The sequence below is a fragment of the Amycolatopsis sp. NPDC059235 genome (assembly GCF_042754125.1).
GTDB lineage: Bacteria > Actinomycetota > Actinomycetes > Mycobacteriales > Pseudonocardiaceae > Amycolatopsis > Amycolatopsis albidoflava.
In genome coordinates this window covers 1-55,867 of the sequence record NZ_JBHZAG010000062.1, presented here as the reverse complement: position 1 = coordinate 55,867, position 55,867 = coordinate 1, and the positions used below count along the sequence as shown (strand labels likewise).

Annotated in this window: 49 protein-coding genes and 1 tRNA gene (1 of these 50 cut by a window edge); 28 read left to right on the top strand and 22 right to left on the bottom strand. The window is 70.6% G+C overall.

The annotated features are described in order from the left end of the window. From ACFXI3_RS32250 to ACFXI3_RS32230, 5 genes are all read left to right on the top strand, one after another. Positions 1–1,086, top strand: the 3' portion of a protein-coding gene (locus ACFXI3_RS32250) for a hydroxyacid-oxoacid transhydrogenase (RefSeq protein ID WP_378404655.1). 180 nt of this gene lie to the left of the window's left edge; only the last 1,086 of its 1,266 coding nucleotides appear in the window; its start codon lies beyond the left edge, outside the window; the stop codon is at positions 1,084–1,086. A 16-nt stretch (positions 1,087–1,102) separates the two neighbouring features. After that, on the top strand, positions 1,103–2,437 hold the full coding sequence (locus ACFXI3_RS32245) for an MFS transporter (protein WP_378404649.1): 1,335 nt from the start codon (positions 1,103–1,105) through the stop codon (positions 2,435–2,437). A 139-nt stretch (positions 2,438–2,576) separates the two neighbouring features. Continuing rightward, positions 2,577–3,599, top strand: coding sequence for a methyltransferase (locus tag ACFXI3_RS32240; RefSeq protein ID WP_378404647.1), 1,023 nt, complete (start codon positions 2,577–2,579; stop codon positions 3,597–3,599). Between the two features lie 9 nt (positions 3,600–3,608). Continuing rightward, positions 3,609–4,082, top strand: a complete 474-nt coding sequence (locus tag ACFXI3_RS32235; RefSeq protein WP_378404646.1) for a PaaI family thioesterase — start codon at positions 3,609–3,611, stop codon at positions 4,080–4,082. Positions 4,083–4,130: 48 nt separating this feature from the next. Beyond that, entirely contained in the window at positions 4,131–5,888 is a 1,758-nt protein-coding gene (locus ACFXI3_RS32230; RefSeq protein WP_378404644.1) for an AMP-dependent synthetase/ligase, read from the top strand. Between the two features lie 42 nt (positions 5,889–5,930). Here the strand turns inward: ACFXI3_RS32230 and ACFXI3_RS32225 are convergent, their stop codons facing one another. The 4 genes from ACFXI3_RS32225 to ACFXI3_RS32210 all read right to left on the bottom strand — a co-directional run bounded on the left by ACFXI3_RS32225 (position 5,931) and on the right by ACFXI3_RS32210 (position 9,021). Beyond that, positions 5,931–6,641: a helix-turn-helix transcriptional regulator gene (locus ACFXI3_RS32225; RefSeq protein WP_378404643.1), complete on the bottom strand. Its 711-nt coding sequence runs from the start codon at positions 6,639–6,641 to the stop codon at positions 5,931–5,933. A 496-nt stretch (positions 6,642–7,137) separates the two neighbouring features. Beyond that, a complete protein-coding gene (locus ACFXI3_RS32220; protein WP_378404642.1) occupies positions 7,138–7,536 on the bottom strand; it encodes a hypothetical protein in 399 nt (132 codons plus the stop codon). 17 nt (positions 7,537–7,553) lie between these two features. Continuing rightward, positions 7,554–8,411, bottom strand: a complete 858-nt coding sequence (locus ACFXI3_RS32215; RefSeq protein WP_378404641.1) for an SDR family NAD(P)-dependent oxidoreductase — start codon at positions 8,409–8,411, stop codon at positions 7,554–7,556. Continuing rightward, the gene (locus ACFXI3_RS32210) at positions 8,404–9,021 is read right to left on the bottom strand and encodes a carboxymuconolactone decarboxylase family protein (protein WP_378404640.1); all 618 of its coding nucleotides are present in this window, start codon (positions 9,019–9,021) and stop codon (positions 8,404–8,406) included. Before ACFXI3_RS32210 ends, ACFXI3_RS32215 begins: the two co-directional genes overlap by 8 nt. A gap of 271 nt (positions 9,022–9,292) precedes the next feature. On the opposite strand from ACFXI3_RS32210, the gene ACFXI3_RS32205 reads away from it, so the two are divergent. Genes ACFXI3_RS32205 through ACFXI3_RS32165 form a run of 9 tightly spaced genes read left to right on the top strand, consistent with a single transcriptional unit; the run spans position 9,293 to position 24,384 of the window. Further along, entirely contained in the window at positions 9,293–10,849 is a 1,557-nt protein-coding gene (locus ACFXI3_RS32205; protein ID WP_378404639.1) for a GMC family oxidoreductase, read from the top strand. Between the two features lies 1 nt (position 10,850). Beyond that, on the top strand, positions 10,851–11,822 hold the full coding sequence (locus ACFXI3_RS32200) for a DUF1702 family protein (RefSeq protein ID WP_378404637.1): 972 nt from the start codon (positions 10,851–10,853) through the stop codon (positions 11,820–11,822). 4 nt (positions 11,823–11,826) lie between these two features. Continuing rightward, entirely contained in the window at positions 11,827–13,815 is a 1,989-nt protein-coding gene (locus ACFXI3_RS32195) for a CRTAC1 family protein (protein ID WP_378404635.1), read from the top strand. Beyond that, positions 13,812–14,852, top strand: a complete 1,041-nt coding sequence (locus ACFXI3_RS32190; RefSeq protein ID WP_378404634.1) for an enediyne biosynthesis protein — start codon at positions 13,812–13,814, stop codon at positions 14,850–14,852. The genes ACFXI3_RS32195 and ACFXI3_RS32190 overlap by 4 nt, the downstream gene beginning before the upstream one ends. Further along, the gene (locus ACFXI3_RS32185) at positions 14,849–20,707 is read left to right on the top strand and encodes an SDR family NAD(P)-dependent oxidoreductase (protein ID WP_378404632.1); all 5,859 of its coding nucleotides are present in this window, start codon (positions 14,849–14,851) and stop codon (positions 20,705–20,707) included. The genes ACFXI3_RS32190 and ACFXI3_RS32185 overlap by 4 nt, the downstream gene beginning before the upstream one ends. Beyond that, positions 20,704–21,171, top strand: a complete 468-nt coding sequence (locus tag ACFXI3_RS32180; protein ID WP_378404630.1) for an acyl-CoA thioesterase — start codon at positions 20,704–20,706, stop codon at positions 21,169–21,171. The genes ACFXI3_RS32185 and ACFXI3_RS32180 overlap by 4 nt, the downstream gene beginning before the upstream one ends. Beyond that, positions 21,168–21,695 carry a flavin reductase family protein gene (locus ACFXI3_RS32175; protein ID WP_378404628.1) on the top strand — a complete coding sequence of 176 codons (528 nt, stop codon included), beginning with the start codon at positions 21,168–21,170 and terminating at the stop codon, positions 21,693–21,695. The genes ACFXI3_RS32180 and ACFXI3_RS32175 overlap by 4 nt, the downstream gene beginning before the upstream one ends. Next, entirely contained in the window at positions 21,692–23,041 is a 1,350-nt protein-coding gene (locus ACFXI3_RS32170) for a cytochrome P450 (RefSeq protein ID WP_378404626.1), read from the top strand. The genes ACFXI3_RS32175 and ACFXI3_RS32170 overlap by 4 nt, the downstream gene beginning before the upstream one ends. Further along, complete coding sequence (locus ACFXI3_RS32165; protein ID WP_378404624.1) at positions 23,038–24,384, top strand: LLM class flavin-dependent oxidoreductase; 1,347 nt, start codon at positions 23,038–23,040, stop codon at positions 24,382–24,384. The genes ACFXI3_RS32170 and ACFXI3_RS32165 overlap by 4 nt, the downstream gene beginning before the upstream one ends. Before the next feature lie 62 nt (positions 24,385–24,446). On the opposite strand, the gene ACFXI3_RS32160 is transcribed toward ACFXI3_RS32165, so the two are convergent. Then, positions 24,447–25,382, bottom strand: a complete 936-nt coding sequence (locus tag ACFXI3_RS32160) for a DUF1702 family protein (protein ID WP_378404623.1) — start codon at positions 25,380–25,382, stop codon at positions 24,447–24,449. Between the two features lie 478 nt (positions 25,383–25,860). Continuing rightward, positions 25,861–27,276, bottom strand: coding sequence for an MFS transporter (locus ACFXI3_RS32155; protein WP_378404621.1), 1,416 nt, complete (start codon positions 27,274–27,276; stop codon positions 25,861–25,863). A gap of 93 nt (positions 27,277–27,369) precedes the next feature. Here ACFXI3_RS32155 and ACFXI3_RS32150 point away from each other — a divergent pair, with 93 nt between their 5' ends. Beyond that, positions 27,370–27,858, top strand: coding sequence for a winged helix-turn-helix transcriptional regulator (locus ACFXI3_RS32150; protein ID WP_378404619.1), 489 nt, complete (start codon positions 27,370–27,372; stop codon positions 27,856–27,858). Here the strand turns inward: ACFXI3_RS32150 and ACFXI3_RS32145 are convergent. After that, positions 27,818–28,894 carry a methyltransferase gene (locus ACFXI3_RS32145; protein WP_378404617.1) on the bottom strand — a complete coding sequence of 359 codons (1,077 nt, stop codon included), beginning with the start codon at positions 28,892–28,894 and terminating at the stop codon, positions 27,818–27,820. The two genes, ACFXI3_RS32150 and ACFXI3_RS32145, sit on opposite strands and share 41 nt — an antisense overlap. Positions 28,895–29,108: 214 nt before the next feature. Between ACFXI3_RS32145 and ACFXI3_RS32140 the strand changes: the two genes are divergently transcribed. After that, complete coding sequence (locus ACFXI3_RS32140; RefSeq protein WP_378404615.1) at positions 29,109–29,894, top strand: crotonase/enoyl-CoA hydratase family protein; 786 nt, start codon at positions 29,109–29,111, stop codon at positions 29,892–29,894. Between the two features lie 183 nt (positions 29,895–30,077). Here ACFXI3_RS32140 and ACFXI3_RS32135 read toward each other — a convergent pair whose 3' ends face one another. The 8 genes from ACFXI3_RS32135 to ACFXI3_RS32100 all read right to left on the bottom strand — a co-directional run bounded on the left by ACFXI3_RS32135 (position 30,078) and on the right by ACFXI3_RS32100 (position 38,460). Continuing rightward, a complete protein-coding gene (locus tag ACFXI3_RS32135; RefSeq protein WP_378404613.1) occupies positions 30,078–31,541 on the bottom strand; it encodes an MFS transporter in 1,464 nt (487 codons plus the stop codon). Between the two features lie 835 nt (positions 31,542–32,376). Beyond that, entirely contained in the window at positions 32,377–33,180 is an 804-nt protein-coding gene (locus tag ACFXI3_RS32130; protein ID WP_378404611.1) for a SigB/SigF/SigG family RNA polymerase sigma factor, read from the bottom strand. 219 nt (positions 33,181–33,399) lie between these two features. Beyond that, positions 33,400–33,834, bottom strand: a complete 435-nt coding sequence (locus ACFXI3_RS32125; protein ID WP_378404610.1) for a DUF6292 family protein — start codon at positions 33,832–33,834, stop codon at positions 33,400–33,402. 21 nt (positions 33,835–33,855) lie between these two features. Next, positions 33,856–34,350, bottom strand: a complete 495-nt coding sequence (locus tag ACFXI3_RS32120; protein WP_378404608.1) for a hypothetical protein — start codon at positions 34,348–34,350, stop codon at positions 33,856–33,858. Between the two features lie 108 nt (positions 34,351–34,458). Beyond that, positions 34,459–35,916, bottom strand: a complete 1,458-nt coding sequence (locus ACFXI3_RS32115; RefSeq protein WP_378404606.1) for a CHAD domain-containing protein — start codon at positions 35,914–35,916, stop codon at positions 34,459–34,461. A gap of 18 nt (positions 35,917–35,934) precedes the next feature. Continuing rightward, complete coding sequence (locus tag ACFXI3_RS32110) at positions 35,935–37,059, bottom strand: NADP-dependent malic enzyme (RefSeq protein ID WP_378404604.1); 1,125 nt, start codon at positions 37,057–37,059, stop codon at positions 35,935–35,937. A 40-nt stretch (positions 37,060–37,099) separates the two neighbouring features. Continuing rightward, positions 37,100–37,906 (bottom strand): family 1 encapsulin nanocompartment shell protein, encoded by an 807-nt coding sequence (locus tag ACFXI3_RS32105; RefSeq protein WP_378404603.1) that lies wholly within the window; start codon positions 37,904–37,906, stop codon positions 37,100–37,102. Next, on the bottom strand, positions 37,903–38,460 hold the full coding sequence (locus ACFXI3_RS32100) for a hemerythrin domain-containing protein (RefSeq protein ID WP_378404601.1): 558 nt from the start codon (positions 38,458–38,460) through the stop codon (positions 37,903–37,905). Before ACFXI3_RS32100 ends, ACFXI3_RS32105 begins: the two co-directional genes overlap by 4 nt. Positions 38,461–38,537: 77 nt before the next feature. Here ACFXI3_RS32100 and ACFXI3_RS32095 point away from each other — a divergent pair, with 77 nt between their 5' ends. Genes ACFXI3_RS32095 through ACFXI3_RS32085 form a run of 3 tightly spaced genes read left to right on the top strand, consistent with a single transcriptional unit; the run spans position 38,538 to position 41,001 of the window. Further along, positions 38,538–39,155, top strand: coding sequence for a UdgX family uracil-DNA binding protein (locus ACFXI3_RS32095; protein ID WP_378404599.1), 618 nt, complete (start codon positions 38,538–38,540; stop codon positions 39,153–39,155). Between the two features lie 35 nt (positions 39,156–39,190). Beyond that, positions 39,191–40,381: a zinc-dependent alcohol dehydrogenase gene (locus ACFXI3_RS32090; RefSeq protein WP_378404597.1), complete on the top strand. Its 1,191-nt coding sequence runs from the start codon at positions 39,191–39,193 to the stop codon at positions 40,379–40,381. Next, on the top strand, positions 40,378–41,001 hold the full coding sequence (locus ACFXI3_RS32085) for a diguanylate cyclase/phosphodiesterase (RefSeq protein WP_378404595.1): 624 nt from the start codon (positions 40,378–40,380) through the stop codon (positions 40,999–41,001). Before ACFXI3_RS32090 ends, ACFXI3_RS32085 begins: the two co-directional genes overlap by 4 nt. On the opposite strand, the gene nrfD is transcribed toward ACFXI3_RS32085, so the two are convergent. The 6 genes from nrfD to ACFXI3_RS32055 all read right to left on the bottom strand — a co-directional run bounded on the left by nrfD (position 40,998) and on the right by ACFXI3_RS32055 (position 49,083). Further along, the gene (gene nrfD, locus ACFXI3_RS32080; protein ID WP_378404593.1) at positions 40,998–41,924 is read right to left on the bottom strand and encodes an NrfD/PsrC family molybdoenzyme membrane anchor subunit; all 927 of its coding nucleotides are present in this window, start codon (positions 41,922–41,924) and stop codon (positions 40,998–41,000) included. The two genes, ACFXI3_RS32085 and nrfD, sit on opposite strands and share 4 nt — an antisense overlap. Then, positions 41,921–42,751 (bottom strand): 4Fe-4S dicluster domain-containing protein, encoded by an 831-nt coding sequence (locus ACFXI3_RS32075; RefSeq protein WP_378404591.1) that lies wholly within the window; start codon positions 42,749–42,751, stop codon positions 41,921–41,923. The genes nrfD and ACFXI3_RS32075 overlap by 4 nt, the downstream gene beginning before the upstream one ends. Further along, positions 42,744–45,956 (bottom strand): formate dehydrogenase, encoded by a 3,213-nt coding sequence (gene fdh / locus ACFXI3_RS32070; RefSeq protein ID WP_378404589.1) that lies wholly within the window; start codon positions 45,954–45,956, stop codon positions 42,744–42,746. The genes ACFXI3_RS32075 and fdh overlap by 8 nt, the downstream gene beginning before the upstream one ends. A 4-nt stretch (positions 45,957–45,960) precedes the next feature. Then, entirely contained in the window at positions 45,961–47,715 is a 1,755-nt protein-coding gene (gene selB / locus ACFXI3_RS32065; protein WP_378404587.1) for a selenocysteine-specific translation elongation factor, read from the bottom strand. Further along, positions 47,706–48,989: an L-seryl-tRNA(Sec) selenium transferase gene (gene selA, locus ACFXI3_RS32060; RefSeq protein ID WP_378404585.1), complete on the bottom strand. Its 1,284-nt coding sequence runs from the start codon at positions 48,987–48,989 to the stop codon at positions 47,706–47,708. Before selA ends, selB begins: the two co-directional genes overlap by 10 nt. Then, a tRNA-Sec gene (locus tag ACFXI3_RS32055) sits at positions 48,989–49,083 on the bottom strand. Before ACFXI3_RS32055 ends, selA begins: the two co-directional genes overlap by 1 nt. A 54-nt stretch (positions 49,084–49,137) precedes the next feature. On the opposite strand from ACFXI3_RS32055, the gene selD reads away from it, so the two are divergent. The 8 genes from selD to ACFXI3_RS32015 all read left to right on the top strand — a co-directional run bounded on the left by selD (position 49,138) and on the right by ACFXI3_RS32015 (position 54,339). Next, on the top strand, positions 49,138–50,130 hold the full coding sequence (gene selD / locus ACFXI3_RS32050; protein ID WP_344286374.1) for a selenide, water dikinase SelD: 993 nt from the start codon (positions 49,138–49,140) through the stop codon (positions 50,128–50,130). Between the two features lie 132 nt (positions 50,131–50,262). Next, a complete protein-coding gene (locus ACFXI3_RS32045) occupies positions 50,263–50,718 on the top strand; it encodes a hypothetical protein (protein WP_378404583.1) in 456 nt (151 codons plus the stop codon). After that, entirely contained in the window at positions 50,715–50,966 is a 252-nt protein-coding gene (locus ACFXI3_RS32040; protein ID WP_037356679.1) for a monovalent cation/H+ antiporter complex subunit F, read from the top strand. The genes ACFXI3_RS32045 and ACFXI3_RS32040 overlap by 4 nt, the downstream gene beginning before the upstream one ends. After that, the gene (locus tag ACFXI3_RS32035) at positions 50,963–51,262 is read left to right on the top strand and encodes a cation:proton antiporter (RefSeq protein ID WP_378404581.1); all 300 of its coding nucleotides are present in this window, start codon (positions 50,963–50,965) and stop codon (positions 51,260–51,262) included. Before ACFXI3_RS32040 ends, ACFXI3_RS32035 begins: the two co-directional genes overlap by 4 nt. Further along, the gene (locus tag ACFXI3_RS32030) at positions 51,259–51,495 is read left to right on the top strand and encodes a DUF4040 domain-containing protein (protein ID WP_037810690.1); all 237 of its coding nucleotides are present in this window, start codon (positions 51,259–51,261) and stop codon (positions 51,493–51,495) included. The genes ACFXI3_RS32035 and ACFXI3_RS32030 overlap by 4 nt, the downstream gene beginning before the upstream one ends. After that, a complete protein-coding gene (locus ACFXI3_RS32025; RefSeq protein WP_378404579.1) occupies positions 51,492–52,205 on the top strand; it encodes an MnhB domain-containing protein in 714 nt (237 codons plus the stop codon). The genes ACFXI3_RS32030 and ACFXI3_RS32025 overlap by 4 nt, the downstream gene beginning before the upstream one ends. Next, positions 52,202–52,555 (top strand): NADH-quinone oxidoreductase subunit K, encoded by a 354-nt coding sequence (locus tag ACFXI3_RS32020; RefSeq protein ID WP_009080047.1) that lies wholly within the window; start codon positions 52,202–52,204, stop codon positions 52,553–52,555. Before ACFXI3_RS32025 ends, ACFXI3_RS32020 begins: the two co-directional genes overlap by 4 nt. Positions 52,556–52,557: 2 nt before the next feature. Beyond that, positions 52,558–54,339 carry a complex I subunit 5 family protein gene (locus ACFXI3_RS32015; protein WP_378404577.1) on the top strand — a complete coding sequence of 594 codons (1,782 nt, stop codon included), beginning with the start codon at positions 52,558–52,560 and terminating at the stop codon, positions 54,337–54,339. Positions 54,340–54,344: 5 nt separating this feature from the next. On the opposite strand, the gene ACFXI3_RS32010 is transcribed toward ACFXI3_RS32015, so the two are convergent. After that, on the bottom strand, positions 54,345–54,536 hold the full coding sequence (locus ACFXI3_RS32010; protein ID WP_378404575.1) for a DUF2795 domain-containing protein: 192 nt from the start codon (positions 54,534–54,536) through the stop codon (positions 54,345–54,347). Positions 54,537–55,236: 700 nt separating this feature from the next. Between ACFXI3_RS32010 and ACFXI3_RS32005 the strand changes: the two genes are divergently transcribed. Next, positions 55,237–55,620, top strand: coding sequence for an Lsr2 family protein (locus ACFXI3_RS32005; protein ID WP_344286368.1), 384 nt, complete (start codon positions 55,237–55,239; stop codon positions 55,618–55,620). The last annotated feature ends 247 nt before the right edge of the window (positions 55,621–55,867 follow it).

Genomic DNA, 55,867 nt, shown 5'->3' with positions numbered 1-55,867 from the left:
GCCGGGGTGAAGAGCGAGATCTTCGACGGCGTCGGCGTCGAACCGACCGACGCCAGCATCGACGAGGCTGTCGCCTACGCCCGCCAGCAGGAATGGGACTGCTTCGTCGCGATCGGCGGCGGCTCGGCGATCGACACCGCCAAGGCCGTCAACCTGCTGACCACGCACCCCGGCGAGCTGCTCGACTTCGTGACGCCGCCCATCGGCGCGGGCAAGGCCCCGTGGCTGCCGCTGAAGCCGCTGATCGCTGTCCCGACCACGGCGGGCACCGGTTCCGAATCGACCACGATCTGCGTCGTCGACCTGCTCGGCCTGCACCTCAAGGCCGGAGTGAGCCATCCGTCGCTGCGCCCGTCGCTGGCGGTCGTCGACCCGCGCACCACGATCAGCCTGCCGTCGGAGGTGACCGCGGCCAGCGGCATGGACGTCCTGTCGCACGCGTTGGAGAGCTACACCAGCGTCGCGTTCGACGCGAAGCCCGCGCCGGAAGACCCGATGAAGCGACCGGCTTTCTGCGGCTCCAACCCGATCAGCGACGTCTGGTGCGAGATGGCGTTGACATTGGTGGGCAAGCATTTGCGCGCCGCTGTCCTCAATGGACGCGACCTGACCGCGCGCACCCAGATGGCACTGGCGTCCACCTACGCCGGAACCGGTTTCGGCAACGCGGGCACGCACCTGCCGCACGCGAACGCCTACCCGATCGCCGGGGCAGTGAAGCAGTACCGCGCCGCGGGTTACCCGGAAATGCCGATGGTCCCGCACGGCCAAGCGGTGTCCGCGACCGCCGCCGAGGTGTTCCGCTGGACCTACCCCGCGTCGCCGGAACGGCATCTGCACGCCGCGCATCTGCTGTCCGGCGGGCAGACGTTCACCACTACAGACGGTGCGGACGCCCTCCCGCACGTGCTCACCGAGCTGATGGCCGACATCCAGATGCCGAAGGGACTGCACGCGTTCGGTTACGGAGACGAGGACATCGACACCCTCGTCGACGGCACGCTCAAGCAGACCCGCCAGCTGGCTGTCGTGCCCCGTCCGGTCACCCGGGCCGCGCTCGAAGACATCTTCCGCCGTTCGCTCTGACCACCGGGAGTTATCAATGGCGACAACTCCGGAGAAGAGCACCGACGTCCGCCTGGTGGTCGCGTCCAGCGTGTTCGGCACGACCGTCGAGTGGTACGACTTCTTCCTGTACGGCACCGCCGCGGGACTCGTGTTCAACAAACTGTATTTCCCCGGCTCCGATCCCCTGGTCGGCACCGTGCTGGCCTTCGCGACCTTCGCGCTCGGCTTCCTCGCCCGCCCGGTCGGCGGCTTCATTTTCGGCCATCTCGGCGACCGGATCGGGCGCAAGAAAATCCTCGTCGCGACCATGCTCATCATGGGCACCGCGACCTGTCTCATCGGCCTGCTGCCCGACTATCAGATGATCGGACCGGCCGCGCCGATCATCCTCGTCGTCCTCCGCCTGGCCCAGGGCGTGGCCGTCGGCGGCGAATGGGGCGGTGCGGTGCTGATGGCCACCGAATACGCCCCGCGCGGGAAACGCGGTCTCTACGGCAGCTTCCCGCAGATCGGCCTGGCCATCGGGCTCACGCTGGGCACCGGCGTGCTGGCCCTGCTCAACGCCATCACCAGCGACGCGGCCTTCCTCTCGTGGGGCTGGCGAATCGGCTTCCTGCTCTCCGCGGTGCTGGTGCTGGCCGGCCTGCTGATCCGGGTCAAGGTCATGGAAACCCCGGCCTTCCGCACCATGGCGGCCGAGGAGGGCACCGCCACCGTCCCGGCCGTCGAACTGGTCCGCGACCGGCTCTCCCGGCGGCATTTGCTGCTGGGCATGGGCAGCCGTTTCACCGAGGGCGTGGCGTTCAACGCGTGGGCGGTCTTCGTGATCTCCTACGGCAGCGGAACGCTGAAACTGGACCGGCAGCCGCTGCTGGTCGGCGTGATGATCGCGGCCGCGGTGATGGTGGTGTTCATCCCGGTGTTCGGCAGGGTGTCCGACCGCTTCGGCCGGCGGCGGACCTTCACCACCGGAGCCGTGACGACGCTGGTGCTGGCGATCCCGGCGCTCGCGGCGCTGCACAGCGGCAATCCCGTGCTGATCACGCTCTCGTTGATTGCCGTGCTGGGCATCAGCTACCCGGTGATGTACGGCCCGCAGGCCGCGTTTTACGCCGAACTGTTCCCGATTTCTCGGCGGTGCACGGGGATTTCGGTCGTGTACCAGCTTTCCGGCGTCGTGGCTTCGGGGCTCACTCCGTTGATCCTCGCTTACCTCGCCGGGAAGACCGGGACGACCGGCATCCTGATCTACCTCGCCGCGACGACCGTGATCAGCGTCGCCTGCACGCTGGCGATCCGCCAGAGCGATCTGTTCGACGACGACGTCAAGGCTCCCGCACCGGTGAAGGAGGTTCCGCGCTTCACCTGAGCGGCAGGCCTCGTGAGTGGTATTGCCGGTTAGCGCCGGCCAATACCACTCACGGGCCAACCCGCCTCGCCTGAGCGCCCCGGCGGAACAGCAATGTCGAAGTAGTGGCCGCCCGGCCCGCGCTGCGACCGTGATGCCCATGGCACACAAGGCCGCGATGGCGGGAATCATGAACGTTGCGCTGGGGCACATGGCATCACAGGCCTTGTACGTGGCGGCCAGGATGAAACTGGCCGACCGGCTGGCAGACGGCCCCGCGGAGACCGGGCAGCTGGCATCCGAATGCGCCGCCGACCCCGCTCTCCTCGGCAGGCTCCTGCGCGCGCTGGCCGCCGCGGAGGTGCTGGAGCAGCGCGGGCCGGAGCTTTTCGCGCTGGCCCCGATGGGACACGCGCTGCGGGACGGGGTGCCGAACTCGGCGCGGAACTTCGTCCTTACCTATCTCTCCCCTCCGGTATGGAACGCCTGGGCCGATCTGGAAACCACCGTCCGCACCGGGGAAACCGCGTTCGACCGCGTGCACGGCATGGGCGCGTTCGACTACTGCGCCGCGCATCCCGACGTGGCGGCCGTGTTCCACCGCGCGATGGCCGAGGACGCGGCACAGGTGGCCGAGGTGCTGGCGGAGGAATTCGACTTCTCCGCTTTCGGCACGGTAGCCGACATCGGCGGCGGGAACGGCACGCTGCTCGCAGCGGTGCTGGCCGCGACGCCGGACCTGCGGGGCATCCTGTTCGACACCGAACTGGGCGTGGCGGCGGCGCCGGACGTACTGGCCGGAGCCGGAGTCAGCGACCGGTGCGAGACGGTCGCCGGCGACTTCTTCGCCGGCGTGCCGCGAGCGGACGCCCACCTGCTCAAAAGCGTCGTGCACGACTGGGACGACGACGCCGCGGTCCGGCTCTTGTCGACCTGCCGCCGGTCGCTGCCTGACACCGGCCGGGTGCTGCTGGTCGAACGGGTCCTGCCCGTCGAGGCCCCCGCCGGTCCCGACCCGGCGCTGGTGCGCCACCAGCTCGCCGGACCGGTGATCATGGGCGGACGCGAGCGCACCGCCGACGAGTTCCACAAGGTCCTCGCGGCTTCCGGATTCGCTCTCGAGGAGATCGGGAAACCGTTGGGTCGCACCGGTTTCCACGTCATCGCCGGCCGTCCCTGCTGAGCCGCGCAGATGCCGGACCGACTGTCCGCCGGCCCGCCCGCCGACGGACTGGCCTACTTGCGCGCGGTCGCGGCGGGCGAGGCCGCGCAGCCGCCGGCAGCGGCGACCCTCGGGTTCGAACTCCGGCTGGCCGAACCGGGCCGGGCGGAACTCGGATTCGTCCCGGCCGCGGCCCACCTGAACCCGATCGGCATCGTGCTCGGAGGGGTGTGCTCGGCGGTCTGCGACGCCGCCTGCGGCTGTGCCGTGCTGAGCGTGCTCCCGCCGGGCGCGCGGCACACGACCCAGAACCTCAACGTCAGTTTCGTCCGCGAGGTGACCGTCCGCAGCGGACCGATGACATGCGCGGCGAGCGTCCTGCGGATCGGCCGCCGGACCGCGCTCGCGCAGGCGTCGCTGGCCGATGCCGGCGGCAGGCTGCACGTTCACGCCACGAGCACTTTCGTCGTCACGCCGCCGGACGACGCGGCAGAGCTCCGCTGAGGACCACGTCCGTCCCGAACCGACCGACCAGAAGACGAGGACCGAACCGTGCGCGAATACCGTACCCCTGAACTGGTGCCCATTCCGGACACGGCGACCACCGCGGACGCCCCGGCCGAGCGGGCCGGCCGGAGCCCCGGACAGGTCGTCCTGCGTCGCCGAACGGCCGAAGGCTGGACCGACGTCACCGCCGCGTCCTTCCACGACGAGGTCCGCGCACTGGCCGCCGGGCTGATCGAGTCCGGGGTGGCGGCCGGGGACCGGGTCGCGCTGCTGTCGCGGACCCGGTACGAGTGGACGCTGCTCGACTACGCGATCTGGTACGCGGGCGCGGTGACCGTGCCGATCTACCCGACGGCGTCGGCCACGCAGATCGCGCACGTCCTGCGCGATTCTGGCGCGGTGGCCGCGCTGGTGGAGACTGCGGAGCACCGGGCGCTCGTCCTCGCCGCAGGGCTGCCCGCCGAGCGCGCCACGGTCATCGACGACGCAGGGCTCGCCGGTCTCTCCGGCCGTGCCGGCGCGGCGAGCCTGGCCGCAGTCGCCGCCCGGCGCGCGGAACGCAACGCCGCGGACCTGGCCACCATCGTCTACACCTCCGGCACGACCGGGGTGATGAAGGGCTGCGCGCTCAGCCACCGGAACCTGCTCGCGATGGCCCGCAACACCATCGCCGACATTCCGGCGATCTTCGCCGAACCCGGCGGGTCGACAGTGCTCTTCCTCCCGCTGGCGCACAGCTTCGCCCGGTTCGTCCAGATCGCCGCCGTCGAATCGGGGCTGGTTCTCGGGCATCTGCCGGACCCCTCCTCCATCATGACCGAACTGCCCGTGTTCCGGCCGACATTCCTGCCGGCGGTGCCGAGGGTGCTGCAGAAGATCTTCGACACCGCGGTCCGCACCGCGACCGAGGAAGGCAAGGGCGGCCCCTTCCGGCAAGCGATCGAGATCGCCATCGAGTACAGCCGCGCGCAATCCGGCGAAGGGCCGAAGACCACGCTGCGGATGAAGCACGCCATGATGGACAAGATCGTCTACGGCCGCCTTCGCGAAGCGGTCGGCGGCGCCGAGTACGCGGTGTCCGGCGGCGCCGCGCTCGGCGAGCGGCTCGCCCACTTCTACCGCGGCATCGGCATCACGGTGCTCGAGGGATACGGCCTGACCGAGACCACCGCACCGGTGACGGCCAACGTGCCCGGCAAGGTCAGCCCGGGCACCGTCGGCCGCCCGGTCCCCGGCAACGCGATCAGGCTCGCCGAGGACGGCGAGATCCTGGTCAGCGGCCCCACCGTGTTTTCCGGCTACTGGCAGGACGAAAGAGCCACCAAGGAGGTCTTGGACCCGGACGGCTGGCTCAGCACCGGAGACCTCGGCGCCATCGACGACGACGGCTACCTGAGCGTCGTCGGGCGCAAGAAGGAGGTCATAGTGACCGCCTCGGGCAAGAACGTCGTGCCGGAGCCGCTGGAGGACCTCGTCCGCGCGCATCCGCTGGTGAGCCATTGCGTGCTGGTCGGCGACGGCAGGCCGTTCGTCGCCTGCCTGATCGCGCTGGACGCCGACGAGCTCCGGTTCCGGGGCGCCGGCCCCGAACCCAACCGCGATCCGGCGCTGCTGGCGGAGATCGAGCTCGCCGTCGCGGCGGCGAACGAACAGGTGTCCGCGGCCGAGTCGATCAAGAAGTTCGCCGTGCTCGACCGCGAACTCGACGAGGAACACGGCCACCTGACTGCTTCGCTGAAGGTCCGGCGAGCGGCCGTCGTGCGCGATTTCGCCGCGGACATCGAAGCGCTTTACCGCGGCTAGGGCCCGCCGGTGCCCGGGCGGGCCCAGCCGCACCGTCCGGGCTCAGCCGACCGTGCGCTGCGCCGGAATCGCCGTCGGGAGGGCCACGAGCACCGGCGGATCGGTCATCCGCAGCCGGCGCAGCGACAGGTCGAGCTGCGCGGCCGGACGACCCTCGCCGATGGTGACTCTCGGCGAGGGTCTCGCGACCAGCATCCGGCCGGAGTCCGGCCCGGCGGGGCCGGCGCCGGCGTTCGGCAGCCCGCAGGCGACGACGTGCCAGTCCCCCGGCGGGATGTTGTCGATCCGCCACGGACCGGGGGCGGGCAGCCGCGTGCAGTGCCGCGGCCTGCCCTCCGGGATCGGCCCCTCGAACAGCGCGACGATGATCAGCCCGGTGAACTCTTCCTCGCTGGCGATCGTCCCTCCGATCGAGCCGCGCCCGCCCGCTGCCTCGTGGTCCGGCGCGCCCGGCACGGAGCCGCCGGAACTCGCCTGGCGGCGGAACGCCGTCGGCGTGAGGCCCACGCTGCGCGTAAACCGCGACGTGAAGGTGCCGAGGCTGTTGTACCCGACGGCGAAGGAGATCTCGGTGACGCTGGCATCCGTGGCGAGCAGCAGCCGCTTCGCCTCCTCCAGCCGGATCGCCGAAAGGAACCGCCCCGGGGTGATCCCGGTGACCCGCCGGAACAGCCGGCAGAAGTGGAATTTGCTCAGACTCGCCGCCCGGGCCAGGTCGTTGATGGAGATTTCGTCGCCCGGCCGCTGTTTCATCAGTACGATCGACCTCTCGATGCAATCGACCATCATTGCAGATCCCCCTTTTTCTGCCACCACAAACAAGAGGTCGCATAGCCGGAAAAACCCGGCCGCGATCCGCACCCCCTGATAACGATGAAACCCCAGATCCGCCGAAGCGGTACACCGCGGTTTCGCGCGGCCCGCGTCACGAAGAATGCACACTCGCAGTGCCGAGTCTAGCAGCAGTTTACGAGGGCAGCTCCGAAATCAGCCGCTTGGCGCAACGGCAGTCACGGTGCGCGCTTGGGTGTTAATCGCGAAAGGCCCGGCAAGGCGGCCACACACGGATAACTCCGTTATCCGGACAACATTTCCGGCGATCGGCCGCCAAGCGCGAAGAGCCGGGTTCACCGCTTGCGCGGCAAACCCGGCCGGTTCGCGCCAATCGTCTTGCGCCATCCGCGAATACGCGGAGAGGCAAATGGACTACTGCGGAAAAGACAGTTTGATTTCAGTACCGTCGCGTCCGTCAGGTGTGTGCCGCACCCTCCTGCATCCGCAGTTCGAGCTGCTCGAAGAGATCAATGCCGATTTCGTCGAGGACGAGCATGTGCATGACGCGTGCGCCCTCATTGTTGTCGCCGAAAAAGAACTCGTCGAGAAAGACCTTTTCCGGCGTCTGGTACGGCTCGCCGTATCGGGTGACGAGAACTTCCTCGTCATTCGACGGCTTCATCGCGGGAACGCCGGGCCGGCCCGCCGCCCATTCCTGCCAAGCGGCTTCGGTGATCCGTCCGGAAAGCCAGCGGAAACCGGCCGCCTTGCCGGAAACCGGCTGGATCCGGCCCTTGCCCCCGGCATAGACGACCGCGACCCAGACGCTGTCTCCGGTCATCGCCACCCGGCCGGTCGTGTGGAGTCCGTACATGAGGGTCAGCCCTTTCGTCACGGGGTGGGAAACACGGCTCTGGTGAACGTGTCGAACGCGCGGCCGGGCAGCGTCCGGTGCAGCAGCAGGAGGAGCCGGGGAAGCAGGCCCACCTGGTAGCGCGGCGCCGGGCGGCGAACGGTCAGCACGTGCTCGATCGTCTTGGCGACCTCCTCCGGGGTGACCGCGAACCGGGCGCGGCCCCGCGGGTTTTCGGGATGGCGGTAGACCTCGTGCCATTCGTCGAAGCGCTTCCAGAACTCGGCGTAATGCCCGGCGGCGCGCTGGAGGCCGAGGGTGTCCCTCGACGAGTCGACGAAGGCGGTGAACGCCGGGCCCGGCTGCACCACCACCACCTGGACGCCGTGGCTGGCGGCTTCGTGCCGCAGCGCGTCGCTCAGCGCCTCCAGTCCGTGCTTGGCGGCCTGGTAGTAGCCGCGCCCGGCGGTGCCGAACCGGCCGAAGAACGAGGAGACGTTCACGATCCGCCCCCGCCCCTGCGCGCGCATCCCGGGCAGGACCAGCTTGCTCAGCAGCGCCGGGCCGATCAAGTTGGCTTCGAACTGGGCACGGACGGCTTCCATCGGGGTCTCCTCGACGGTTCCCGCCAGGCCGTATCCGGCGTTGTTCACCAACACGCCTACCGCGCCGTGGCGGGCGGTGATCTCCGCGACCACCGCGGTCATCGACTGTTCGTCGACGAGGTCGAGTTCCCTGGTCTGGATGCCGAGTCCGGCGAGCTCGGCCAGTGTCTCGACCTTGCGCGCGGTCGCGTAGACCGGCCAGCCGCCGCGGTGCAGGCGCAGTGCCGCGGCGCGGCCCATCCCGCTCGAGCAGCCGGTGATCAGGACCGCGCCGGGGCGCGGCTCAGCCATTGCCGGGCGCGGAGGCCGGAAGCCCGGACACCTTGCTCCTGGTCATCGCCGTGCTCAGCCCGAACGAGTCGACCAGGCGCACGACGAAATTGAACAGTGCGGCGGTGAACACCGCCTCCAGCAGCTCCTCCTCGCTCCAGCCCGCCGCGCGGGCGCCCTCCCAGTCGGCGTCGCCGATGCGCGTCGCCGCCGTGGTCACCTTGCTCACGAGCGCGAGCAGCGCCCGTTCCCGCTCGTCGACCGGCAGGTCGTCCACGCTGGACGAAGCAGCGACCGCCTCGGCCAGGTCGGCGCTTCCGCCGAACCGCCGCAGGAAGTAGTTGTGCGTGCCCACGCAGTACTCGCACTGGTTGAGCCGAGCGGTCCAGGCCGCGATCAGCTCCTTGAGCCTGCGGGACAGCGCGCCCTCGGCGCCCAGGGTCGCCACCCCGAAAACGGTGGCCTGCAACAAGTCCGGCTTGGTGCCGAGAAGCGTGAACAAATCGGGGACGAACGGAACGCCCATCATCTCCTTGAGCCGGGCGTAGAGTTCCGCTGTCCGGCCCTCGGCCTGTGCCTCCTCGACGACGGGCACCCGCACTCCGCCGGTCCGGCGCTGTTCGACTGACACCTGTTGCCTCCTGTCGTGGTTGGACAACCCAGCCTGGAACAGACGCGGCACGCGAAGTTCTCACATGTTGCTCACTTCGCCGCCGCCCTGTGCCCCGGGCCGGAAACCGGTGAAGCAACTTCGGAGAAGTTTGTCGCGGCGCTCGGGCACAGCATGGGTGAGACGCCGAAGCCTCAGCGCTGCGTCGAAACCCTTGTCAACCGCCGCGGCACGTCGCTGTGCCCTACCGCGTCCCTTCGGGCGAGCGCGGGTTGAGGAGACGAATTCAGTGGTGAACGACTACGACTACGTGGTGGCGGGTGCCGGCTCGGCCGGCGCCGTGATCGCGTCCAGGCTGTCCGAGGATCCCGCCCTCCGGGTACTGCTCGTGGAGGCCGGGCCGGACTACGCGGCTCCGGGGACGGTCCCGGCCGATCTGCTCGACGGCAGCCGGATGTCGTTGAGCGAGCACGATTGGGGCTACCGTGCGGACATCCACGGCGGCCGGAAGATCCGCTTCCCCCGCGGCCGGGTCACCGGCGGCTCGTCCGCGGTCGGTGCCGTCGTCGCGCTGCGGGGCGTGCCCGCGGACTACGACGAGTGGGCCGCGGCCGGCAATCCGCTGTGGGACTACGAGCAGGTGCTGCCGTACTTCCGGCGATTGGAGGACGACCTCGACTTCGCCGACGAATGGCACGGCCGGGGCGGCCCGATCCCGATCCGCCGCTGGCCCTCGGACGAGCTTTCCGCCTCCCAGCTCGCTTTCGTCGACGCGTGCGTGGCCGCCGGGTATCCGGAGGTCGCCGACCACAACCGTCCCGGCGCCACCGGCATCGGCCCGATCCCGTCCAACCGCCGGGTGCCGGGCGTCCGGTTCTCCACCGCGATGGGCTATCTCGATCCCGCGCGCGGCCGCGAGAACCTCACCGTCGTCTCCGGCTCGCTGGTCGACAAGGTGGTGCTCGAGAACGGCCGCGCCGCCGGGCTCGAACTGGTCTCGTCCGGCGGGACCTCGACGGTGCGTGCGCGCCGGGTGGTGCTCTGCGCGGGCGCGGTGAACAGCCCGGCGATCCTGCTGCGTTCGGGAATCGGGCCGCGGCGCGATCTCGCCGAGCTCGGCGTTCCGCTCGCGGCCGAACTGGACGGTGTCGGCGCGAACCTCATCGACCACCCGCGCACCGGCGCCTTCATGAGCGCCAAACCGGGTTCCTGGCAGGAAACCGACGCGTTTCTCCAGACCATCCTGCGCACCACCTCGACCAGCGAGGCGGTGGACGGGGCCGGTCCCGAGTTCAACGATCTGCAGTACTACCAGCTCGGACACTTCGACCTGACGCTGTTCCCCGAACTGCGGATGCTCGCGAGCGCCCAGACGATCCTGGGCGTCATGGTGGTGCACCAGCGGCCGCAGTCGCGCGGACGCCTGCGGCTGACGTCGGCCGATCCCGCCGCCCACCCCGAAATCGAGCTGAACTTCCTCGATCACGCTTGGGACCGGCGCGTGCTGACAGAGGGCGTGCGGCGCAGCTGGCAGCTGCTCACCGAGTCCAAAGTCGCGGAGTTCGGGGACCGTTCGATCGTGCTCGACGCCGAGAACATCGCCGACGACGAGATGGTCGCGCTGTACGTGCAGATGAGCCTGGACAGCGCCTATCACCCGGTCGGCACGGCGAAAATGGGGCCGGACCCGGAACACGGCGCGGTCGTCGACCAGACGTGCGCCGTGCACGGCGTGCCGGGGCTGTACGTGGCGGACGCGTCGGTGCTGCCTTCGATCGTCCGGTGCAACACCAACCCGACGACGATCATGATCGGCGAGCGGGTCGCCGAATGGCTGCGGGGTTCCTGACATGGCCCGATCCTGGCGGGACGTCCGCAGCCGGCTGCTTTCTCCGTCCCGTTCCGAAGTGAGTTTCGCGAAGCGGGGCTTTCCCCTCGGCGAACCGGAAGCCGTGCGGCGGCTCGAAAACAGCGCCGCCCATTTCGTCATGGGCTTCGAAGAGGCGATGGCCGCGAAGAACGTCGCCGACGCCGGACGGCGGCTGGAACGGCTGGACCGGCCGTTCCGAGGGTTTGCCTACGAGGGCGCCGCGATGGCGCTGACGATCCTCGACGCGGTGTCCCCTGCCGGACGGGGCCGGGTCGCCGCGTTCCTCGCCGGCCCGGCCGAAGCGCACGAGTACATGGCGATCGTCGGCAACGGCTGGGCACTGGCCCGGCTCCCGAAATGGCGATGGCGGGCGACGCTTCCCGCCCACCCGCTGCTGCGCTGGCTCGCGCTCGACGGATACGGCTTCCACGAAGCGTTCTTTCACACCGAGCGCTACGTGACCCGGCGGGAGCCGTGGCGGGCGCCCGCGCAGTGGCCCGGTTCCGCCGCCTACGCGGCCAGAGCCTTCGACCAAGGCGTCGGCAGAGCGCTGTGGTTCGTCTGTTCCGCTGACGTCGAACGCCTTTCCCGCACTGTGCTGGGTTTCCCGCCCGGCAGGCAGGCGGACCTCTGGGCCGGAGCCGGCCTCGCCGCGACCTACGCGGGCGGCGGCGAGCCGGACAAACTGGAGCTGCTCCGCCTGCGGGCCGGACAGGACGTGCTCGCGCTCAGCCAGGGCGCCGCCTTCGCGGCCAAGGCTCGGCTGCGCGCCGGTCTGTCCACATCGGACACGGAAACCGCGACGCGGGCCATCTGCGGGACCTCCGCGGAGCGCGCCGCCGCGGTGACCGACGAAGCGCTCGCCGGTTTGCCGCCCGACGGAGACCTTCCCGCATTCGAACACTGGCGCGTGCGCATCCAGCGCGGCCTCGCGAACGAACAGGAGCATTGATCAGATGTCGCCAGCCAATCACCGGCGGATCCGGAGAACGGCGCCCGTGCTTGCCGCGCTGGCCTTGACGGCGGGCGTGTTCACCGTCGCCAAGCCGCCGGCCGTCACCGCACAGGACCGGGCCGCGGCCGCCGCCAGGGTCAAGTTCACGCAGCTGCCGATCGCTTTCCCCGCGGGCTACCGTCCCGATCGCACCGTGCGCCAGGTCAACCCCGCCTACCAGCACATCCAGGCGTGGATCTCGTCGGTCGGAGCCGGGGCGGCGATGAACGACCTCGACGGCGACGGGCTGCCGAACGACCTCTGCCTCGTCGACCCGCGGTCCGATCAGGTCGTCGTGACCCCGGCCCCGGGAAGCGGGAACCGGTACGCGCCGTTCGTCCTCGACCCGGCTCCCGCCCTGCCGATGGACGACAAGATGGCTCCGATGGGCTGCGTCCCCGGCGACTTCAACGGCGACGGCCGGATGGACGTGCTCGTCTACTACTGGGGCCGGACCCCGGTGGTGTACCTCGCGAAATCCGGAGTGGACAAGCTTTCCCTCAGCGCTTACCGGCCGGTCGAGCTGGTCGCTCAGCCGTCGGGCTCCGGTCCGGGCTACCACGGCCCGCGGTGGAACAGCAACGCCGCCTCGATCGCCGACTTCGACGGCGACGGGCACCCCGACGTCTTCATCGGGAACTACTTCCCGGAATCGTCGGTGCTCGATCCGAACGGCCCGGACGACGTGGTGATGCAGCATTCCATGTCGCTGGCGCAGAACGCCGGTCGCGGCGAGGTCCTGCGCTGGAGCGGGGCCACGAACGGGCCGGACCCGACCGTGCGCTTCGACCCCCAGCCGACGGCCATCCCGCGGGACGTCGACTTCGGCTGGACGCTGTCGGCCGCCGCGGCCGACCTCGACGGGGACCTGCTGCCGGAGCTCTACATCGGCAACGATTTCGGTCCGGACCGCTTCCTGTACAACACGTCTGTTCCCGGGCGCATCCAGTTCGCGCCGGTGTACGGCGCACCGGACGCGACCACTCCGAAGTCCAAAGTGGCCGGTCACGATTCGTTCAAGGGCATGGGCGTCGACTTCGGCGACCTGCGCGGCACCGGGAAATTCGACATGTTCGTCAGCAACATCACGACCTCGTTCGGGCTCGAGGAAAGCAACCTGATGTTCCTCGACAACACCCGCGACGACGGCGAGATGCGCTCAGCCCTGCAACGGGGCAGGACGCCGATGCAGGATCACAGCTGGCCGATGGGGCTGGCCCAGAGCGGCTGGGGCTGGGACGCGAAGATGGCCGATTTCGACAACAGCGGCGACCTGTCCATCGTGCAGGCCACCGGCTTCGTCAAGGGGAAGACCAACCGGTGGGCGTGGCTGCAGGAACTCGCCATGACCAACGACGAACTGCTGGCGGACCCGTCCTTCTGGCCGAATTTCCCGGCGGGCTCGGACATCGCGGGCGACCAGCACCTCGCCTTCTACGCCAAGCAGGGCGGCGACCACTACGTGGACATCAGCCAGGACATCGGGCTCGGGGCGCCGTCGCCCACCCGGGGCTTCGGGATCGGCGACACCACCGGGCACGGCGCGCAGGACCTGGTGATCGCCCGCCAGTGGGAGGCTCCTTCCTTCTACCGCAACGACAATCCGACCGGGAACAAGTTCGTAGGGCTGCGCCTGTACCTGCCCACGGACGCCGGGGCCGGCTCAGCCGGGGATCTGCGCGGCCCTGGTACGCCCGCGATCGGCGCGCAGGTCCGGATCACCACCGCGGACGGCCGGGTGCACCTGAGCCAGGTGGACGGCGGAAGCGGCCATTCAGGCAAGCGCAGCTTCGACGTGTTCACCGGTCTCGGCACGTCGGCCGCCCCGGTCAGTGCCCAGCTGCGCTGGCGCGACAAGGGCGGTGTGATCCACGACCAGACGATGCGGATCAGCCCGGGCTGGCACGACATGCTGCTCGGCGCGCAGGCCAAGGAGGTACCGGTCCGATGACGGAAATCGCGAACCGGGGCTCGATCGCTCCGCCGGGAAACGCTCCGGCGATCGAGCCGGACGGGACTACGGCGGCGAGCGCGACGCGCGTCGAAGCTCCTTCCGCGGGCCCGGCTCCCGCGCCGGCGCCCCCCGCGGCGGGACCCGACAAGCGTTATCTGGCACTGCGCAACTTCGCCGTCTCCATCTCGGTGCTCAACGTGCTCGGGTACACCGTGCTGGGATTCGAGCAGCCCTGGCTGTGGCCGATCCTCGCGGTGGCCGCCGGATACGTCACCGATCTGGTGCTGGAGACCGTCTCGGCGTGGGCCTACCACCGCCGTCCCGGCTATCTCGGCGGACCGCGCAAGATGGTCGAATTCCTGTTGCCGGCGCATATCACGGCGCTCGCCTGCAACATGCTGGTCTACGCGAACTCCCTGCTGTGGCCGGTGCTGTTCACCGTGGTCGTGGCCGTCGGCCAGAAATACGTGCTCCGCACGATGATCCGCGGCCGGATGCGGCACTTCATGAATCCGTCCAACTTCGGCATCACGGTGTCGCTGCTGTTGTTCTCCTGGATCAGCATCGCGCCGCCGTACGAGTTCACCGAGTACGCGGGCGGCTTCTTCCGGTGGGTGATCCCCGGCCTGATCCTGGTCGCGGGCACGGCGATCAACGGAATGCTGACCGGCAAGCTGCCGCTCATCGCGGGCTGGGTGCTGTCCTTCGCCGCGCAGGCGCTGCTGCGGCACTGGTTCTTCGACGCGGCACTGGTCTCCGCGCTGGCGGTGATGACCGGGGTGGCGTTCATTCTCTTCACCAACTACATGATCACCGACCCCGGAACGACGCCGGTCCTGCCGCGCCACCAATTCGTGTTCGGGGCCAGTGTCGGACTCGTCTACGGGATTCTGATGGTGTTCAACGTGGTCTACACGCTGTTCTTCGCCGTCACCGTCGTCTGTCTCCTCCGCGGGCTCGGCTGGACCGTGGTGTCGTATCGGCGGCACGCCCGGCAGCGCGCGGCAGCCCTCACCGAAGGAACCGCGTCATGACCGCACACCGAGACCGGATCGCCATCGTGGGCATGGCCTGCCACTACCCGGACGCCGCGTCGCCCGCCGAACTCTGGGAAAACGTGCTGAGCCAGCGGCGGGCCTTCCGGCCGCTGCCCGACGAGCGGATGCGCTCGGCCGACTACTACTCCGGCGACCGGTCGGCTCCCGACCGGTTCTACTGCCGCAACGCCGCGGTGATCGAGGGCTACGAGTTCGACCGGGTCGGTTTCCACGTGCCCGGCCGCACCTACCGGTCGACCGACCTCACGCACTGGCTCGCACTCGACGTCGCGTCCCGGGCGCTCGCGGACGCGGGATTCCCGGAGGGAGCGGGTCTCCCGGCGGAAACCACCTGCGTGGTCGTGGGCAACACGCTCACCGGCGAGTTCGCCCGCGCCAACCTGATGCGGCTGCGCTGGCCGTATGTCCGGCGGACCGTCGGCGCGACGCTGCGGGAGCAGGGCTGGACCGGACCGCGACTCGAGGAGTTCCTGAACCGGCTGGAACAGCAGTACAAAGAACCCTTTCCCCCGATCGACGAGGACACGCTCGCGGGCGGGCTGTCCAATACGATCGCCGGCCGGATCTGCAACCACTACGACCTGCGGGCCGGCGGGTACACAGTGGACGGTGCGTGCTCGTCCTCGCTGCTGTCGGTCGTCACCGCCTGCCGGGGGCTGGTCTCCGGCGACTTCGACGTCGCCCTCGCGGGCGGCGTGGACCTCAGCATCGACCCGTTCGAGATCGTCGGATTCGCCAAGACCGGCGCGGTGACCGCGACCGACATGCGGGTCTACGACAGGGAATCGTCCGGGTTCTGGCCGGGCGAGGGCTGCGGCATGGTCGTGCTGATGCGGGAGGAGGACGCGGCGGCCCGCGGCCTTCGGCCCTACGGGCTGCTCGCGGGATGGGGCGTCTCGTCCGACGGCCGGGGCGGGATCACCCGCCCGATGATCGACGGCTACCGGCTGGCGATGCGGCGGGCCTACGCGATCGCGGGGTTCGGCCCGGACACCGTCGAACTGTTCGAAGGGCACAGCACCGGCACGAAGGTCGGCGACGACGTGGAACTCGGCGCGCTGTCGCTGGAGCGCGGCGCGGGCGGGACCGCGCCCTCGCCCGCGGCCGTCGGCAGCATCAAGGCGTTGATCGGCCACACCAAGGCCGCGTGCGGGGTCGCCGGGCTGATCAAAGCGGCGATGGCGGTGCGGTCGCGGATCATCCCGCCGACCGCGGGCTGCCTCGATCCGCACGAAGCGCTGACCGGTGAACGGCCCATGCTGCGGGTGACCGACACCGGCGAGCCGTGGCCGGAGGACCGCCCGGTGCGGGCGGGCGTGACCTCGATGGGGTTCGGCGGGATCAACACGCACGTCGTGCTGGAGGCGGCGCACTCGGCGCGGGCGCCGGAGCCGATGCCGGAACGCGCGTCGATCCTCGTCCGGTCGGCCCAGGACAGCGAACTCCTGCTGTTCGGCGGAGCCGACCTGGCCGAACTGCGCGAGCGGGCAGCGAAGGTCGCCGCGATCGCGGCGAGGTTGTCCTTCGCCGAACTGGGCGACCTCGCCGCGGTCTTGCACGGCGAAGCCGGCGGCCGGTGGCGCGCGGCGGTGGCGGTGTCCTCTCCTGAGAGCGCGGCGGCCGGGCTCGCCCTGCTTCTGTCCGAAATAGACAGCGGCGGCTCCCGGGTGCTGAACCCGCGCCAGGGCGTCTTTCTCGGCGAGACCGGCCGGGCGGGCCGGATCGGTTTCCTTTTCCCCGGCCAGGGATCGGACCGCGGCGGCGCGGGCGGCGCGGTGCGCCGCCGGTTCCCCGAGCTGGTCGGCGAGCTCTACCGCGATCCGGCCCGGTGCTCGGCCGATCACGTGGACACCGCGCACGCGCAGCCCCGGATCGTCACGAGTTCGCTGGCCGGGCTGCGGCTGCTCGCCGCGCTCGGCATCGAAGCGCGGGTGGCGCTCGGCCACAGCCTCGGCGAACTCACCGCCCTGCACTGGGCGGGCAGCTACGACGAGGAGACTCTTCTGCGCGTGGCGACCGTGCGCGGCCGCGCGATGAGCGAACTGGGGCAGTCAGGCGGCGCGATGGCCGGCGTGGCCGCCTCAGCGGACCAGGTGCTGCCGCTGCTGACCGGCGAGCCCGTGGTCATCGCCGGCTACAACGGTCCCGCGCAGACTGTCGTGTCCGGTCCTGGCGACGCGGTGCGCCGGGTCGGGACGCGCGCTCGGCGGCAAGGCCTGGCGTTCACGCCGCTGCCGGTTTCGCACGCCTTCCACTCGCCGCTGGTCGAACCGGCTGCAGAAACGCTCGCCGAGCACCTGTCCGGGGAATGGCTGACCGCGCCCGCCAAGACCGTCTTGTCCACGGTGACCGGGGCCCCGCTGGACGGCGGAACCGACATCGTGGACCTGCTGCGGGACCAGGTCTCCTTGCCGGTGCGGTTCACCGAGGCAGTCCGGCTCGCGGCGGCCGAAACGGACCTGCTGCTCGAGGTCGGGCCGGGGCACACGCTGAGCGGACTGGCCGAGGCGGCGGCGGACGTGCCCGCTATCGCGCTCGACGTCGACAGCCCGTCGCTGAGCGGGCTGCATCGCGCCGTGGGCGCGGCGATCGCGCTAGGGGTGCCGGTGCGGACCGGGATGCTGTTCGACGGACGGTTCACGAAGCCGTTCGATCCGGACCGGCCGCTGCGGTTCTTCGCGAATCCCTGCGAAGCCGCGCCGGAGTTCGGCAGCACCGGCGACGCGGGCCCGATCGAGGCCGGACCGGCCGACGCCGCCGCGATCCCGGCACCGGAAGCTGCGGGCGACCCCGGCGAGATCGCCGAGGAAGCGGCGGAGACCCCGAGCAGCGTCGATGTGCTCCGGCAGCTCATCGCCGACCGGACGGAACTGCCCCTGGAAGCGGTCAGGGCGGACGGCAGGCCGTTGGACGATCTGCACCTGAGTTCGATCACGGTGGGGCAGATAGTCAGCGAGGCCGCGCGGGAACTCGGCCGGACCAGCGTCGCTCCCCCGTCCAGCTTCGCCACTGCCACGGTCGCCGAGCTGGCCACCGCGCTCGACGAACTCGCCCTCAGTCCCGCTGCCGACGGCGACCGCGAGGTGGTGGCCGGGGTATCGCAGTGGGTCCGGCCGTTTGCGGTCTCCATGGAGACGACCGCGCCAGTGGCCCGGCCGCCCGCCGGCAACGGCGAACGGGCCGAATGGCAGTTGTTCGCACCGGACGGGCACGAGTTCGCCGAGCCGCTGCGCGAGGCTCTCGAAACAGCCGGATTGGGCAAAGGCGTCCTGGTCTGCCTGCCGGCCGGGCAGGAGGACGACGGACTCGACCTGCTGCTGGCCGCCGCGAAGGCAGCCCTCGCCGAGCCCGCGGACAGCCGGTTCGTGCTCGTCCAATGCGGCTGGGGCGCGGCGGCCTTCGCGAAGACCCTCGTGCTGGAGGACCCGCGCATCCTCACGACCGTGGTCGACCTCCCGCCCGGCCCGGACGCCGTGGAGCTGACCGTCGCCGAGGTCGCCGCGACCCGCCGCTTCGCCGAAGTGCGTTACGCCGGCGGCGTCCGGCAGGTGCCGGTGCTCAAGCGGCTGGACGCTCCGTCGGCGACGGAGCTGCCCCTCGGCCCGGACAGCGTGCTGCTGGTCACCGGCGGCGGTCGCGGGATCACCGCGGAGTGCGCGTTCGCGCTGGCGGCCGATTCCGGGGCGAGCCTGGCGCTGCTGGGCCGTGCGGATCCGGCGCAGGACGCCGAACTCGCGGCGAACCTCGAACGCCTGGACGCGGCCGGCGTGCGCTATCGCTACGTGCGCGCCGACGTCACCGTGCCCGAGCAGGTCGCCGCGGCGGTCGCCGAATTCGGCACAGCGCTCGGCGATGTGACGGCGGTGCTCCACGGTGCCGGCCGCAATGTGCCGCGTCCGCTGTCCGCGTTGGACGAGGAGGCGTTCCGCGCCACCGTGCGGCCGAAGGTGGACGGTCTGCGCGCCGTGCTGGCCGCGGTGGATCCGGCCCGGCTGACGCTGCTGGTCACGTTCGGCAGCGTCATCGGCCGGGCAGGCCTGGCCGGCCAGGCCGACTATGCGACGGCCAACGAGTGGATGTCCGCCTTGACTGTCCGGTTCGGACAGGAAAACCCCGGTTGCACCTGCCTGGCGATCGAATGGTCGGTGTGGTCCGGGGTCGGGATGGGCGAGAAGCTGGGCGCGGTGGATTCGCTGCTGCGGCAAGGGATCACACCGATCTCGACCGACACCGGGGTGGCCGTCCTGCGGCGGTTGGCCGCCGATCCGGCGAGCCCGGCGGTCACGGTGGTCTCCGGGCGGCTCGACGGGATGCCGACGGTCCAGCTGGAGCACGAGGAACTGCCGTTGTGGCGCTTCACCGACCGGGCCTTGGTCCATTACCCGGGAATCGAGGTGGTGACCGAGGCCGAGCTGAGTTCCGCAGCCGACCCCTATCTCGACGACCACCTCCTCGACGGCAGCCTGTTGTTCCCGGCCGTACTGGGACTGGAAGCGATGACGCAGGCGGCAATGGCCGCCGCCGGCGCGCCGGACGTCTGCACGTGGGAGAACGTCGAGTTCCTGCGGCCGGTCACCGTGCCGCCGGACGGTGCCACCACCATCCGGATCGCCGCACTGGTACGGGATTCGAGCACTGTCGACACGGTCGTGCGCAGCAGCGAGACCGGCTTCCTGACCGATCACTTCCGGGCCACCTGCCGGCTCGCCGTCCCACCGCCGGGGCCCGGCCCGGCGCATCCCGGCGCCGGCCGCGGTGCCGAAGCTCCGCCTGCCGTGCCGATCGATCCGGACAGCCAGCTCTACGGCAGCCTGTTCTTCCAGGGCAAGCGTTTCCAGCGGGTGCGCGGCTACCGCGCGCTGGCGGCGCGGGGATGCGTCGCCGAACTGGCTGTGCAGGACAGGAAAGACTGGTTCGGCATGTTCCTGCCGGAGGACCTCGTCCTCGGCGACCCAGGGGTGCGGGACGCGCTCATGCACGCTGTCCAATGCTGCGTGCCGGACGCCACCTTGCTCCCGGTGGGGATCGAACGCCTGTGGCACACGCGGCCGCGCATCGGACAGGACACGTTGTCGCTCTACGCCAAGGAACGCAGCCGCGACGGCGACACCTACCTGTACGACGTGGAGCTGCACGACAGCGAAGGCCGGGTGGTCGAGCGCTGGGACGGCCTGCAGCTGCGTGCGGTGCGCAAGCAGGACGGGACGGGACCGTGGCTTCCGCCCCTGGTGGGCCCGTACCTCGAACGCAGGCTGCCCGAGGTGCTGGGCTGCGCGCCCATGGCCGTGTCGGTCGAGCCGGAAGGCGCCGGCGAGCGGGCGGAGGCAGGAGCCCGGGCCGCCGGACGGGCACTCGGCCGCGCGGTGCGGGTCCGGCACCGGCCCGACGGCAAACCCGAGATTCCCGGCGTCAGCGGAGTTTCGCTCGCGCACGGAGCCGGGGTCGCGCTGGCGGTGCTCGGCGACGGGCCGCTCGGCTGCGATGTCGAACCGGTCGCCGAGCGGTCCGCCGCGGACTGGGCGGGACTGCTGGGCCCGGACCGGCACCGGCTGGCCGAACTGGTGGCCCGGGAGACCGGCGAGCCGGAATCCCTGGCCGCGACCAGAGTCTGGAGTGCGCTCGAGTGCCTGGTGAAAGCGGGCCGCGCGGTCGACGAACCGCTGGTGCTCGACGCCGGAGCGCCGCCCGGCTGGGTGCTGTTCGCCGCCGGTCCGCTTCGGGTGGCGACTTTCCGCACTGTGCTGGCCGACCCCGCGCGGCCCGTCGTGTTCGCCGCCGCGGCGAACCGCGCAGCGATATCCGACACGGCAGGACCGGGAGCGCGACGATGAGCGATTTTTTCGAGTACCACCACGTGGTCGGCTTCGAGGAGACCAATCTGGTCGGCAACGTGTACTACGTCAATTTCCTGCGCTGGCAGGGCCGTTGCCGCGAAATGTTCTTGCGGGACAAGGCGCCTGAGGTGCTGGACGACCTGCGGGACGGGCTCAAGCTGTTCACCCTCCGCTGCGAATGCGACTACCTGGCGGAGATCACCGCGTTCGACGAACTGGCGATCCGGCTGCGGCTGCACGAGCTGACCCAGACACAGATCCTGTTCGGCTTCGACTACATCCGGCTCGACAACGGACTGGAGCAGCTGGTGGCGACCGGCAGGCAACGGGTGGCGTGCATGCGGTCGGGGGCAGGCGGCGTCGCTCCGGTACGGGTGCCGCCCGCCCTGCGCCGGGCGCTGGAGCCGTATCAGGCCGCCGCGGAGACGCGGCTGGCCGCGGCGGCCGGAGGCGGGTCGTGACCGGAGGTCTTCCCGGGCAGCAGGAGCTGAGAGCGGTGCTGGGCCGGTTCGCCACCGGCGTGGTGGTGGTGTCCGCGGCCGGAGCCCTTCCGCACGGGATGACCTGCAACGCGTTCACCTCGGTTTCGCTCGATCCGCCGCTGGTGCTCGTGTGCGTGGCCCGGACAGCCCGGATGCACCGGGTGCTCCGCCAGGCGCGGGCGTTCGGGGTGTCGGTGCTCGGCTCGGACCAGGACCAGACCGCGCGGTACTTCGCCAGCTCCCGGCGCCCGGTCGGGCCGGCGCAGTTCGAAGCCGTCGGCTGGACGGCGGGGCCGCGGACCGGCGCGCCTCTGCTCGCTGGCGCGCTGGCCTCGCTGGAATGCGAGGTGACCGCGGAATATCCGGGCGGCGATCACACGATTTTCCTTGCCGGGGTCCTCGCCGCCGCCGCCGGACCGGGCGAACCGCTGCTGTTCTCCGGCGGCCGGCTCGGGCCGCCGCGGCCTGCCGCGGCGGCCGTGCCCGCGGGAAAGCCCCGATGAGCCCGGCGGCTCCCGGCCTGCCCCCGCTGGCCGGGCCGGGACGCTGGCGGGCGCTCGCCGCGGCGGGCCGGGACCGCCTGGGGCTCATGCGCGCCCTGGCGGCCGAAGGCGACGCGATGCGGTTCCGGATGGGGCCGAAAACGATGTACTTCTTCAACCATCCCGACCACGCGAAGCACGTCCTGCGGGACAACCACGCCAACTACCGCAAGGGAATCGGGCTCGTCGAATCGCGCCGAGCGCTCGGCAACGGACTGCTCACCAGCGACGGCGCGCTGTGGAAGAGCCAGCGCCGGGTGGTGCAGCCGTTGTTCCACGGCACCCGGATAGCCGGGCTGGCCGGCGCGGTGGCCGAGGAGGCCGACCATCTCGTGAACCGCTGGCAGCGGCGGGACAACGACGCGCCGGCGGACATGGTGTCGGAGATGACCCGGTTCACCTTGAGCGTGCTCGGCCGGGTCCTGCTCGACACCGATCTGCGGCCGTACGCGGGCATCGAACCGGCCTTCGCCGCGGTGCAGGAGCAGGCCATGTTCGAGATGATCACGCTGGGTTCGGTGCCGCAGTGGCTGCCGCTGCCCGGCCAGCTGCGGTTCCGGCGCGCCCAGCGCGAACTGGGGAGGACCGTCACGGCGCTGACCGCCGAGCGAGAGCACGACCGCGGCGAGGACCTGGTGTCCAGGCTGCTCGACGCCGCCGACGCGGCGGAAGATCCGGCGGCGGCGCGGCGGCGGCTGCGCGACGAACTCGTGACGCTGCTGCTCGCCGGGCACGAAACCACGTCCAGCACGCTCGCGTGGACGTGGCTGATGGTCGGGCGTCATCCGGAGGTCGGAGACCGGCTGTGCGAGGAGGCGCGGCGGGTGCTGGGCGACCGGCGGGCCACCAGCGACGATCTCGCCCGTCTCACCTACACCACGGCCGTGATCGAGGAGGTCATGCGGCTGTGGCCGCCGGTATGGATCCTGCCGCGCCGCGCGATTGCCGGCGACGAGATCGGCGGGCTGGCGGTGCCGGCCGGCGCCGACACCTTGATCTGCACGTACACCTTGCACCGCCACCCGGGGTTCTGGCGGTCGCCCGACCGGTTCGACCCGGACCGGTTCACCGGGTGCCGTCCCGAGCGGGAGCGGTACGCCTACCTGCCGTTCGGGGCAGGCCCGCGGGCGTGCGTCGGCTCGACGCTGGGAATGCTGGAGGCGGTGCTGTGCGTGGCGACCGTCATCCGGCGGTTCCGGCCGACGCCGGCGGACGGCTACCGCGACCGGGCACAGGCGAACCTCTCCCTGCGCGTGCGCGGAGAACTGCCGATGACACTGAACGAATTCTCCGGAGGACTGCGATGAACGACATCGACGGACGGGCCAGGGAACTGCATCTCAACCTGTTCCTGCTGGGCTCGGAGGACTACAGCGGAGCGTGGCGGCATCCGCGGTGCACCGGCGACCCGGTGAACTCGGTGCCCTTCCTGACCGGCCTCGCGCGCTGCGCCGAGGAAGCGCGGCTCGATTCGGTGTTCCTCGCCGACTCGCTCGCGGTCGGCGAGTCGTTCGAGTACAGCGCCCCGCAGGAGTACGAGCCGATGACCATGCTCGCCGCGCTGGCCGCGGCGACCGAGCGGATCGGCCTTGTCGGCACCGCGTCGACCGGGCACACCGAGCCTTACAACCTGGCCAGGATGTTCAGTTCGCTGGACCACATCAGCGGCGGCCGGGCGGGCTGGAACATCGTGACCACCGCCGCCGAACGCTCGGCGCAGAACTTCGGCCAGACCGCGCTGGAGGACCACGACCTGCGCTACGAGCGCGCCGAGGACTTCGTCGCCGCGGTCCGCGCCCTGTGGGACGGCTGGGCCGAGGGAGCGCTGATCCGCGACCGGACGAGCGGCCGGTACGTCGACCCGGCACTCGTGCGCGAATTCGCCCACGAGGGACCGTTCTACCGGGTCCGAGGGCCGCTCAACCTGCCCCGCTCCCCGCAGGGCCGCCCGCTCCTGGCGCAGGCGGGATCGTCAGAGGCCGGCAAGGCGTTCGCCGCCCGGCACGCCGAGGTCGTCTTCACCGCACAGCCCGCCTTCGAGCCCGCCGCCGCGTTCTACCGCGACGTGAAACGGCAGGCGGCCGCTGCCGGCCGGACCGCGGAGGACGTCGTCGTGCTGCCGGGCATCAGCCCGGTGCTCGGGTCCACCGAGGCCGAGGCCCGGCGGCTGGCCGCGGAACTCGCGGAGCTGGTCGTGCCGGAGACGTTGCTGGGGCGGCTTTCCCTAGTGCTCGGCGTCGACCTCAGCACCCGTCCGCTCGACGAACCGCTGGACGCGCTGCCTCCGCTGGACCAGGTGCAGACCTACCAGAGCCGGTCGGTGCTGATGCGCGCGGTGATCGAGAAGGAGAAGCCGACGCTGCGCCAACTGCTGGCGAAAGTCGGCGGCAGCCGGGGGCACCTCGCCGTAGTGGGCACCCCGGAGCGGGTAGCCGACGAAATCCAGCGCTGGTACCTCAACGGGGCCGCCGACGGGTTCAACGTCTTTCCGTCTCTGCTGCCCGCGGGTTTCCGCGACTTCGCCGAGCAGGTCGTCCCGCTGTTGCGCGAGCGCGGCTTGTTCCGGCACGAGTACACCGGCCGGACCCTGTGCGACCACTACGGCGTTCGGCGCGGGCGTGAACCGGAACGGTACAGCCGCACCGGCTGACGCTCCGCGGAAGACGCGAGCCCGCACTTTCCCGGGGAAAGTGCGGGCTCCTCAGTTTCGGGTCAGCGTGCGGCGAAACGAATGGCTTCGTCCCGGATGCGGCTCCGCCACAGCTGATGGTCCTCGGCGCGGGCGCCCGCGTGTTCGAGGCCGGCCCTGGCCCGCACCGACCAGGATGCGGCTTCGGCGAGTTCGACGCCGGCGAGGGCTTTCACCACGGACTGGACGTCCTCGGTTTCCAGACCGGCGCGAGTCAGCACTTCGGCGGCGAATGCGGTGCCCTGCACCAGGTGCGGCACATGCTCGCCGGCCAGCTCGGGCAGCCAGCCGAGGTCCTCCGGCGCACAGCCGCCCGCCACTGTCGCGGCGAAACCGACGCCGCTCCAGAGATCTCCGTGGTGGTGGCGGGGAAAGCTGCGGATGCGGCCGGCGATGCTTTCCGGTTCGGTGCTTTCGATGAACCAGACCGCGCGGCCGACGCCTTGGTGCCGGATCGCGCAGCGCACGCCGCAAGCCCGCCGGTGCCTGGCCAGTTCCCGCACGCGCGCGTCGTCGCCGAGCGCGCCGATCGCGAATCCCCAGCCGTCGAAGGCGAGCCAGCGCAGCAACGGGTCGAGGACGCCGAGCCCGGCCCAGCCGCGCCACCTCAGCTTGCCCATGGCGAAGCCGGCGCCGATGTGGACGAAGTGGCGGTAGCGGTCGCCTTCCGCGGCCAGCAGCTCGCGCGTCCGGCGGCCCCGCGACAGCGTCAGCATGTCCAGCAGGACGGCGGCCATCGCGCCGCCCTCGACGGCGAATCCCCGTTCCGCGGCGGGGATAACCAGCCGCCGGAGCGCGGAGACCGGATCCGAGGCCGCCACGGCCGCGTTGTAGCCGCCCAGAAAAGCCTGCGAATGGGCGCCGAGCACTGTCCTGACGTCCGGCCTCCCCGGCCGGTAGCCCCGGCTGGGGAAGTCGAGCGCACTGGGCTTGATGATGAGTTTTTCGCTCAGTAGCAAGGTTTCCTCCTCGGCAGTCGTCGCCCCGATTCTCGTCGCCCGCCGCCGCGCCGGGCTTCTCGGACGTTGCTCAGCCCCATACCGGGAAGTTGAGCCGCCAGACCACGCTCCCGCCGGCCGCACTGGCGCCGCGAAGGTCCATCCCGGCCTTCCACCCGGGCAGACGCACTCAACCACACCTGCGGCACCGCCTTGCCGTGCCGATCATCGCTCATCCGGCCACGGCCGAATGACTTCGCTGCAACGGTTACGTGCTGCTTCAGGGTCGGCCTGTTGTGGTCGGATGAGCAAGTTCCCGACATCGTTGCTCAGCCCGCGTCCGGCAGGCCGAGCACGCACACCGCCGCGACCGATTCAGCTGGTCCGGAACCGGGGCAACGCAGCCGCGCCGAAAGCTCCGTCGCCGCCAGCCACCCCGAGTTTCCGCCCAGTGGCAAGGCTTCCTCCACCGCCGTCCTCGCCCGGCCGCCACCGCTGCTCAGCGCGCGTCTGACGGATCCGCACTCGCCTTGGGCTCCGGCTCAGGCGCGGGCTCCGCGACCGCAGGCTTCGCCGCCGGCCGCGTCAGCGCGGCCGCCCCGGCGAGTACGCACACCGCTATCACGACGACCCAGCCAGTGCGGAACCGCGGCAACGCGGCTGCATCGAGGGAACTGTTGCCGCCGAGCACACTGACCAGCACCGCGATTCCCAGCACGGTGCCCACCTGCCTGGCCATCTGGATGATCGCGGAGCCGGTCGCGAACCGGTTGGCCGGCAGCACGGTCGCCGCCGTGCCGATCAGGGCGGGCAGGGTGAGGCCGACGCCGACTCCGGTCAGCATCATCCCGGGCAGCACCTGCGCGAAGTACTGGGGCTCCACCGGATCCGCCCAGAGCGTCCAGCAGACGATCCCGGCCGCGAAAGCCACGATTCCGAGCACCGCGACCTTGACTGTACCGCCGAGGCGTTTCGCCAGCGGAGTGACAGCGAAGGCCAGGATCGGCACCATCAACGGCCCCGGCGCGACCGCGAAGCCGGTCAGCATCGACGAGTAGCCGAGAACCTGTTGGCACCAAAGCACAATCGACAGCAGCATCATGGCGAACGCCACGGTGAAGAGGGTCGCGGCCACCGTCGGCGCGGCGAACCCGCGCACGCGCAGCAGCGACGTTTCGATCACCGGGGCCGGATGCCGGTTCGACTGGAGGACGAGCAGCACGACCGCCGCGACCGTCACCGCCGCGGAGATCAGGAAGGCGGCCGAACCCCAGCCCCAGTCGCCCACCTTCACCAGTGCGAGCGCCAGCGCGCCGACGGCCAGCGTCAGCAGCGCGGCTCCGACGAGATCCGGCTTCGGCCCGCCCTCCTTGGATTCGGTCTTCGGCAGCACCCGCAGGCCAGCGGTCAGGCAGACGACGCCCACCGGGACGTTGATCAGGAAGATCCAGCGCCAATCGGCCTGGGTGAGCACGCCGCCCAGCAGGGGGCCAAGCGCGGCCGCCGCCCCGCCGACCGCCGTCCAGGCGCGCACCATCGGCTGCCGCCGTTCGGGCGGGGTAGCCGCCAGCAGCAGGGCCAGCGAGGTCGGTACCAGCAGGGCGGCCCCCGCCGCCTGGAGCACCCTGGCCCCGATCAGCCAGCCGACCGACGGGCACAGCGCGCACAGCGCGGAGGCGCCGGTGAACACGACGATGCCCAGCAGGAAACCGGACCGGTGGCCGAGCCGGTCGGCGACCCGGCCGAACGGCACCAGCAACGCGGCGAACGCGATGGCGTACCCGTTGAGAACCCACGAAAGCGTCCCCAGCGAACTGTTCCGGAAGTCGTGGCCGATCGCCGGCAGCGCGACGTTGACCACGAACAGGTCGAGGTTCGACATCCCGACCGCGGACGCCACGACCGCGAAGACCACGCCGGGACGGACAGCCCGCGGCAGTAGATTTGATTCTCCAACCATCATGCGGTGGAGGCTATCGCCGCGGGCAATCTGTGGCAACCTTGAGGAATGTCGCTTTCGCAGCCCTTGGCCTTCGACTGGTCCGCGATGCCCGGCCGGCCGTGTTCGGTCGCGGCCGCCCTGCAGCTGCTGGGGGAGAAGTGGGCACTGCTGGCCATTCGCGAGATCAGCTACGGCAACCGGCGCTTCGGGGAGATCGCCCGCAACACCGGCGCCCCGCGCGACCGGCTGAGCGCGCGCCTGCGCGGCCTGGAAGAAGCCGGGATCGTCGAACGCCGCCGATACCTCGAGCGCCCGGAGCGCTTCGAGTACTGGCTCACCGAGTCCGGGCGCGACCTCACCCCGGTGCTGCACTCGCTGCTCCGGTGGGGCGACAAGTGGCTCGCGGAAGACCCGCCGGTCACCTTCGTGCACGAATGCGGGCACGAGCTGGATGTCGTTACCGTCTGCCGGCACTGCGGCGAGGAGGCCGCCCGGCAGGACGTCACGCTCAAGGTCAACGCGCCGGGCTGGACCCGATCCGGTCCGGCGGAGTGACCTCGCCGGACGCCGCCGGGAGCGCCCGCAGGAGCCAATGGTCGTCGGAACCGGGCAGTTTGTCCCTCCCCGCAAGAGAAAAGCCGCTGGCAGCGAGCAGCTCGGCGAACTCCCCCGCGGTCCGTTCCCTTCCGCCGATCATGGTGGGCATGTTGAGCAGATTCCGCACCATCAGCGGGTCGCGCGCCGACGGCAGCCGCGCCGGCATGACGCGTTCGACGAGCACCAGCGTGCCGTCGTCCCGCATCGCGCGGCGGCACGAGGCGAGCAGCCGTCTCGCGTCTTCGTCGCTCCAGTCGTGCACGATGCTCTTGAGCAGATAGAGGTCCGCAGCCGGCACGCGGTCGAAGAAATCCGCGACCACGATTTCGCACCGGTCGGCCACCCCTGCCCCGGCGAGCACCTCGGGAGCGTCCCGTAGGCCGTGCTCGGTGTCGACGAGAACGCCGCTCAAGCCCGGAAGCAGCCGCAGAATCCCGGCGAGCAGGGTCCCGTTGCCGCCCCCGACGTCGGCGACTGTCGCGACCCCGGCGAAATCGCAGCCTTCGACCACCCCGGCGGAAAGGGCAGCGGTCTCCTCGGCCATCGCCCGGTGGAAGATCCGCGCGGTTTCCGGGTGCCGCGCGCAGTACTCGAACGCACCCATCCCGTGCCGGGCCGCGAAAGCCGTCGTTCCGGCGCGGACGCTTTCCCGCAGACCCGACCAGGCCTGCCACACCGGCTCGGAGCAGTACAGCAGCACCGAATCCCGGGCCGAGCCCGGCACCTCCGACCGCAGCGCCTCGCCGACCTCGGTCAGGGAGTACCGACCCTGCTCGTCCTGGCTCAGCACCTCGCAAGCGACGAGAGCGCGCAGCAGCCGGTCCATCGACGCGACGTCGCTGTCGTCGCACGCCCGCGCGAGCCGGACGCGATCGAGCGGCCCGTCGGCCAGCAGGTCCGCGATGCCCAGCTGCGCCGCCGCGTGAACCGCCTGCGAGGACATGTAGCCCACCGCTGTCGCGAGCAATCTGCTTCGAGCCGATCCGTCCGCCACGGCGACACCCCTTCCCGGTCGTTTCCCCTCGGACTTTCCCACGCGCGCGCGTGGGAACGCTTCTCCGAGATTGCTCTCGCGCGCACTTTTCCCATAATCTCGCGCGCACTCTCTCGCGCGCTTTTCCCAGCCCGGATTTCCATTGCGCAGAATGACATCTCCACTCTACAGTTAATTGTCTTTCCAGTATCGGAGATCACTTCGAGGAGCACCGATGGACAACGAACCACGGGTGTTGACCGAACGCAGGGGCCATGTTTTCGTCATGACCCTGAACCGGGCCGCCAAACGCAACGCGTTCGACGAGAAGATGTTCCGCGCGCTGTGCGAGGCGTACACCGAACTGGAGTCCGACCCGGAACTGCGGTGCGGCCTGCTGCTCGGCGACGGTCCGCATTTCACCGCGGGCGCGGATCTGGGCGACGTCGCGTTCAAGATCATGGACGGGGTGCAGTTGCTCGATCCCGCGCTCGTCAATCCGTGGAACACCGGCGGGCAGGAGCGCGAGACACCGGTGGTGGCCGGGGTCCACGGCCGCTGCTTCACGCTGGGCATCGAACTGCTGCTCGCCGCCGACGTGCGGATCGCCGACGAGACCGCGCGTTTCGCCCAGACCGAGGTGAAGGGCGGGATCCTGCCCTTCGGGGGAGCCACTTCGCGGTTCGTCGGCGCCGCGGGCTGGGGCAACGCGATGCGCTGGATGCTGACCGGCGACGACTTCGGAGCCGAGGAGGCTCTCCGGATGGGCCTGCTGCAAGAGGTCACGCCCGCGGGCAGCCACCGCGCCCGCGCGCTGGAGCTGGCCGAACGGATCGCCGCGCAGGCGCCGCTGGGCGTGCGCGCGACCATGCGGTCGGCGGCGCTGGCCGTGCGCCGAGGCGCGGACGCCTGCCACGCGGAACTGGCAAGCGAAATCCAGAAATTGCTCGTCACCGAGGATGCCCGGATCGGCATGACCGCTTTTCTCAGCCGCACCGAACCGGAATTCCTCGGCCGCTGACCGTTTTCACTGACCCGGCCACAAACAGGCCGGCCCTGAAGCGGCACGCAACCGTTGCGGCGAAGTCATTCGGCCGTGGCGGCGGTCGGATCAGTCATGATCGGCACAGCATGCCCGGGCCGGGCGGCGGAGGTCCGCTGCCCGGCCCGGTTCCGTTTCCTCCGCTCGCCCGGTTTCCGCCGTTCACGAAACCGGGACCGGTTCGGCCGCTTTTCGCGCCACCCGGTAGCGGTAGCCAAGGTAAACGGAAGTGACCGCGCAGGCGGCGGCCAGCACGGCGATCGCCGCCAGCACGTCCGAAAGCGACGAAACCAGCCCGGCGATCAGCAGCGGGCCGAGCAGCCCGCCGATCCGGTTGAAGAACGACACCCGGCCGGTCGCGCGGCTGCGCGCCTCGCCGCCCGCCAGGTCCGCCGTGATCGGCAGGAAGATCGCCGCCATCGCGTTCACCGAGAACAACGCGGCCACCAGCGACGCGGAAACCAGCCACGGCACCGTGTCCGCCGCGCCGGACACGGCGAGCACGAACAGCAGCGCGGCGGTGACCAATGCCAGTCCCGCCGACACCCACACCGGGCCGATCCGGAGGTAGAGCAGCGCCGCGACGCCTGCGAACGGCACCATCGCCAACGCGGCGATCACGAGCATCCCGTTGGCGGCGCTCGCGCTGGCCTGGCCCGCCCGCGCCAGGGTCGGGACCCACGTTGTCAGGCCGAACGTGACCAGCCCGACCAGGACGGCGTAGCCGTACTGGGTCCACCGGGTCAGTGCCCGGCGCGCGACCGCGAACGCGGGGCGCGCTTGTTCCGCGAGATCCGCGGTCCGGAGGTCGGGCATCAGCGGGGTCAGCAACGCCAGCGCGATCCCGGTCGGAACGCCGATGAGCCACAGGATGCGCCAGCCGAACACCGGTTCGAGCCACAGTGCCGAACCGGAAGCCACGAGGTATCCGGCGGCAGTGGCGAGAGCCGACAGTGCGATCGTGAGCGGACCGCGGACCCCTCCGCCCAGCAGGTCGCCGAGCGAGGTGATCAGCAGCGGCGCGAGGCCGCCGACCGCGAGACCCATCAAGGCGCACATGACCAGGTTGCCCGCGAAGGTGGGCATCGAACCGCAGGCCCCGGTGACTGCGAACCCAAGCGTCGCGACGAGGTAGGCGTTCCGGCGGCCGAGGCGGTCGGCCAGCACCCCGAAGACGAGCGCTCCGAGCGCCGTTCCGGCCAGTCCCGCCACCGCCAGCGTCGATGCTGTCCGCGCGCTGAGCCCGTATTCCGCGCGCATCCCCGGGATCACGAAGCCCAGGGTGGACGTCTTGCTGATGTCAATCGTCAGCGCCGCCGTGACGGTGACGACAGCCAGCAGCCGGGCGCGCCGGGAAAGCGCCGCCCGCGGCGAGGAACGCCGCGCGCCCGCCATCGCCGCGCCGAGGCCGGCGATCAGCACTCCGGCCAACGCGACGAACATCTCGGGCATCTCGCCCAGCGGCATCCCGCGCAGCAGTCGGTCCCCGGCCATCCCATCCGGCGGCATCCCGTCCGAGGACATCGACAGGTCGCGCACGAAACCGAACACGGCGGCGACCGCGGCGACCGCGGCGCCGGCCAGCATCACGCCGCTCGCCCGGAGTCTGTGGTAAGGCATGCTCATCGACGAAAGCTCCTTTCAACCGGCAGGCAGACCGCCGTCGCCGAGGCCCCCACCGCCGCGGCCGGCCTTTCCTGGATAACAGCAACCGCGCGCCGGTCACTACCGCGTGATTGCTCACTTCGGCGCACGACGCCGTTCCGGGCCAGGCGGTGGGCCGGGAGCGGAAAAGCAGGTCGGATCAGCCCAGGATTTCCGCGGCGAGCCTGGTGCCTTCGACACGTGCGGCGACCTTCGCGAAAGCGACGCGCCCGCGGCCAGCCGGCGACCGATTTCGTCGCGGCACGGAAAAGACAAGTTCCGCCGTCCAGGGCCGCGGCACCGGCCAGCCGAGCCGTCTTGTCCGCCGGGCCGCGCGATATTCGCCGGGCGCGGCGGAAACGTGTGCACCGGACCCAGCGCGCACGCGCCGTCATCGCCTCGGCAGGCGCGCCGATCAGCCGCGAGGGTCCCGCTCGCGGTGTGGCGACTCCGCCTGTGACCGACCGCCCTCAAGCCTTCGACCCGGCTCGCGTGGCACCTTTCCGTCTCTTTCCAGCGATCGGGCACGGTGGTCTGTACCGCCACCCCAGCGATCTCGACGCACCTGGTCGAGTGCGCGGGAAGGTCCGAGAGCGGAACCCCGACAGTCCCCGTGCCAGCAGCTCAACCCGCGCGCCCTCGGCCCGCTGACCGTCCACACAGGATTCCAGGCTCGCCGAAACGCCCGCTCGATAGCTCCGCGGCTGTTCCCTTGCGATCCGTGAACTCCGCCCGGGCCTGCCGCCAACCGCTCGAACCAGGTCAGGCCCTTCGAACCGGGCAGTCGCGCCTCAAACACGCCCGCCGCGCGCGGGCCTCACCGAGCCTGCTCAGCCGCCTCGGTGAGCTGCTCCCGCAAAGTGCTCAACGTCCGGGCCAGCAACCGCGAAACCTGCATCTGCGACAACCCCACCCGGTCGGCGATCTGGCTTTGCGTCATGTTCGAGAAGAACCGCATGACGACGATCGCGCGTTCCCGCTCCGGCAGGCTCCGCAAAAGCGGCTTGAGCATTTCCCGGTCTTCGAGCTTCTCGATTTCGGGATCGTTTTCGCCGAGGGTGTCGGCCAGCGCGATCGAGCCGGTGTCGTCGTGGGCCGGGTAGTCGATCGACGCGGCCTGGTAGGCGTTTCCGGCGTGCAGGGCTTCGGCGACCTCGTCGAGGTCGAGGCCGAGGTGGTCGGCGAGCTCGCGTGCGGTGGGCGCGCGGCCGAGGCGCTGGCCCAGCTCCGTGGCGGTTTGGCCGATCCGCAGGTGGAGTTCCTTGAGCCGCCGCGGGACCCGGACCGACCAGGTGTGGTCACGGAAGTACCGGCGGACCTCGCCCATCACCGTCGGCACGGCGAACGCGACGAAATCGGTCTGCCGCGCCGGGTCGTAGCGGTCGACAGCATTGATGAGGCCGATGCGCGCCACCTGCAGGAGGTCTTCGGACGGCTGCCCGCGCCGGGCGAACCGCCGGGCGATGTGCTCGGCCAGCGGCAGGTGTTCCTCGATGAGGCGGCGCCGCAGCCGGGCGTGCTCGCCGGTGTCCTCGGCGAGATGGCTGATCTCTTCGAACAGCACGGCGCAGTGCCGGTAGTCGTCGCTGCGCCGGGTGCGGTTCATGGTCGCCGCGGTCATGTAGATCCTCCTGGCTGCCGAAGGGAACGTGACTCGTGTAGTGCCATGGTGCGCATCGCGTTGCCGACGCTAATCATCCTTAGTGGACAGTGCCCGGCGTCGCAAGGCGAGCGGGCGGCGGTCAGCGCGCCCGCCCGGGTCGCCGGGCAGCCGGAACTCCATGGCCGGGAGATACCCGCCCGGCGGCGGGATCAACCGGGCGGCCACCCGAATGGGGGCTCAAGTCGTCTCGCGCAGGCGCAGCAGAGTTTTGAGTTCCGCGGAACTGCCGACGGAGCGAAGGGCCGGCGGTGCGAGCTGCCCGATGCGGTGATCGTCCTCGCGCAATGCGGTGACGAACCGGATGAGCTGCGAGGGCGGCGGCGCGACGCAGGATCCGCCGAGATAGCGGATGACGATGAGGTCTTCGCCGGAATGGGTTTCGACCGCGGCCGACCAGCCGCGGACCTCGTCCCACAGCAGCGCGGCGTCTCGGCCGGGGTAACCCGGGAGGTAATCGCCGAGAGCGACGTACGCCGAGAGCGGCGGGCCTTGGTCGACGGTGCGGGATTCCAGGCCGACGCCGAGCGCCCGCGTGACCTCGGCCAGATAGCCGCGCAATGCGGCGACGACGGCGTGCGGGTTGCTGGGCGGGACGTGCGGTGTCGCGGTCACGGGTGCCTTTCTCGAGAACGATCAGCTTCCGGACCGCCAGCGCCCGCGCGGCGAGCGGTGGTCGGTGCGGCTGAGCACGCCCGCGGTGTCGCGGGTCCAGTGGCCGCCGCGGGAATCGGTGAAGGACAGGCCGGGCACGGCGGCCGCCGAGTACAGGTCGTCCACCGGCATGGCGTCCTCGCCGAAGGGCAGCGCGCGGACGGCGGTCGCGCCGGGCGGGATGATCGCCAGCCGGGCGCGGTGCGGTTCGTCCTCGTCCGGGCGGCTGACCTCCAGCGAGCAGTCGAACACCGGTGCGTCGCCGCTGTTGTGCGCGCACAAGACGTAATCTTCTTCACGATCGTGCCGGGCGCCTTCGTCGAGCCACGCGGAGACCGACTGCGCCTGCTGCTCCTGCCGGATTTCCGCCTGGTCCTTCCGGTTGAGCAGCATGATCCATACATACGAGGCGAACCCCAGCAGCGAGCCCGCGCTTCCGATCGCCGATACCCACGTCGCGGTCAGTTGTGATCCCATTTCCGGCAGGGTTCCCCGATCCGGGCACGGCGAAACCGGGATCCGGCAGCGGTTGCAGACCTAGTGGCGGCGGGAACTTTCGCTTCCACTGTCCTCAATGGACAGCGTTCAGACCTTCAGCCAGGCCGGACGCTTGCCCTTCCGCAGCGTGCGCCACTCGTCGGCGAACCTGTCCCGCAATCCGCTCGCCGCGGCTTCGTCGCGACCGTAGAGGAGCCCGAAGGTGAACGTGTTCTGGTTCTCGCTGAAGCCGTCGATCGCGAAGTGCCGCAACGCTTCGCGGTCCACCACGCTGTCCTGATGCTTGCCGAGCGTCTGTTGCACGGCCTTGACGTTCTTGCGCCAGGTGCGCAGCTTCTTGCCGAACACCGGCCGGACGGCATCGGCGGCGTAACGAGCGCGCTTGGCCTTCTTCCGGACGTTGTGCAGCGCCTTCTCCAGCTCGACGCCGCTGAGCCCCTCGGTCGCAGCGGTGGCCTGATACAGCTTGCGCGCGGTTTTGCGCATGGGTTTCCGCAACCTCTTCTTGCGCACGGGCGGCATCTGGTCGAGCAGTGCGGCGATCGACCGCAACAGGGTCACGTATCGGGTGCTGGACAACGCTTCCGCCGCGCGGGCCAGCTCCGTTTGCGAAGTGCGGGCGTAGTCGCGCGTCAGGTACTGCCGCAACGGCCCGAAAACCAGTTCGGAGGGGACGACGTCGAGACAAGATTCGAGGCGGACTTGGCTGACCTCGGCGTCGCGTGCGGGAGCGAGTTCGCCTCCCAGCCACTTCAGCTCCTCCGCGACCGCGACGGCCTTCTTCTTGCCCACCAAGGGTTTGAACGTCTGGAGGGCGCTCCGCAGCTTCCGCGCGGCCACCCGCAACTGGTGCACCGAATCGTCCGCACCGACCCGAAAACCCAAGTCAGCGCGACGCAACCGCTCGAAGTGCTCGCGCAGATACGCGGGCAAGGCCTCACGCGAGCCGCGCGCATCCGCGGTGTCGTCTCCGAGCAACCGCTGCAGTTTCGACGGCCACCAAGCGCTCTCCGCCCCGCGCTTGCGCAGGCTGCGATCAAGCCGGTCGAGAAGCTCAGGCGCGGATTCCGCGGCGAGTTCGACGTCCAGCTCACGCCAGCGATCCAGCCGAAGCTCCTGTCCGCCAAGGACTTCAGCGGTGACGTGGTCGTCCGCCAGCGTCGCCAGCGTGCGGCCGGACGCGTCGGTCAGGCGGTGGGTGAACCGGTCAGTCCGCACCTGCGCGACCGGACGCAGCTTCCGGTCCAGGGTGAACGCGCGGACCAGCGTCGCGACCGGAGCGGGTACCTTGGCGTCCTCGCCGAGGGGAAACCGCAGCTCCTGGCCGGTGCCCGCGGCGAAGGGCAATCTCAGGCACCACCCGGTTCCGCTGCTTCTTCGCAGCGCGATTCCCGCTCTGGCCAACTGGAAGTCTTTGGTGTCGTAATAATCGGCCGCCAGCTTATGCTCGGCGGGAGCTTCCTGCGTGATCCCCTTCCCCGCCAGCTGCGGCACCCGGGCTTTCAAGCTCAGCTCGTACTTGCGTTCGGACACAACGCTTTTCATTCCCGCTCCTGGTTGGGTTCAGTCGTTTTCGGCCGCACCGGCGACACCCTCGGCGATCGCGGGCACTAAGCCCTCGTCGAAGACGCTGGGCACGATGTGCTCGCGGTCGAGGTCGTCGCCGACAGCCGCGGCCAGCGCGTGCGAGGCCGCGAGCAGCATCCGCGCGGTCACCCTCGGCGCCCCGGAGTCGAGCAGCCCGCGAAACATCCCCGGGAACACGAGGACGTTGTTGATCTGGTTGGGCAGGTCGCTGCGGCCGGTCGCGACGATCTCCGCGTGCTCGTGCGCGACGTCCGGGTCGACCTCCGGGTCCGGGTTGGCCAGCGCGAACACGATCGCCCGGTCGGCCATCCGGGCGAGGTCGTCGCCCTTGAGCAGGCCGCCGACGCTCACTCCGATGAAGACGTCCGCGTCGTGCAAGGCGTCCTGAAGGCTTCCGCGGACCGCGTCGCCGCGGTTGGTGTTCTCCGCGAGCCACTGCTTCTCGCCGGTCAGATCGCGTTCGCCGTGCAGCGTGCCCTCGCTGTCGCAGACCACGATCCGTTCCGCGCTGAAGTCCGCCTTCAGCAGGAGCCGGGCGACGGCGGACCCGGCCGCCCCCGCACCGGAGATCACCACCGACGTGTCCCCCGGCGTGCGATCGGTCAGCTTCAGCGCGTTGTCCAAAGCGGCCAGCACCGCGACCGCGGTCCCGTGCTGGTCGTCGTGGAAAACGGGGATGTCCAGCTCGTCGTGCAGCTGCCGCTCCACGGTGAAACACCGCGGCGCGGCGATGTCCTCCAGGTTGATCGCGCCGAAGGACGTCGCCAGGTCCTTGGCGGTGCGCACGAGGTCTTCCGGCTCGCGGCTGACCGGGCAGATCGGCCAGGCGTCGACGTCGGCGAACCGCTTCAGCAGCGCCGCTTTGCCCTCCATCACCGGCAACGCGGCGGCCGGCCCCTGGTCGCCGAGGCCGAGCAGCGCGGAACCGTCGGAGACGATCGCAACCGAGTTGCTGCGCACGGTCTCCCGCGCGAGCACCGAGGGGTCCTCGGCGACGCGTTTGGCCAGCTCGGCGACGCCGGGCGTGTAGTGCTCGGCGAGGTCGTCGGCGTCGTCGAGCCGCACTCGGGTGGTGACTTGGATCTTTCCGCGACTGCTCATGAGAGCCGGATACCCGGCCGCGGGGCGAAGAAATCCTGGGTCAGTCGAGGACGAGTGCCGCGTCCGGCTCGGTCACGCGGAAACTGAAGCTCTCTTCCAGGTACAGCGTCAGCCTTTCCGCGTCGTGGTGGCTATAGCCGACCGACAGATCCTGGCCGAGTTCCAGCACGAAGTCTCCGCCCGCCAAGCTCACCACAACCGCACCGGCCAGCCCCGGCGTCCGCTTCACCCGGCCGCCGCCCAACGCCCGGCGAAGGTGATCGAGCACGAGAAGACCGCCATGCTCGGTGCTCTCCACAATGGAGGTGTACCCCTCAGGATTGATCGCCAGCGCGTACGGTCCTTCAATCCCGTTGCGCCGCAACGTATCCACCGCATTGGCCACCACATGCGGATACCGCTCCGGATCACTGCCCAGCGTCCCGTGGTCATACGGGCTCGCCTCGACGATCCCGCGGATCCCCGCGTCCGGCCAGCCATGGAACACCGCGCGGTTCTCCACCAGACCGACCTGCGCGGCAGCCTGGTCGAGATCGTCGAACTCCAGGTCGTCGGCGCCGCGCTCGGCGTCCTCCAGCTCCTTCCGCTCGACGGTGAACGGCACGCGCACCTCCACCAGCGGCAACACCCGGCGCTGCTGCGCCAAAGTCTCACGGGCGGCTTCCGGCGGCTCGATCCGGCGGGTCCGGCCCAGCGAGGTGGCTGAGTGGGTCCAGCCGTGCGGGCCTTCGACGTCGACCATCTTGCGGGCCGCGAGGTGCGTGGCGAGCCGCTCCCGGGCCTCGTCGTCGATCTGTTTCCAGCCCTCGGCCGGGATCGGCGCGAGGTCGCGCATCAGGTGGTTCATCGTGCTCCCTTCAGGCCGCCGATGCCCAGCGAACCGTCGTCCGGCGGGGTTTTCCCGGCCTTCCGTTCCTGTTCCTCGACGTAGCGCTCCGGGTCGACGTCCCCGGTGTCGACGTCGCCCTCGTGCTCGGCCTTGAAGGCGAGGAACTTCCGGCCGAGTTCCTCGCGCAGGCCCGGATCGGCGTGCTTACGGAAGTCGGCGAGCGCGTCGTCCTCTTCCTCGGCCATGTGCTCGCTGTTGGCGGTGCGGGCTTGCCGGACCGCCGCGTGCCAGGCCGCGCTGCCCGCCGGATGCCGCCGGGTTTCGGCGACGGCGTCGCGGATGTCGTTGTGGTCGCCGACCGCGTCGAGCGTCTCGTCCTCGGCGTCGGCGCCGCGCTGGATCAGCTCGGGGTAGAAGACCGCCTCCTCGGCGGCCGCGTGCAGGTCCAGCAGCGCGGCGAGCGGTTCCCACGCCCGCGCCAGCTCGTCCGGGCCGTCGAGGTCGTCCAGTTCCGCGAACGCCCGCCGGAACCGCTCGTGATCGTCGAGGATCAGGCTGGTGATGTCGGTCATGGCCCTCGACGTTAACTCGCCCGATCCAGTCGCGCTCGTCGTGTTTGCGCGAGGGTCGTTGCGGGTAAAGGGTTCCGATGGTCTCGCGTCAGGAACCGGGAGCCGAGCCGCCGGACACCGCCAGCCTCGGCGCTCTCCGCGACGCGGCTCGCGATTGCCGCGGCTGCGGGCTGTACCACGACGCCACCGCCACGGTTTTCGGCGCCGGCCCGCAGCGCGCGGAAATCTTCGCCCTCGGCGAGCAGCCCGGCGACCAGGAGGACCAGCGCGGCGAACCCTTCGTCGGCCCCGCCGGGCGGCTGCTCGACCGGGCGCTCGGCGACGCGGGCCTGGAGCGCGATCGCCTCTATCTGACCAACGCGGTCAAGCACTTCAAGTTCCAGCTCCGCGGCAAACGCCGCATCCACGACAAGCCGTCGCGGTCCGAGGTCGTCGCGTGCCGGCCGTGGCTGGTGGCCGAACTCCGGGCGGTTCGGCCCCGGCTCGTGCTGTTGCTGGGCGCGACGGCGGCGCAATCGGTGTACGGCAGCAGTTTCCGGCTTACCCGGCACCGCGGCGAGCAACTGGATCCGCCGGAAGAGTTCGCCGGTCTGTTCGCCTCGGCGGTCGCCACCGTGCACCCGTCCGCCGTGCTCCGCGCGCCCGACCGCGAGACCGCCTACGACGAGTTCGTCGCCGACCTGCGCGGCCTCTGACGTTTGCCCGTCCCGGCAAGGGGAATCCGGCCGCTATGAAAGCAGTGACCTGGCACGGCAAGCGGGACGTGCGAGTCGAGGCCGTCCCGGACCCTAAGATCGAAGAGCCGACCGACGCCGTCGTGCGAGTGACCTCCACCGGCATCTGCGGTTCGGACCTGCACCTGTACGAGGTCCTCGGCCCGTTCATGACCGAGGGCGACATCCTCGGCCACGAGCCGATGGGGGTCGTCGAGGAAGTGGGCAGCGGCGTCAGCAGGCTGAAACCCGGCGACCGCGTGGTGGTGCCGTTCAACATCTCGTGCGGGCACTGCTGGATGTGCGAACGCGGCCTGCAGTCGCAGTGCGAGACCACCCAGGTCAAGGACCAGGGCAAGGGCGCTGCGCTGCTCGGCTACACGAAGCTCTACGGCCAGGTGCCCGGCGGGCAGGCCGAGTACCTCCGCGTGCCGCAAGCACAGTACGGGCCGATCAAGGTGCCCGACGGCCCGCCGGACGAACGGTTCGTCTATCTGTCCGATGTGGTCCCGACGGCGTGGCAAGCCGTGGCGTACGCGGACATTCCCGACGGCGGCTCCGTCGTGGTCTTCGGGCTCGGCCCGATCGGCCAGATGGCCGCGCGGGTCGCGCTGCACCAGGGCGCGGGCGAGGTGATCGGCGTCGATCTCGTGCCGGAACGGCTGGCGCGGGCTCGCGCGCACGGGGCGACGACACTGGATCTGCGCGACCACCGGCGGATCGGCGACGCGATCCGCGACCTCACCGGGGGCCGCGGCGCGGATTCGGTGATCGACGCGGTCGGCATGGAGGCGCACGGCGCGCCACTGGGGAAACTCGCGCACAACCTGGTCGCGCTGCTGCCGCAGGCGGTGGGCGCCAAGGTGACCGAGAAGGCCGGAATCGACCGGCTGAGCGTGCTGTACGCGGCCATCGACAGCGTCCGGCGCGGCGGCACGATCTCGCTGTCCGGGGTGTACGGCGGGATGGCCGACCCGATCCCGATGATGGACCTGTTCGACAAGCAGATCCGGCTGCACAGCGGGCAGGCGAACGTCCGCCGGTGGATCGACGACATCCTGCCGGTGCTCACCGCGGACGGCGATCCCCTTGGCGTGGAAGGCTTCGCGACGCACAAACTCCCGCTCGCCGACGCGCCGCGGGCGTACGAGATGTTCCAGAAGAAGCTGGACGGCGCCCAGAAGGTGCTGCTGGAGCCCACAGCATGAAAACTCCGCTGAAAACGCTGCGGAAGGCTGTCGTGAGCCGGTCGCGGCTGCGCATCCCGGAGCGCGCGTCCGACACGGAAACCGCCACGCTGCGGTACCTGCTCTACGGCATCCTCCCTGCGTGGTTCGTGCCAGGGCTGCTCGATTGGTGGCAGCACCGCCGCACCCGGATCGAAGACACCGCCGGGGTGCGGGAATCGCTGATCCACCTATTGATGATGGCCGAGGTCGGGCTGCCGATCACGCTCGCGCTACTGTGCGAGATCAACCCGCTCGTGCTGACGATCATGGCCGCCACGATCGCCGCGCACGAAGCGACGGCGCTGTGGGACGTCAAGACTGCGGTGGACAGCGACCGCGAGGTGAAGCCGATCGAACAGCACATCCACAGTTTCCTGGAGTCGCTGCCGTTCATGGGCACCGCCGCGATCGCTTGCCTGCACTGGAAGGACGTCCGGGAACTGCTGCACGCCGACGACCGGCGCAGCGCTTGGCGGCTGCAGCTCAAACGGCGTCAGCTGCCGCGCGGCTATCTCGCTGGGATCGGGTCGGCGATCGCGGGGTTGATCGCGGTGCCGTACGGCGAAGAGCTGTGGCGGTGCGTTCGGGCCGCTCGTTAACGGCCCGAACGCTTCGCCGCAAGCCGTTCCCGCTGCGGGACAACGACGTACTTCGGGTCCTTTGTGGACTCGACCCCAGCCGCATAAACCCCGAACCGCGTACACAACCCGGACGCCAGGTAAGCCGCCCCCGCGGCAACTCCCGCCGCGCGGTTCTTGCGAGCAGCCAACGACAACGTCGCGCCTGCCGCGGTAAGCACCTTGGCCGCCTTCAACAACCGCCCAGCCCGGCCGGTCCGGTACGGCTCCGAAGCCAACCCCAGGCCGGTCTCCAAGTGCTGCTCAGCAGCCAGCTCCGCGACAGCCCCGGCGATCCCGGCCCGCACCACCGGACCGTTTTCCGTCCGCGGCACCGAAATCAGCGCGATCCCGGCCCCGCTGGTCACCGCGCTGCCCGCGAACAGCACCGGCAGTGTCCCGTGCGCTTCGTGCCAGGAGGGCGTCGCCGTGTCGGCCAGCAGCACCGCGGTGTACGTGCACATCGCCGGTCCCAGCACGCCCGCCCCGGCTCCGGCCAACCGGCCGAGCCGCGGGAAACGCCCGGTCAGCGCGGTGAAAGCGGCAGCCGCGGCGAGGCCGGAGAACGGCGACAGGATCCACGACCCCACCGACAGCGGCGAAGTCGGCTTGAGCACGCGCAGCATGTTCAGGAACCGCGTGGGTTTGCCGAGGTCGTGGATCAGGGCGACGACGCTGGCGATTGACCCGCCAGAAGCCGCGAGGCGACCGACTTTGGCCAACTCCGGACGGCCGGTCGCATCGGCGAGCGCGGCCATCGACGCCGACGCACCGGCCGCACCGCCGAGAAACAGGTACAGCGGGACGTCCGGCTGCTTCCAGGCGGGCTCCTTGAGGATCGGCCTGCCGTAGTAGGAACGGAATTCGGCGGGATCGACCATCGCCCGTTCGCCCCGCGGGCTCATCGCCGCCGCCCCAGGAACGACACGACCAACGCGGCGGCCACCCCGGCCGCCGTGGTCGCGGCGCGTTTCCACATCTGCGGCAGATCACGCGTCGTCACGACCGGATCCGGCGGGAAGCCGTAGACCTCGGGTTCGTCCAGCAGCAGGAAAAACGCGCCGTCGCCGCCGACTCCGTCCTCGGGATCGTGCCCGTACAGCCGCGCTTCCGGCACGCCGTCCTCATGCAGCGCCGTCACTCGCGCGGCGGCGCGTTCGCGGAGTTCGTCCAGTTCGCCGAACTGGATGGAGTCGGTCGGGCAAGCCTTGGCACACGCGGGTTCCATCCCGGCGCCGAGCCGGTCGTAACAAAGCGTGCACTTGAACGCGCGGCCGTCGCTCTCGCGTTTCTCGATGACCCCGTACGGACACGCGGGAACGCAATAGCCACAACCGTTGCAGATGTCCTGCTGCACCACCACGGTGTCGAATTCGGTGCGGAACAGCGCCCCGGTCGGACACACGTCGAGGCAGGCCGCGTGCGTGCAGTGCTTGCAGACGTCGCTGGACATCAGCCAGCGCACGCCCGGCTCTTCCGGCTGCTGCTCCGGCGCCCCGACCGTCGGCATTCCGAGATCCACCGCGGGCTGTTCGATGAACGCCACGTGCCGCCAGGTGTTCGAGCCGAGGTCGCCGGTGTTGTCGTAGGACAGCCCGAGCAGGTCCGGCGCGCTTTCGGCCTCCGGGACGCCGTTCCACTCCTTGCACGCGACCTCGCACGCCTTGCACCCGATGCACACCGACGTGTCGGTGAAGAACCCCATCCGGGGCTGGGCGCCGTATTCAGCCATGGGCTCGCCTCCGGTACTCCGCCACGAAATCCAGCAGCGCCGGCCCGCGCGGCCGCCGTCCGGGACGGATGTCGCAGGTGGCCGCTTTGGCCTCCTGGATGTGCACGTTCGGATCCAGCACGATCGACAGCAGGTCGTTCGCCGCGTCGCCGCGCGACAGGCCGTTCGTGCCCCAGTGGTACGGCAGCCCGACCTGATGGACGGTGCGGCCGCGCACCTTGAGCGGCTTGACGCGGTCGGTGACCAGCACACGGGCCTCGATCGCCGTCCGCGCCGAGACGATGGTCGCCCAGCCGAGGTGTTCCAGGCCGCGTTCGGCCGCCAGCGCGGGTGAAACCTCGCAGAAGAATTCCGGCTGCAGTTCGGACAGATACGGCAGCGTCCGGCTCATCCCGCCCGCCGTGTGGTGCTCGGTGAGCCGGTAGGTGGTGAACACGTACGGAAAGACCTCGCTGCGCGCCGGGTTGTACTGGTTGACCGGGCTGTCCAGCGTCTGCCGCACCGGCGAGGACTGCTGGCCGTACAGCGCGTTGCCGACCGGGCTTTCGAAGGGCTCGTAGTGCGTGGGCAGCGGGCCGTCGGCCAGCCCGGCGGGGACGTACAGCCAGGCTTTGCCGTCGGTCTGCATGATGAACGGGTCGCGGCCGCTCAGCGCGTCCTGGGCTCGTGCGCCGTCCGGCGGTTCGTAGTCGGGTGCCTTGCCGGGTTCGAAGTCCGGGACGTCCGGCCCGGTCCACTTGGCCTCCGAAGCGTCCCAGTAGACCAGCTTTTTGCGTTCGCTCCACGGCTTCCCGTCCGGGTCCGCCGAGGCGCGGTTGTACAGGATCCGCCGGTTGGCCGGCCACGCCCAGGCCCAGCCGTTCGCGATCCAGTCCTGTTCGGAGCCGGGCTGCCGGTTCGCGGCGTGGTTGTGGCCGTCGGCGCGGACGCCGCAGTAGATCCAGCAGCCGCACGACGTCGAACCGTCGTCCTTGAGCTGGGTATATGCCGACAGCGGGCCTTCCGGGCCGTGGCCGTTGATCTCCGCGAGGACAGACTCTGCGCTCGGCTCGGCCGTCGGCCCCTCGGTCGGATAGCTCCAGGCGAGGTCGCGAAGCGGGGCGTCGCGCGCGTCGCCGCCGATGCGTTCCCGGAGCAGCCTGCCCAGGTGGTAGTAGAACCACAGGTCGCTGCGGGCGTCGCCGGGCGGTTCGACCGCCTTGTGGTGCCATTGCAGCAGGCGCTGGGTGTTGGTGAAGCTGCCGTCCTTTTCGGTGTGCGCGGCGGCGGGCAGGAAGAAGACCTCGGTGCCGATCTCCTCGGACTTGAGTTCGCCGGTCTCGATCTCCGGCCCGTTCTTCCAGAACGTCGCGCTTTCGATCAGCTGCAGGTCGCGGACCACCAGCCAGTCGAGATTGGCCAGGCCGAGCCGCTGGAACTTCCCGTTGGCCGAGCCGACCGCCGGGTTCTCGCCGACCAGGAAGTAGCCCTTGCACTCCCCCGCGATCTGCTTCTGGACGGTCGCGTACGTCCCGTGGTCGCCGGTCAGCCGCGGCAGGTAGTCGAAGCCGAAGTCGTTGTGCGGCTGGGCGTTCTCGCCCCAGTACGCCTTGAGCAGGCTCACCGTGTAGGAGCGCATGTTGCCCCAGAACCCGGTTTTGCCCGCGTCGGCCTCGACGAAACTGTCGAGGTCGAGGTGCTGGTGCGCGTGCGGCATCGGGATGTAGCCGGGCAGCAGGTTGAACAGCGTCGGGATGTCGGTCGAGCCCTGGATGCTGGCGTGCCCGCGCAGCGCGAGGATGCCGCCGCCGGGACGGCCGATGTTGCCCAGCAGCGTCTGCAGGATCGAGGCGGTGCGGATGTACTGCGCGCCGACCGTGTGGTGCGTCCAGCCGACCGAGTACACCCAGGCCGTGGTGCGGTCGCGGCCGGAGTTCGCGGTGATCGCCTCGGCGATTTCGGTGAACTGCTCGACCGGCAGGCCGCAGACGTCGGCGACCGCCTCGGGCGTGTAGCGGGAGAAATGCCGTTTGAGGACTTGGAAAACGCACCTCGGATGCTGCAGCGTCTCGTCGGTCTTGGGCTTGGTTTCGATCGCCGCGCCGCCGCTGCCGTAGGACTCGGCGCGCGCGGAACTCTGATGCTTCTCGCCGCCGTGGTGTCCGCCCGGCTGGTCCGGGTCGCGGGCGCCGGCCGCCGGGCTGGCGTCAGCGTCCTCGTACGCCCAGGTCGAGTTGTCGTACTGCCGGTTCTCCGGGTCGAAGCCGGAGAACAGACCGTCGAGGTCCTCGGTGTCGGCGAACTGTTCGGTCAGGATCGCGGCGGCGTTCGTGTAGGCCACGACGTACTCGCGGAAGTCCAGGTCGTGCTGCAGGACGTAGTTGATCAGCCCGCCGAGGAACGCGATGTCCGAACCGGCCCGCACCGACGCGTGGACGTGCGCGACCGCGCTCGTGCGGGTGAACCGCGGGTCGACGTGAATGATCTTCGCGCCGCGGGCCTTCGCCTCCATCACCCACTGGAACCCGACCGGATGGCATTCGGCCATGTTCGAGCCCTGGATGACGATGCAGTCGGCGTTGGCGAGGTCCTGCTGGAACGTCGTGGCGCCGCCACGACCGAAGGAGGTCCCCAGACCGGGAACCGTGGCGGAGTGTCAAATACGGGCCTGATTTTCGATCTGTATCGCGCCGAGCGCGGTGTACAGCTTCTTCATCAGGTAGTTCTCTTCGTTGTCCAGCGTCGCGCCGCCGAGGCTCGCGAAGCCGAGCGTGCGGTTGAGCCTGCGGCCCTGGTCGTCGGTGTCCTGCCACGTTTCGGCGCGCGTCTTCAGCACACGGTCGGCGATCATGTCCATCGCCTGGTCGAGGGACAGCCGCTCCCACTCGGCGCCGTACGGCCGCCGGTAGAGGACTTCGGTGACGCGGCTCGGGCTGGTCACGAGCTGCTTGCTGGCCGACCCCTTCGGGCACAGCCTGCCCCGGGAGATCGGCGAATCCGGGTCGCCCTCGATCTGGGTGACCGCGCCGTCCTTGACGTACACCTTCTGCCCGCAGCCGACCGCGCAATACGGACAGACGGACCGGACTACCTTGTCGGCGTCCTCGGTGCGGGCGTGCCAGCTCTCCGAACCGCGGGATTTGGCCGCCGCGGCGCGCGCGGTGCGGTCGGGACCGGCCAGCTGCCGGTACACCGGCCAGCCTTCGATCCACTGCCGCATGCCCACGCTGTCACGGTAATCCGTTCTCCGGGCGCTCGCAGCACGTCCGGCGGGTCCCGTCGCCGAGCGGTTCGGTGAGCCCGGCGGCGTCGAGGTGCTCCAGCAGCGGGATCATCACCCGGCGGGTGCTGTCCAGCGCCTGTCTCGCCCGCGACACGGTGAACGGCTCGCCGAGCGCGGCCAGGACTTCCACCGCGCGCTCCGGCGCGTCCGGCGCCAGCACCACTCCGTCGGCGATCGCCCGCAACCGGCCGACACGGACGGCGGCGGCCAATTCCCGTTTGCCCAGACCGAGTTTTCGCAGTTCGTCCGCTTCCGGTGCGCGGAACGGGTGCTCGGCGAAGCGCGCTTCGAGGACTTTGACGGCGTTGTCCACTTTAGCGGTCAGCCCGGCGCCGGGGCGGCGGACGAGACCGTCTTTGAGGACTAGCCCGTCGCTGAGGACCGCTGGGACGAGTTCCGCGTCCGGCAGGCCGAGCCGCTGCCGGAGCGCCTCGACCGGGATCCCCGCCGCGAGCGGATGTTCTCGGCTCCAGGCCGCGACCACTTCGGCGACTTCCGCTCGCGAACGGCTGAGACGGGCCGGGTCGACGTGCCAGCCGCCGAGCTGCTCGCCTGCCTCCGGCAGACCCAGCGCGCGGAAGTCCTCGTGGCGCACGAAACCCTCGCGGCGGAGGTAATCCCAGCCCGGTTCCACGGCGGTCAGCTCTTCGCCCCGGGCTCGCGCGGCGCCGCGACGCGCGAGCGACGGCGGCCGGACGTCCACGACGTCGAACCCGGCCGGGATCCGGTGCTCCCCCGGGTCGCGCAGCAGCCCTCGATCGCCGGTTCGGAGCGGCAGCGGGTGCGCGAGCAGCAACCGGGCGGTGTCCGGCCCGAGCGGACGCACCCTCGTCGGCACCGCCGCGGATCCGAAGTGCAGCACGAGGTTCCGATGCAGCTCGCCGGACGGTGCGCCGCGCAGCCGGACATCGACTTCCGTCGCAGGACGCCACGCTCCCGGGGTCAGCAGAACATCGCCCCGACCGACGGAATCCCTTGCTACGCCGCGCAAATTCACCGCGACCCGAGCCACCGCAGACACGCTTTCGCGCGGTTCGCCGAGCGCCTGCAGGCTGCGGATCTGGACCCGGTCCTCGCCAAGCGTCAGCTCGTCGCCGACCTGGAGGGTTCCGCCGCCGAGGGTTCCGGTGACCACCGTGCCCGCGCCCTTGATCGTGAACGCGCGGTCGATCCAGAGCCGGACGTCCGCCGCCAGGTCCGGCGGCGGCAACCGGCCGGCCAGCTTGGCGAGCTGAGCTTTTAGTTCTTCCAGCCCCGCACCGGTCGTTCCGCTGACGCTGACCGCGGGCACTGCGCCGAGCGCCGTCGCCGCGATCTCCTCGAGCGCCGCCGCGGTCGCCGAGGCCGGGTCGGCGCGATCGGATTTGGTGACCGCCACCAGGCCGTGTTCGACGCCGAATGCGTTCAGCGCCGCCAGGTGTTCCGCCGATTGCGGCATCCATCCCTCGTCCGCGGCCACGACGAACAGCGCGGCCGGGACCGGGCCGACGCCCGCCAGCATGTTCGGCACGAACCGCTGATGCCCGGGAACGTCCACGAAGGCGAGTTCCTCGCCGGCCAGCCGGGTCCAGGCGAAGCCGAGGTCGAGCGTCAGGCCGCGGCGGCGTTCCTCGGCCCACCGGTCGGGCTCCATGCCGGTGAGGCGGCGGATCAGGGTGGATTTCCCGTGGTCGACGTGCCCGGCGGTGGCGATCACCCGCATCGGGAGACCGCCTCCCGCACCGCCGCGTCGTCCGCCGGGGAAACCGTCCTGAGGTCGAGCAAGCACCGGTCCCGCACGATCCGGCCGACGACGGCGGGCTCGCCCAGCCGCAACGCCTCCGCATACCGGGCGGGCAACGCGACCGCCGCGCTGGGCAGCTCGACGCCCGGCGCGCCACCCCCGCCCACGACCGCCGTCGAGTCCACCGCCTCGGCGTCCACGCCCGCCGAACGCAGCGACGCAGCCAAAGCCTCGGCGCGCTGGTGGAGGTTCTCCGCGAGAAGTGCCGCCCGCACCGGTGGTTCCGGGCCGCGGAGGGTGGCTTCGAGTGCGGCGAGGGTCAGCTTGTCGACCCGCAACGCCCTCGCCGCCGGATGCCGCCGGAGCCGTTGCAGGAGTTCGGCATCTCCGAAGAGCAAGCCCGCTTGCGGACCGCCGAGAAGCTTGTCGCCGCTCGCGGTGACGACGTTCGCACCGTCGGCCAGCGCGGTCGTGACGTCCGGTTCGTCCGGCAGCAGCGGATGCGGCGCGAGCAGCCCGGACCCCACGTCGGCGACCACCGGCACGCCGAGCCCGGCCAGTTCGGCGACGCTCGCCGCCGAGGTGAATCCGGTGACGCGGTAGTTCGAGGGATGGATTTTGAGCACGAATCCGGTGCCCGGACCGATGGCCGCCGCGTAATCGTCCGCCGAAGTCCGGTTGGTGGTGCCGATTTCGCGCAGCCGGGCACCGGTCGAGGCGAGCAGATCCGGAATGCGGAACCCGTCGCCGATTTCGACCAGCTCACCGCGGCTGACCACGATTTCCTTGCCCGGAGCCAACGTCAGCGCGCACAGCAGCAAGGCCGCCGCGTTGTTGTTGACCACGTGCACCGCCTCCGCGCGCGGCACCGCCTCCGCCAGCGCGGCCAGAGTGCCGCGCCCGCGTTTCGCCCGCTCCCCGGTTTCGAGCGCGAACTCGACGTCGGTGGCCCCGCCCGCCGCGACGATCGCGTCCAGCGCAGCGGCGGACAGCGGCGCGCGGCCGAGGTTGGTGTGCACGAGAACGCCGGTCGCGTTGAGCACCGGACGCAGCGACGACACCGTCGCGGGCAGCCGGGCCACCACCTCCGCGACGACCTCGCCAGGCTCGATCTCGCCCGCCCGTGCCCGCTGCTGCGCCGCCGCGACCAGCGATTTCACCAGGTCGCGGCCGAGGGTTCCGGCGGCTTTCGCGATCCTCGGCTCGCCGAGCACGGCGTCGGTGCGCGGGATCGCCCGGCGCGGGTCACCCATGGCGGAGGCGGACGGGAATCGAACCCGCCAGCGGCAGGACCTGCCGCTCAACGGTGTTGAAGACCGCGCCGGTCACCAGGCCGGATACGCCTCCCTGGGGCATTCCGCCATCCTGCCAAGACCGTCGCGCCCCCGCATCATGAACAGCATGAGCGTCCGGCTGACCCAGTACGCCCACGGCGGCGGCTGCGCGTGCAAAATCCCGCCCGGAGAGCTGGAATCCATCGTCCGCGGCCTGTCCGGAGCCGCACCTTCGGACCCGCCCGGCGAGCTGCTGGTCGGCCTCGACGACGGCGACGACGCGGCGGCCGTCCGCATCGCCGGCAACGTCGCGCTGATCGCGACCACGGACTTTTTCACCCCTGTCGTCGACGATCCGTACGACTGGGGCCGCATCGCCGCCGCGAACGCGCTGTCCGACGTCTACGCAATGGGTGGCGTCCCGGTGGTCGCGGTCAATCTCCTCGGCTGGCCGCGGGAAGTGCTGCCGTTCGAGCTGGCCGCGGAGGTGCTGCGCGGCGGCCTGGACGTCTGCGCCGAAGCCGGATGCCATCTGTCGGGCGGGCACAGCGTCGACGACCCGGAGCCCAAGTACGGCCTCGCGGTCACCGGCACCGCGGATCCGGAACGCTTGCTGCGCAACGATTCGGGCAAGCCGGGCACGCCGCTGACGCTGACCAAGCCGTTGGGGATCGGCGTGCTGAACTCGCGGCACAAAGCTACCGGCGAACGCTCCGAGGAGGCGATCGCCGCGATGACCACGCTCAACCGCGCCGCGTCGGCCGCCGCGCTGGAGGCAGGCGCGGTGTGCGCGACCGACGTCACGGGGTTCGGGCTGCTCGGCCACCTGCACAAACTGGCCCGGGCGAGCGGAGTTACCGCGCGACTGGACCCAGCGGCGGTCCCGTATCTCGAGGGTGCCCGGGAAGCGCTGCGGGACGGCTACGTCAGCGGCGGGACCCGCCGCAACCTCGACTGGGTCCGGCCGCACACCGACCTGTCGCGGATCTCCGAGGACGAAGCCCTGCTGCTCGCCGACGCGCAAACCTCCGGCGGACTGCTGGTCGCAGGCGAACTGCCCGGGTACCCAGTCATCGGCGAACTCGTCTCCCGCACCGACCACACCATTGTGGTCGGCTGACGTCCGTGAGGGGAACCCTGAGGGACTCTGAGTCCGTGAGGGTTCCCCTCACGACCCGCTGGCCGCAACCCGAGTCCGACCGCTGCGGGTTGGCCGGTCTCCGAAGTGGGTAGCCCGTGCCCGAGGTGAGATATGCGCGCTGCGACCGAGATTCCGCTGTGGTGGCTCGTTCTGACCGGGCTGTGGACCCTCACCCTGTCCACCCCGTCGGCCCCGGAACTCATCGCTGGGGCCAGCGCCGCCCTGGTCTGCGCGATCGCCGCCCGTTCCGCACGCCGAGCGATGCACGGTTCGTGGCGTCCCAAGCTCGGCTGGCTGACCTGGCTGACGCCACTCCCCAAAGCCGCAGTCAGCGAATCCGTCGCTGCCTTGCGCACGGTCTTCCAACGCCCCGCCGCCGGAAAGTTCGAGAAAATCACCGTCCCCACCGCACCGAGACCGGAGCACGAAGCACGGCTCGCCACCGCGACGGTGATCGTCGGCTGCACGCCCGGCGCGATGGTCGTCGCGAGCCCGCCGGACGACACCGACGTCGTCGTTCACCGGCTGCTCCCCGACAGTCCGACCCTCGATCAGGTGACGCGATGACCTGGCTTCTCCTCGCCGCCCTGCTCCTGATGGCGGGCGGTCTCGGCACCGCGTTGTGGCTCGCCGCCCGGGGCACCGCGATCGAACGGCTGGCCGGAATGCAGTTCGCCGGCACCGTCACCGTCCTGACGCTCCTGCTGCTCGTTCAGGCGTACGGCCCGTCGAGCGCCGTCATCCTCCCGCTGACACTGACCGTCCTCGCCTTCGCCGGAACGCTCGTTTTCGCACGACTCCTGGGGACCCGATGACCCTCGCCGCCCAGATTCTCGTCTTCGCCGGGGTGTTCGTCGTCCTCGCTTCCGCGGCAGGCCTGCTGCGTGCCAAGGATTTGCTGACCCGCCTGCACCTCCTCACCCCGGCGACCACGCTCGGCGCGCCGCTGATCGGCGTCGGGCTCGTCCTGGTCAACGGCGTCCAGCTCGGCTCGGGCGCGATCCTCGCGACGGTCGTGCTGCTGGCGGTCACCAGCCCGATCCTGCAGTCGGCCACCGCCCGGCTCGAAGCCCGCCGCCGCGGCGAGATCGACGAGGATCTCCCCGCATGACGGCCGCCGTCCTGCTCGTCGCGCTCGCGCTGGTCGCGGTGGCCGGTTTCGCCGTCGTCGCGACGCACGACCCGAAACGGCAGGCGATCACGCTCACGGTGTTTTCCCTGTGCCTGACTGTGCTTTTCGTCGTGTTCCAGGCCCCGGACGTCGCGTTGTCCGAGCTCGCCGTCGGCGCGGCCATCGTCCCGCTGCTCGTCCTGCTGACCCTGCGCAAGACGGGCAAGCGATGAGGACCCGCGACGTCGTCGGCACCGCCGGCCTGATCGGAGTCGCCGCGCTGTTCGCCGCCGCGTTCACCCGGATGCCGGCCGCCGGCACCGCCGCGCACGCGTACCGCGATCTGGTGCTGCCCTGGGGTTTCCGGGAGGCCACGCCGAATCTGGTGTCCTCGATCAACTTCGACCTCCGCGCGCTCGACACCCTCGGCGAGGAAACGATCGTCGCCGCCGCGGTCGTCGACACGCTCGCGCTGCTGCAGCCGCCCGAAAAGGAGCCGAAACCGGACAGCCACGGCTATGTCCTGCCCGCGGTGAAACTCGCCGGGTTCCTGCTGCTGCCGGTCTCGGTGCTGCTGGGCATCGACATCGTCCTGCACGGACACCTGACGCCGGGCGGCGGTTTCCAGGGCGGTGTCGTCCTCGCGACCGGCTGGCACCTGCTCTACCTGTCCGGCAGCTACCGCGCGCTCGCCCGGCTGCGCCCGATCGACTGGTGCGAATACGCCGAAGCGGCGGCCACCGGCCTGTATGTCGTCACCGGCCTGATGGGACTGGCCGTCGGCGGCTCGTTCCTCGCGAACGTGCTGCCGCTCGGCCAATTCGGCTCGCTGCTCTCGTCCGGGACCGTTCTAGTGCTGAGCGTCCTGATCGGCATCGAGGTCGCCGCCGGATTCGTCGTCCTGCTGTCACGGTTCTTCGTGCACGGGCTGGCGGAACAGTGACCGGCGTCGTGTCGGCGGCCTGCTACGGAGTGGCGGCCTGGCTGTTGCTGCTCGGCTGCGCCGGGATCATGCGCAGCCGGCACCTCGTGCACACCGTGGTGTCGCTGTCGGTCGCGCAATCCGGCACCTACGTCCTGCTGCTGGCGATCGGCTATCAGGACCAGGCCGCCGCCCCGATCGTGTCCCAGGGGCAGTCGCAGCCGGTAGTCGATCCGATGGTGCAGGCCATGACGCTCACCGACATCGTCGTCTCGGCGACCATCACCGCGCTCCTGCTCGCCCTGACGCTGCAGATCTCGCGCCGCCACGGCACGGTCGACCCCGACGAACTGCGTGCGCTGCGCGGCTGACCATGACGACCCTGCCCGCACTCGCCATCGCCGTCCCGCTGCTGGCCGCCTGCCTGCTGCTCGGTCTCGGCGGCAAACTCCCCCGCGTCGTGGTCGACGTGACGGCCACCGTGACCGCGGCGGCGGTCTGCGCACTGTGCGTGGTCCTGCTGACCGCGGCGCACCACGAGCGAGTGGTCACCTGGCTCGGCGGACAGAGTCCGGAAGGCACCCGCTCGGTCGGCATCGTGCTCGTCGCGGACGGGCTCAACACGACCTTCGCCGCGCTCGCAGCGTTCCTGACGGTCTGCGCGCTGCTCTACAGCTGGCATTACTTCGAAGCCGTCGAGGCTCGCTACCACGCGATGATGCTGCTCTTCCTGACCGGAATGCTCGGCTTCCTCTTCACCGGCGACCTGTTCACGCTGTTCGTGTTCTTCGAGCTGATGAGCGGCGTCGCCTACGCCCTCACCGGGTACCGGATCGAAGAGGCAGACTCCGTGCAGGGCGCGCTGAACTTCGGCGTCGTCAACTCCCTCGGCGCGTATTTCACGCTGATGGGCATCGGCCTGCTCTACGCGCGCGGCGGCCAGCTCGGCCTCGCCCAGCTGGGAGTCGCACTCGGCGGACGTCCGGCGGACGCACTCGTCATCGCCGCGTTCGTCCTGGTATGCACCGGACTGCTGGTCAAAGCCGCGACCGTGCCGTTCCACTTCTGGCTCGCCGACGCGCACGCTGTCGCCCCGACGCCGGTGTGCGTGCTGTTCTCCGGCGTCATGGTCGAACTCGGCCTCTACGGCGTGCTCCGCGTCCGCACCATGGTCTTCGGCTCGGTGCTCGACGACGCGACCGTCAGCCGGATCTTCCTCGCCGCCGGGATCGCCAGCGCAGTGCTCGGCGCGGTGCTCTGCTTCACCCAGCGGCACCTCAAACGCCTGCTGGCCTACTCGACCATCGCCCACATTGGACTGTTCCTTTGCGGACTCGCCGCGACCGGCGGCGAGGCGACGGCCGCGTTCGTCCTCTCGGTGCTCGGGCACGCCGGAGCCAAAGGCGCGCTCTTCCTCCTGGCCGGGGTGCTGAAGGACCGTTACGGCAGCGTCGACGAAGACGATCTCTTCGGCCGCGCAACGCATTCACGGTCGGAAGCGGTGCTGTTCCTGATCGCCGCGGCCGCCCTCGCCGGACTGCCGCCCTTCGGCCTGGCGCTGGGCAAAGACGCCGCCGAGCACGCCGGACCGGACTGGCTCATGATCGTGTTCGCGGTGATTTCCGCGGTCACCGCCGCGGCGGTGCTGCGCGCCGGGCTACGGGTCTACTTCGGACTAGGCAGGCCGCCCGCCGACGATTCCGCCGACACGACCACCGGTTCCGGCGAGGAACCCGAGACCGGCCAGCCGATCCGGCGCACCCCGATACCGATGCTCGCCGCCATCGTCGTCCTGCTCGGTTTCGCATTGGCCGCCGGAATCGTCCCGTGGATCCGCGACGTCGCGGCCGCGGCCGGCGCGCAAGCTGTCGACCGCGCGGGCTACCTGCACGACGTCCTGCCGACGCTGCCGACGCCCCTTCCGGCAACGGCGTCCGAGCTGTCCTGGACCGGCCCCGGCTTGCTGTCCGCGGCGGTGACCGCCGTACTCGCCCTCGGCGCCGCGGCCTTCGCGCTGTGGTCGCGGCATCGGACCCCGAAACCAGTGCACGAAGCCCTGACCGTCCTGCACCGCGCGCATTCCGGCCAGGTCGGCGACTACGTGGCCTGGCTGCTCGCGGGCGTCGCCGTCCTCGCCGGACTGGTCTGGCTCTGAACACGTCACCCATGCGGGTCGGTGTCGTCGCCGAGCAGCCGGTGCACCGCTTCCACGTTCTCGTACCGTTGCTCGGGCAACTTGCCGAGATGCCCGATGACGTCGTCACCGGCGCCCTTCGCGGCCGCCCGGCGGAGAAGCTCTTCGCGTTCGCACGGGTACTCGACTTCCGTCAGATACTCACGGACGTCAGACATGGCGCTCCCTTCCTCGGGTTCTTCCCCCCGCATACCCGCCCGGCCCGGCATCAATGCGGGTTACGCCCGGCTGGCGAACGAATCGCCGAAGCCAGCCAAGATCGGGAACGTGCTGCACCCGGTCGCCGATGTCAGCTCAGCCGTGCGGTCCTACGCCGAGACCTTCGGCCTGCCGGCGAAATTCGTCGACGGAGACCGTTACGCCGCACTGTCCACACTGGTCGCGGGCGGCGGAACCGTTGTGCGGCAGTACGAGCGGTGGCCCGCGATCCTTGGGGCAACACGGTCGTCGTTTACGGACCGCAGTGACCGCGTGAAGAACGGCCGCGGCCATGTCGGTCGACCACACCGACGCCGCCGTCGATCTGATGCATCTCGGCGTCCGCGAGTGCGCCTCATCACCAACAACCCGGAGAAATACCGCGGACTCGCCGAATACGGACTTCACCTCACGGAGCAGGTCGCGGTGCGCCCGGTCGAAACTCCGCAGAACCTCCGGACTAAACGCGACCGGATGGGACACGTCTTCGCGGCATCGGCCGCTCCGGCGCCGGAGCGGAAAACTTCCCGACCGCCGTTCCTCTCGGCGGACCAATTCGCCCCGTGCGGCCGGCGTTACATTATTGCCGCCGACCAGCCACTGTGGACTCCTGTTATGGTCTGCGGTGACCGCGTCCCGTTTCCAGGAGGAGTCACCGCAATGGCACAGAAAGTCCTCGTCGAGATGATCGACGACCTCGACGGGTCCGAAGCCGGGCAGACCGTCCCCTTCGGACTCGACGGCGTCCAGTACGAAATCGACCTGTCCGACGAGAACGCCGCCACCCTGCGCCAGGAACTGGCGACGTTCATCGCGTCCGCCCGCCGGACCGGCGGACGCAAAACGACCGTGCGGGCCACGGCCGCGCCGACGGCCGAGGAACGCGAACGCTCGAAGGCGATCCGCACGTGGGCCCTGGACAACAACTGGGCCATCGCCGAACGCGGCCGCATCCCGCGCGAGGTGATCGCCGCCTACGAGGAAAGCCAGAAGCCGGAGGCGAAACCCCGCAAGCGCACCACGAAAAAGCGCGCCGGCAAATAAACCCGCCCCCTCGGCGGTTCGACGGAGATCATTCCGGAAAAGCCGAACGAGGCGTCCACTCCCCCGCCGGAGTTTCACCCCTGCCCCCCCGGCGACTTTCCCGCGCAGCCACCGCCAGGCACACCGGAACGCAGGAGTTCTAGCTCACGGCAAAACCCCCGCCCGGCCTCAGACGAATGTCTCCGGCCCGCGGGATCGCGTCGGCGTGCGGAGGGGCAGTGTGCACGGCCCCCCGGGCCCGGCGCAC

What these genes read in the sequence shown, in the direction of transcription:
- ACFXI3_RS32245 (WP_378404649.1), top strand. Translation starts at nt 1,103, where the DNA reads ATGGCGACAACTCCGGAGAAGAGCACCGACGTCCGCCTGGTGGTCGCG.
- ACFXI3_RS32240 (WP_378404647.1), top strand. Translation starts at nt 2,577, where the DNA reads ATGGCACACAAGGCCGCGATGGCGGGAATCATGAACGTTGCGCTGGGG.
- ACFXI3_RS32235 (WP_378404646.1), top strand. Translation starts at nt 3,609, where the DNA reads ATGCCGGACCGACTGTCCGCCGGCCCGCCCGCCGACGGACTGGCCTAC.
- ACFXI3_RS32225 (WP_378404643.1), bottom strand. Translation starts at nt 6,641, where the DNA reads ATGAAACAGCGGCCGGGCGACGAAATCTCCATCAACGACCTGGCCCGG.
- ACFXI3_RS32220 (WP_378404642.1), bottom strand. Translation starts at nt 7,536, where the DNA reads ATGTACGGACTCCACACGACCGGCCGGGTGGCGATGACCGGAGACAGC.
- ACFXI3_RS32215 (WP_378404641.1), bottom strand. Translation starts at nt 8,411, where the DNA reads ATGGCTGAGCCGCGCCCCGGCGCGGTCCTGATCACCGGCTGCTCGAGC.
- ACFXI3_RS32200 (WP_378404637.1), top strand. Translation starts at nt 10,851, where the DNA reads ATGGCCCGATCCTGGCGGGACGTCCGCAGCCGGCTGCTTTCTCCGTCC.
- ACFXI3_RS32195 (WP_378404635.1), top strand. Translation starts at nt 11,827, where the DNA reads ATGTCGCCAGCCAATCACCGGCGGATCCGGAGAACGGCGCCCGTGCTT.
- ACFXI3_RS32190 (WP_378404634.1), top strand. Translation starts at nt 13,812, where the DNA reads ATGACGGAAATCGCGAACCGGGGCTCGATCGCTCCGCCGGGAAACGCT.
- ACFXI3_RS32185 (WP_378404632.1), top strand. Translation starts at nt 14,849, where the DNA reads ATGACCGCACACCGAGACCGGATCGCCATCGTGGGCATGGCCTGCCAC.
- ACFXI3_RS32180 (WP_378404630.1), top strand. Translation starts at nt 20,704, where the DNA reads ATGAGCGATTTTTTCGAGTACCACCACGTGGTCGGCTTCGAGGAGACC.
- ACFXI3_RS32170 (WP_378404626.1), top strand. Translation starts at nt 21,692, where the DNA reads ATGAGCCCGGCGGCTCCCGGCCTGCCCCCGCTGGCCGGGCCGGGACGC.
- ACFXI3_RS32165 (WP_378404624.1), top strand. Translation starts at nt 23,038, where the DNA reads ATGAACGACATCGACGGACGGGCCAGGGAACTGCATCTCAACCTGTTC.
- ACFXI3_RS32150 (WP_378404619.1), top strand. Translation starts at nt 27,370, where the DNA reads ATGTCGCTTTCGCAGCCCTTGGCCTTCGACTGGTCCGCGATGCCCGGC.
- ACFXI3_RS32140 (WP_378404615.1), top strand. Translation starts at nt 29,109, where the DNA reads ATGGACAACGAACCACGGGTGTTGACCGAACGCAGGGGCCATGTTTTC.
- ACFXI3_RS32135 (WP_378404613.1), bottom strand. Translation starts at nt 31,541, where the DNA reads ATGAGCATGCCTTACCACAGACTCCGGGCGAGCGGCGTGATGCTGGCC.
- ACFXI3_RS32130 (WP_378404611.1), bottom strand. Translation starts at nt 33,180, where the DNA reads ATGACCGCGGCGACCATGAACCGCACCCGGCGCAGCGACGACTACCGG.
- ACFXI3_RS32120 (WP_378404608.1), bottom strand. Translation starts at nt 34,350, where the DNA reads ATGGGATCACAACTGACCGCGACGTGGGTATCGGCGATCGGAAGCGCG.
- ACFXI3_RS32115 (WP_378404606.1), bottom strand. Translation starts at nt 35,916, where the DNA reads ATGAAAAGCGTTGTGTCCGAACGCAAGTACGAGCTGAGCTTGAAAGCC.
- ACFXI3_RS32110 (WP_378404604.1), bottom strand. Translation starts at nt 37,059, where the DNA reads ATGAGCAGTCGCGGAAAGATCCAAGTCACCACCCGAGTGCGGCTCGAC.
- ACFXI3_RS32105 (WP_378404603.1), bottom strand. Translation starts at nt 37,906, where the DNA reads ATGAACCACCTGATGCGCGACCTCGCGCCGATCCCGGCCGAGGGCTGG.
- ACFXI3_RS32100 (WP_378404601.1), bottom strand. Translation starts at nt 38,460, where the DNA reads ATGACCGACATCACCAGCCTGATCCTCGACGATCACGAGCGGTTCCGG.
- ACFXI3_RS32095 (WP_378404599.1), top strand. Translation starts at nt 38,538, where the DNA reads ATGGTCTCGCGTCAGGAACCGGGAGCCGAGCCGCCGGACACCGCCAGC.
- ACFXI3_RS32090 (WP_378404597.1), top strand. Translation starts at nt 39,191, where the DNA reads ATGAAAGCAGTGACCTGGCACGGCAAGCGGGACGTGCGAGTCGAGGCC.
- ACFXI3_RS32085 (WP_378404595.1), top strand. Translation starts at nt 40,378, where the DNA reads ATGAAAACTCCGCTGAAAACGCTGCGGAAGGCTGTCGTGAGCCGGTCG.
- nrfD (WP_378404593.1), bottom strand. Translation starts at nt 41,924, where the DNA reads ATGAGCCCGCGGGGCGAACGGGCGATGGTCGATCCCGCCGAATTCCGT.
- ACFXI3_RS32075 (WP_378404591.1), bottom strand. Translation starts at nt 42,751, where the DNA reads ATGGCTGAATACGGCGCCCAGCCCCGGATGGGGTTCTTCACCGACACG.
- selB (WP_378404587.1), bottom strand. Translation starts at nt 47,715, where the DNA reads ATGCGGGTGATCGCCACCGCCGGGCACGTCGACCACGGGAAATCCACC.
- selA (WP_378404585.1), bottom strand. Translation starts at nt 48,989, where the DNA reads ATGGGTGACCCGCGCCGGGCGATCCCGCGCACCGACGCCGTGCTCGGC.
- selD (WP_344286374.1), top strand. Translation starts at nt 49,138, where the DNA reads ATGAGCGTCCGGCTGACCCAGTACGCCCACGGCGGCGGCTGCGCGTGC.
- ACFXI3_RS32045 (WP_378404583.1), top strand. Translation starts at nt 50,263, where the DNA reads ATGCGCGCTGCGACCGAGATTCCGCTGTGGTGGCTCGTTCTGACCGGG.
- ACFXI3_RS32040 (WP_037356679.1), top strand. Translation starts at nt 50,715, where the DNA reads ATGACCTGGCTTCTCCTCGCCGCCCTGCTCCTGATGGCGGGCGGTCTC.
- ACFXI3_RS32035 (WP_378404581.1), top strand. Translation starts at nt 50,963, where the DNA reads ATGACCCTCGCCGCCCAGATTCTCGTCTTCGCCGGGGTGTTCGTCGTC.
- ACFXI3_RS32030 (WP_037810690.1), top strand. Translation starts at nt 51,259, where the DNA reads ATGACGGCCGCCGTCCTGCTCGTCGCGCTCGCGCTGGTCGCGGTGGCC.
- ACFXI3_RS32025 (WP_378404579.1), top strand. Translation starts at nt 51,492, where the DNA reads ATGAGGACCCGCGACGTCGTCGGCACCGCCGGCCTGATCGGAGTCGCC.
- ACFXI3_RS32015 (WP_378404577.1), top strand. Translation starts at nt 52,558, where the DNA reads ATGACGACCCTGCCCGCACTCGCCATCGCCGTCCCGCTGCTGGCCGCC.
- ACFXI3_RS32010 (WP_378404575.1), bottom strand. Translation starts at nt 54,536, where the DNA reads ATGTCTGACGTCCGTGAGTATCTGACGGAAGTCGAGTACCCGTGCGAA.
- ACFXI3_RS32005 (WP_344286368.1), top strand. Translation starts at nt 55,237, where the DNA reads ATGGCACAGAAAGTCCTCGTCGAGATGATCGACGACCTCGACGGGTCC.